At 71.7% G+C, this 56,003-nt stretch carries 50 protein-coding genes (2 of these 50 cut by a window edge); 24 read left to right on the top strand and 26 right to left on the bottom strand.

Translation table 11 applies throughout. The features are described from left to right. Positions 1 to 437: the 5' portion of a CTP synthase C-terminal region-related (seleno)protein gene (locus IE226_RS03350; RefSeq protein WP_190079393.1), read on the bottom strand. 319 nt of this gene lie to the left of the window's left edge; 437 of the gene's 756 nt are visible here — the first part of the coding sequence; it begins with the start codon at positions 435 to 437; its stop codon lies off the left edge, out of view. Positions 438 to 529: 92 nt separating this feature from the next. On the opposite strand from IE226_RS03350, the gene IE226_RS03345 reads away from it, so the two are divergent. After that, complete coding sequence (locus tag IE226_RS03345; protein WP_190079392.1) at positions 530 to 1,411, top strand: LysR family transcriptional regulator; 882 nt, start codon at positions 530 to 532, stop codon at positions 1,409 to 1,411. Here the strand turns inward: IE226_RS03345 and IE226_RS03340 are convergent. Genes IE226_RS03340 through IE226_RS03330 form a run of 3 tightly spaced genes read right to left on the bottom strand, consistent with a single transcriptional unit; the run spans position 1,405 to position 3,786 of the window. Beyond that, positions 1,405 to 1,668, bottom strand: coding sequence for a non-oxidative hydroxyarylic acid decarboxylases subunit D (locus tag IE226_RS03340; RefSeq protein ID WP_190079391.1), 264 nt, complete (start codon positions 1,666 to 1,668; stop codon positions 1,405 to 1,407). The two genes, IE226_RS03345 and IE226_RS03340, sit on opposite strands and share 7 nt — an antisense overlap. Before the next feature lie 46 nt (positions 1,669 to 1,714). Continuing rightward, positions 1,715 to 3,142 carry a non-oxidative hydroxyarylic acid decarboxylases subunit C gene (locus IE226_RS03335; protein ID WP_190079390.1) on the bottom strand — a complete coding sequence of 476 codons (1,428 nt, stop codon included), beginning with the start codon at positions 3,140 to 3,142 and terminating at the stop codon, positions 1,715 to 1,717. Between the two features lie 47 nt (positions 3,143 to 3,189). Further along, complete coding sequence (locus IE226_RS03330) at positions 3,190 to 3,786, bottom strand: non-oxidative hydroxyarylic acid decarboxylases subunit B (RefSeq protein ID WP_229870372.1); 597 nt, start codon at positions 3,784 to 3,786, stop codon at positions 3,190 to 3,192. Between the two features lie 157 nt (positions 3,787 to 3,943). Between IE226_RS03330 and IE226_RS03325 the strand changes: the two genes are divergently transcribed. Further along, on the top strand, positions 3,944 to 4,795 hold the full coding sequence (locus IE226_RS03325; RefSeq protein ID WP_308429393.1) for a helix-turn-helix domain-containing protein: 852 nt from the start codon (positions 3,944 to 3,946) through the stop codon (positions 4,793 to 4,795). Positions 4,796 to 4,939: 144 nt separating this feature from the next. On the opposite strand, the gene IE226_RS03320 is transcribed toward IE226_RS03325, so the two are convergent. Together IE226_RS03320 and IE226_RS03315 are read right to left on the bottom strand one after the other, a co-directional pair. Then, positions 4,940 to 6,508 carry an MDR family MFS transporter gene (locus IE226_RS03320; protein ID WP_190079388.1) on the bottom strand — a complete coding sequence of 523 codons (1,569 nt, stop codon included), beginning with the start codon at positions 6,506 to 6,508 and terminating at the stop codon, positions 4,940 to 4,942. A gap of 102 nt (positions 6,509 to 6,610) precedes the next feature. After that, on the bottom strand, positions 6,611 to 7,246 hold the full coding sequence (locus IE226_RS03315; RefSeq protein WP_190079573.1) for a TetR/AcrR family transcriptional regulator: 636 nt from the start codon (positions 7,244 to 7,246) through the stop codon (positions 6,611 to 6,613). A 163-nt stretch (positions 7,247 to 7,409) separates the two neighbouring features. Here IE226_RS03315 and IE226_RS03310 point away from each other — a divergent pair, with 163 nt between their 5' ends. Continuing rightward, positions 7,410 to 8,111: a DUF2470 domain-containing protein gene (locus IE226_RS03310; protein WP_190079387.1), complete on the top strand. Its 702-nt coding sequence runs from the start codon at positions 7,410 to 7,412 to the stop codon at positions 8,109 to 8,111. Positions 8,112 to 8,160: 49 nt separating this feature from the next. Here IE226_RS03310 and gap read toward each other — a convergent pair whose 3' ends face one another. The 8 genes from gap to IE226_RS03270 form a co-directional block, all read right to left on the bottom strand. Continuing rightward, positions 8,161 to 9,159, bottom strand: a complete 999-nt coding sequence (gene gap / locus IE226_RS03305; RefSeq protein WP_190079386.1) for a type I glyceraldehyde-3-phosphate dehydrogenase — start codon at positions 9,157 to 9,159, stop codon at positions 8,161 to 8,163. Positions 9,160 to 9,277: 118 nt separating this feature from the next. Next, a complete protein-coding gene (locus IE226_RS03300; protein WP_190079385.1) occupies positions 9,278 to 10,234 on the bottom strand; it encodes a GlxA family transcriptional regulator in 957 nt (318 codons plus the stop codon). A gap of 79 nt (positions 10,235 to 10,313) precedes the next feature. Continuing rightward, the gene (locus IE226_RS03295) at positions 10,314 to 10,640 is read right to left on the bottom strand and encodes a DUF1048 domain-containing protein (protein WP_190079384.1); all 327 of its coding nucleotides are present in this window, start codon (positions 10,638 to 10,640) and stop codon (positions 10,314 to 10,316) included. A 1-nt stretch (position 10,641) separates the two neighbouring features. Further along, the gene (locus IE226_RS03290; RefSeq protein ID WP_190079383.1) at positions 10,642 to 10,998 is read right to left on the bottom strand and encodes a DUF1048 domain-containing protein; all 357 of its coding nucleotides are present in this window, start codon (positions 10,996 to 10,998) and stop codon (positions 10,642 to 10,644) included. Then, the gene (locus IE226_RS03285; protein WP_190079382.1) at positions 10,995 to 11,321 is read right to left on the bottom strand and encodes a PadR family transcriptional regulator; all 327 of its coding nucleotides are present in this window, start codon (positions 11,319 to 11,321) and stop codon (positions 10,995 to 10,997) included. Before IE226_RS03285 ends, IE226_RS03290 begins: the two co-directional genes overlap by 4 nt. A gap of 45 nt (positions 11,322 to 11,366) precedes the next feature. Next, complete coding sequence (locus IE226_RS03280) at positions 11,367 to 11,768, bottom strand: hypothetical protein (protein WP_190079381.1); 402 nt, start codon at positions 11,766 to 11,768, stop codon at positions 11,367 to 11,369. Between the two features lie 122 nt (positions 11,769 to 11,890). Next, positions 11,891 to 13,510: an AbgT family transporter gene (locus tag IE226_RS03275; protein ID WP_190079380.1), complete on the bottom strand. Its 1,620-nt coding sequence runs from the start codon at positions 13,508 to 13,510 to the stop codon at positions 11,891 to 11,893. Next, on the bottom strand, positions 13,507 to 14,799 hold the full coding sequence (locus IE226_RS03270; RefSeq protein ID WP_190079379.1) for a metal-dependent hydrolase family protein: 1,293 nt from the start codon (positions 14,797 to 14,799) through the stop codon (positions 13,507 to 13,509). The genes IE226_RS03275 and IE226_RS03270 overlap by 4 nt, the downstream gene beginning before the upstream one ends. A 92-nt stretch (positions 14,800 to 14,891) precedes the next feature. Here IE226_RS03270 and IE226_RS03265 point away from each other — a divergent pair, with 92 nt between their 5' ends. Then, a complete protein-coding gene (locus tag IE226_RS03265; protein WP_190079378.1) occupies positions 14,892 to 15,911 on the top strand; it encodes an Lrp/AsnC family transcriptional regulator in 1,020 nt (339 codons plus the stop codon). On the opposite strand, the gene IE226_RS03260 is transcribed toward IE226_RS03265, so the two are convergent. After that, positions 15,892 to 17,325 (bottom strand): helix-turn-helix domain-containing protein, encoded by a 1,434-nt coding sequence (locus IE226_RS03260; RefSeq protein ID WP_190079377.1) that lies wholly within the window; start codon positions 17,323 to 17,325, stop codon positions 15,892 to 15,894. The two genes, IE226_RS03265 and IE226_RS03260, sit on opposite strands and share 20 nt — an antisense overlap. 296 nt (positions 17,326 to 17,621) lie before the next feature. Here IE226_RS03260 and IE226_RS03255 point away from each other — a divergent pair, with 296 nt between their 5' ends. Both IE226_RS03255 and IE226_RS03250 read left to right on the top strand, forming a co-directional pair. Then, positions 17,622 to 18,278, top strand: a complete 657-nt coding sequence (locus tag IE226_RS03255; protein WP_190079376.1) for a hypothetical protein — start codon at positions 17,622 to 17,624, stop codon at positions 18,276 to 18,278. Beyond that, the gene (locus tag IE226_RS03250; protein WP_190079375.1) at positions 18,275 to 18,877 is read left to right on the top strand and encodes a hypothetical protein; all 603 of its coding nucleotides are present in this window, start codon (positions 18,275 to 18,277) and stop codon (positions 18,875 to 18,877) included. The genes IE226_RS03255 and IE226_RS03250 overlap by 4 nt, the downstream gene beginning before the upstream one ends. A gap of 100 nt (positions 18,878 to 18,977) precedes the next feature. Here IE226_RS03250 and IE226_RS03245 read toward each other — a convergent pair whose 3' ends face one another. After that, a complete protein-coding gene (locus IE226_RS03245) occupies positions 18,978 to 22,823 on the bottom strand; it encodes an ATP-binding cassette domain-containing protein (protein WP_190079374.1) in 3,846 nt (1,281 codons plus the stop codon). 159 nt (positions 22,824 to 22,982) lie between these two features. Here IE226_RS03245 and IE226_RS03240 point away from each other — a divergent pair, with 159 nt between their 5' ends. Beyond that, entirely contained in the window at positions 22,983 to 23,420 is a 438-nt protein-coding gene (locus IE226_RS03240; RefSeq protein ID WP_373306855.1) for a hypothetical protein, read from the top strand. 3 nt (positions 23,421 to 23,423) lie between these two features. Here IE226_RS03240 and IE226_RS03235 read toward each other — a convergent pair whose 3' ends face one another. Beyond that, positions 23,424 to 24,116: a helix-turn-helix transcriptional regulator gene (locus tag IE226_RS03235; RefSeq protein ID WP_229870371.1), complete on the bottom strand. Its 693-nt coding sequence runs from the start codon at positions 24,114 to 24,116 to the stop codon at positions 23,424 to 23,426. Positions 24,117 to 24,215: 99 nt separating this feature from the next. Between IE226_RS03235 and IE226_RS03230 the strand changes: the two genes are divergently transcribed. Further along, the gene (locus tag IE226_RS03230) at positions 24,216 to 25,091 is read left to right on the top strand and encodes an oxidoreductase (protein ID WP_190079371.1); all 876 of its coding nucleotides are present in this window, start codon (positions 24,216 to 24,218) and stop codon (positions 25,089 to 25,091) included. 91 nt (positions 25,092 to 25,182) lie between these two features. On the opposite strand, the gene IE226_RS03225 is transcribed toward IE226_RS03230, so the two are convergent. Then, positions 25,183 to 25,434 (bottom strand): ANTAR domain-containing protein, encoded by a 252-nt coding sequence (locus IE226_RS03225; protein ID WP_229870368.1) that lies wholly within the window; start codon positions 25,432 to 25,434, stop codon positions 25,183 to 25,185. A gap of 483 nt (positions 25,435 to 25,917) precedes the next feature. Here IE226_RS03225 and IE226_RS03220 point away from each other — a divergent pair, with 483 nt between their 5' ends. Further along, the gene (locus IE226_RS03220; protein ID WP_190079370.1) at positions 25,918 to 26,439 is read left to right on the top strand and encodes a DUF6417 family protein; all 522 of its coding nucleotides are present in this window, start codon (positions 25,918 to 25,920) and stop codon (positions 26,437 to 26,439) included. 32 nt (positions 26,440 to 26,471) lie between these two features. Here the strand turns inward: IE226_RS03220 and IE226_RS03215 are convergent, their stop codons facing one another. Next, positions 26,472 to 26,894: a VOC family protein gene (locus tag IE226_RS03215; protein ID WP_190079369.1), complete on the bottom strand. Its 423-nt coding sequence runs from the start codon at positions 26,892 to 26,894 to the stop codon at positions 26,472 to 26,474. 104 nt (positions 26,895 to 26,998) lie between these two features. On the opposite strand from IE226_RS03215, the gene IE226_RS03210 reads away from it, so the two are divergent. Next, a complete protein-coding gene (locus tag IE226_RS03210) occupies positions 26,999 to 27,496 on the top strand; it encodes a MarR family transcriptional regulator (RefSeq protein ID WP_229870366.1) in 498 nt (165 codons plus the stop codon). A gap of 144 nt (positions 27,497 to 27,640) precedes the next feature. Continuing rightward, a complete protein-coding gene (locus tag IE226_RS03205; protein WP_190079368.1) occupies positions 27,641 to 29,803 on the top strand; it encodes an MMPL family transporter in 2,163 nt (720 codons plus the stop codon). Here the strand turns inward: IE226_RS03205 and IE226_RS03200 are convergent. From IE226_RS03200 to IE226_RS03190, 3 genes are all read right to left on the bottom strand, one after another. Continuing rightward, on the bottom strand, positions 29,752 to 30,891 hold the full coding sequence (locus IE226_RS03200; RefSeq protein ID WP_190079367.1) for an LCP family protein: 1,140 nt from the start codon (positions 30,889 to 30,891) through the stop codon (positions 29,752 to 29,754). The genes IE226_RS03205 and IE226_RS03200 overlap by 52 nt on opposite strands. Before the next feature lie 66 nt (positions 30,892 to 30,957). Then, on the bottom strand, positions 30,958 to 31,473 hold the full coding sequence (locus IE226_RS03195) for a transglycosylase SLT domain-containing protein (RefSeq protein WP_190079366.1): 516 nt from the start codon (positions 31,471 to 31,473) through the stop codon (positions 30,958 to 30,960). Positions 31,474 to 31,896: 423 nt separating this feature from the next. Beyond that, a complete protein-coding gene (locus tag IE226_RS03190) occupies positions 31,897 to 32,676 on the bottom strand; it encodes an AraC family transcriptional regulator (RefSeq protein ID WP_190079365.1) in 780 nt (259 codons plus the stop codon). A gap of 85 nt (positions 32,677 to 32,761) precedes the next feature. Here IE226_RS03190 and IE226_RS03185 point away from each other — a divergent pair, with 85 nt between their 5' ends. Then, on the top strand, positions 32,762 to 33,559 hold the full coding sequence (locus IE226_RS03185; RefSeq protein ID WP_190079364.1) for a sulfite exporter TauE/SafE family protein: 798 nt from the start codon (positions 32,762 to 32,764) through the stop codon (positions 33,557 to 33,559). 80 nt (positions 33,560 to 33,639) lie between these two features. Here IE226_RS03185 and IE226_RS03180 read toward each other — a convergent pair whose 3' ends face one another. After that, positions 33,640 to 34,380 carry an SDR family oxidoreductase gene (locus IE226_RS03180; protein ID WP_190079363.1) on the bottom strand — a complete coding sequence of 247 codons (741 nt, stop codon included), beginning with the start codon at positions 34,378 to 34,380 and terminating at the stop codon, positions 33,640 to 33,642. A 105-nt stretch (positions 34,381 to 34,485) separates the two neighbouring features. Between IE226_RS03180 and IE226_RS03175 the strand changes: the two genes are divergently transcribed. Next, positions 34,486 to 34,977, top strand: coding sequence for an RrF2 family transcriptional regulator (locus IE226_RS03175; protein ID WP_190079362.1), 492 nt, complete (start codon positions 34,486 to 34,488; stop codon positions 34,975 to 34,977). On the opposite strand, the gene IE226_RS03170 is transcribed toward IE226_RS03175, so the two are convergent. Beyond that, positions 34,964 to 35,527, bottom strand: a complete 564-nt coding sequence (locus IE226_RS03170; RefSeq protein WP_190079361.1) for a hypothetical protein — start codon at positions 35,525 to 35,527, stop codon at positions 34,964 to 34,966. The two genes, IE226_RS03175 and IE226_RS03170, sit on opposite strands and share 14 nt — an antisense overlap. Positions 35,528 to 35,572: 45 nt before the next feature. Between IE226_RS03170 and IE226_RS03165 the strand changes: the two genes are divergently transcribed. Then, complete coding sequence (locus IE226_RS03165; protein ID WP_190079360.1) at positions 35,573 to 36,223, top strand: hypothetical protein; 651 nt, start codon at positions 35,573 to 35,575, stop codon at positions 36,221 to 36,223. A 440-nt stretch (positions 36,224 to 36,663) separates the two neighbouring features. On the opposite strand, the gene IE226_RS43930 is transcribed toward IE226_RS03165, so the two are convergent. After that, positions 36,664 to 36,846 (bottom strand): hypothetical protein, encoded by a 183-nt coding sequence (locus IE226_RS43930; RefSeq protein ID WP_229870454.1) that lies wholly within the window; start codon positions 36,844 to 36,846, stop codon positions 36,664 to 36,666. 113 nt (positions 36,847 to 36,959) lie between these two features. On the opposite strand from IE226_RS43930, the gene IE226_RS44810 reads away from it, so the two are divergent. The 3 genes from IE226_RS44810 to IE226_RS45020 all read left to right on the top strand — a co-directional run bounded on the left by IE226_RS44810 (position 36,960) and on the right by IE226_RS45020 (position 40,363). Continuing rightward, on the top strand, positions 36,960 to 37,088 hold the full coding sequence (locus IE226_RS44810; protein WP_268251273.1) for a hypothetical protein: 129 nt from the start codon (positions 36,960 to 36,962) through the stop codon (positions 37,086 to 37,088). Between the two features lie 159 nt (positions 37,089 to 37,247). Continuing rightward, positions 37,248 to 37,478: a chaplin gene (locus IE226_RS03155; RefSeq protein WP_190079359.1), complete on the top strand. Its 231-nt coding sequence runs from the start codon at positions 37,248 to 37,250 to the stop codon at positions 37,476 to 37,478. Between the two features lie 290 nt (positions 37,479 to 37,768). After that, positions 37,769 to 40,363, top strand: coding sequence for a tetratricopeptide repeat protein (locus IE226_RS45020; protein WP_190079358.1), 2,595 nt, complete (start codon positions 37,769 to 37,771; stop codon positions 40,361 to 40,363). Between the two features lie 34 nt (positions 40,364 to 40,397). Here the strand turns inward: IE226_RS45020 and IE226_RS03145 are convergent, their stop codons facing one another. Then, positions 40,398 to 41,327 (bottom strand): LysR family transcriptional regulator, encoded by a 930-nt coding sequence (locus IE226_RS03145; RefSeq protein WP_190079357.1) that lies wholly within the window; start codon positions 41,325 to 41,327, stop codon positions 40,398 to 40,400. A 169-nt stretch (positions 41,328 to 41,496) separates the two neighbouring features. Between IE226_RS03145 and IE226_RS03140 the strand changes: the two genes are divergently transcribed. The 7 genes from IE226_RS03140 to IE226_RS03110 form a co-directional block, all read left to right on the top strand. Further along, positions 41,497 to 42,798 carry a cytochrome ubiquinol oxidase subunit I gene (locus tag IE226_RS03140; RefSeq protein ID WP_190079356.1) on the top strand — a complete coding sequence of 434 codons (1,302 nt, stop codon included), beginning with the start codon at positions 41,497 to 41,499 and terminating at the stop codon, positions 42,796 to 42,798. Positions 42,799 to 42,852: 54 nt separating this feature from the next. Further along, on the top strand, positions 42,853 to 43,896 hold the full coding sequence (locus IE226_RS03135) for a cytochrome d ubiquinol oxidase subunit II (RefSeq protein ID WP_190079355.1): 1,044 nt from the start codon (positions 42,853 to 42,855) through the stop codon (positions 43,894 to 43,896). A 69-nt stretch (positions 43,897 to 43,965) separates the two neighbouring features. Beyond that, entirely contained in the window at positions 43,966 to 45,747 is a 1,782-nt protein-coding gene (cydD, locus tag IE226_RS03130; RefSeq protein ID WP_190079354.1) for a thiol reductant ABC exporter subunit CydD, read from the top strand. Positions 45,748 to 45,838: 91 nt separating this feature from the next. Beyond that, entirely contained in the window at positions 45,839 to 47,596 is a 1,758-nt protein-coding gene (gene cydC / locus IE226_RS03125; RefSeq protein ID WP_190079353.1) for a thiol reductant ABC exporter subunit CydC, read from the top strand. 145 nt (positions 47,597 to 47,741) lie between these two features. Further along, positions 47,742 to 48,944, top strand: coding sequence for an FAD-dependent monooxygenase (locus tag IE226_RS03120; protein ID WP_190079352.1), 1,203 nt, complete (start codon positions 47,742 to 47,744; stop codon positions 48,942 to 48,944). Continuing rightward, entirely contained in the window at positions 48,944 to 50,485 is a 1,542-nt protein-coding gene (locus IE226_RS03115) for a hypothetical protein (RefSeq protein ID WP_190079351.1), read from the top strand. The genes IE226_RS03120 and IE226_RS03115 overlap by 1 nt, the downstream gene beginning before the upstream one ends. A gap of 315 nt (positions 50,486 to 50,800) precedes the next feature. Next, a protein-coding gene (locus tag IE226_RS03110; RefSeq protein ID WP_190079350.1) for a non-ribosomal peptide synthetase crosses the window boundary here: on the top strand, positions 50,801 to 56,003 show its start. The gene runs 9,779 nt beyond the window's last position; the window shows 5,203 of its 14,982 coding nt (coding positions 1-5,203); its start codon is at positions 50,801 to 50,803; the stop codon falls past the right edge of the window.

The raw sequence follows: 56,003 nt of genomic DNA, 5'->3' as shown, positions 1-56,003 counted from the left end.
AGCGAGCAGGCCAGCGGGACGATCAACTCGACCCCGGTACCGGCCCCGCGCCCCTCGCCGTCGCCGTCGCCGTTGTCGCCCTGCGCGGTGTTCTCGGCATGTACGGCGTCGCCCAGTCCGCACACCGACCGGGCGTATTCCAGCAGCGTGTGCTGGAAGCCGCCGCAGGTCCCCAGGAAGGGCACCTCATGCTCCCTGGCCGTGCGGATGGCGGCCAGCACGCCGGCTTCGCTGCGGTAGGGGCTGCCGGGCAGCACCCATACGGCGTCGAATCCCTCCACTGCGCCCAAGGCCTCGTCGGTGGGGATCCAGTACGCGTCCAGGTTGAGGCCCTCGCGGGTGCGCAGGGCCTCCAGGAGGGCGGGAACGCGGGTGTGGGAGCGGACGTGGTCGGAGCGGTCTGCGACCAGGGCGATACGGGCGGCCGGAAGAGTCATGCGGCCATCGTCGACGGCGCCGCCGCATCACGTCCAACGATGATTGACACACTCTGCATTAGCGATCCTGATGCACGGCGATACTGATGCGCATGGATCCACATCTCCTGCGGACCTTCGTCGCCGTCGTCGACAACCGCTCCTTCTCCGCCGCCGCCGCAGAGTTGGGCTACACCCAGTCCGCCGTCTCGCAGCACATCGCCGCGCTCGAAGCCGACCTCGGCGCCCCGCTCGTGCGGCGCCGGCCGGTGGGGCCCACCGGGGCGGGTGAGCGCCTCCTGGAGCATGCCCGGCCCCTGCTGCTGCGCCTGGAGGCGGCCCGCGTCGACATCGCCCGGTTCCGTGCGACGCGCCCGGCCCGGCTCGCCGTCGCCGCGACCCCTCTGGCGCTGACCCCGGTCCTCGCCCGCGCCCTTGCCCGGATCCGCTCGTCCGCTCCGGGCCTCGCGGTGTCGCTCCATGTGCTCGGGCGAGAGGCGGTGCCGGCGGCGGTCATGGCCGGGGACGCCGATGTGGGTTTGGTGGACGGGGCGGCCGCACCTTCCGATCCTCTGCCGCTGCCCGACCCCGGCCCCCTGGCCACCGTCGCTATCGCCGAAGAGCCACTGGTCGTACTGCTTCCGGACGGTCATCCGCTGACACGCCGGCGCTCCCTGCGGCTGGCGGACCTCACCGACGCGCACTGGCTGGACGCGCCCGACACCGCCGTCCCTCTGGCCCAACTCCGCGCAGCCGCCCGCAGCGACGGCTTCCGGCCCCAAGTCGCCTATGGCGGGACGGACGTCAGGGGCGTGGGAACACTGGTCGCGGGCAGGCATGGCCTGGCTGCTCTGCCCCTCGCGGCTGCCGCCGGTCTGCCGGGGACGGTGGCCGCCCCCCTGTCCGCGCCCCGCCTCGTCCACCGCACCGAGGCCCTGCACCCGGCCGATCCCGCCGCTCCCGTCCCCGGGCTCCTGGCCGCTCTGGGTCAGTGAGCGGCGTCAGCCCGCAGCGGCGGTACGGCCGGGACCTCGATGGCGTTCTCGATGTCCGCGAGCGTCATCTTGAACTGTTCGGGGTAGGCGTCGCGCCGGGTGCGGCGGGCCGGTTCGGTGGTGCGCCAGGTGTACAGGCACTGGCGGCACTGCAGGACGTCCCAGACGCCGGGCACGGGCGAGGTCGCAAGGCGGTCGATCGTCTCGAAGGCACAGCGGGGGCAGAGGGTGGGGGCGGGGCGGGTCTCGTCGGTCATGACGGGGTTCCTTCCGGTCAAAGGGCAAGGCGGGGAAAGCGGGGGTTCAGCGGCGGGCGGCGATGAGTTCCTGGAGCTTGGCCGCCCACTCCTTGGTCTCGGGCAGGTCCTTGGCCGGGGTGGAGAAGTTCCCGCGTACGTCGGGGGCGACCGGGGTCGTCGCATCGATGATCATCTTGCTGGTGATGCCGGCCGGCTGGGCCGCGGGAGCCAGCTCAAGGACGGACAGGTTGGGGATGACGACGACGTCGTCCCTGGGGTTGACCTTGGCGGACATGGCCCACATGACCTGCGGCAGGTTGAAGGGGTCCACGTCCTCGTCGACGAGGATCACCTGGGCCACGTATCCCAGGCCGTGCGGGGTGGTCATCGCACGCATGCCGACGGCCTTGGCGAAGCCGCCGTAGCGCTTGGCCGTCGAGATGATGACCATCAGGCCGTGCGTGTACATGGCGTTGACCGCCTGCACCTCGGGGAATTCGGCGCGCAGTTGCTTCAGCAGCGGGACGCAGGTGTTGGGACCCACCAGGTAGTCGACCTCGGTCCAGGGCATTCCCAGATAGAGCGATTCGAAGACGGGGTTGGTGCGGTAGGAGACGCGGTCGACGCGGATGACGGGCATGCGGCGCCCGCCGGAGTAGTGGCCGGTGAACTCGCCGAAGGGGCCCTCGATCTGGCGCTTGCGGGACTCGATGACGCCCTCGATGACGACCTCGCTCCCCCAGGGCACGTCGAAGCCGGTGAGCGGGGCGGTGGCGATGGGGGCGGGCGCGCCGCGCAGGGCGCCGGCCATCTCGTACTCGCTCTGGTCGTAGGCCATCGGCATGCCGGCGACGATCGTCGTCACGGGGTCGTTGCCGAGCGTGATGGCCACGGGCAGGTCCTCGCCCGCTTCCTCGGCCTTGCGCAGGTGCTGGGCGATGTCGTGCATGGGTACGGGCTGGAAGGCGAGGCGGTCGGTGCCGATGACTTCGATGCGGTACGTGCCGACGTTCTGCTTGCCGAAGTTGTCCGGGTCCTCGGGGTCGCGGGAGACGACGGCGGCCTTGTCGAGGTAGAAGCCGCCGTCACCGTCGTTGAGGCGGAAGAGGGGCAGGACGGAGAAGAGGTCGACGTCCGCTCCCTCCACGGTGTTCTCGCGCCAGGGTGCGTCCTCGCGGCGTTCGGGGGCGACGGGGAAGGCGTCCCAGCGTGCGGCGAAGGTCTCCACCTGCTCCTTGACCGGGGTGGTGCGGGGCAGGCCGAGGGCCAGCGCGTGGTTGGCCCAGGAGCCGTGCACGTTCATGGCGATACGGGCGTCGGTGAAGCCCTTGACGTTGTCGAAGTACAGGGCGGGTGCGTTCTCGCCGATGCGGCCCGTGGCGTTGGCGGCCGCGGCCAGGTCGGGTTCGGGCAGGACCTCTTCGGTCAGGTGCAGGAGCTGCCCTTCCTTGTCCAGGGTGTCGAGGAAACTGCGCAGGTCGTCGTGGGCCATGGATAACTCCTGTGGTGGGGTGGGGGGTTCAGGGGGGGCCGCGCGGTTCACGAGGCGGGGCGGAGTGCCGCGGCGCGGGCCGCGCGCATGCCCTCCCAGCGCTTGGCGGCGGGCGCGGGCAGGTCGAACTGGTCCAGGACGCGCGCGGTGATGTGATCGACGATGTCGTCGACGGTCTCGGGGTGGTTGTAGAAGGCGGGCACCGGCGGCACCATCTGGACGCCCTGCCGGGCCAGGGCGAGCATGTTCTCCAGGTGGATCTCGCTCAGCGGTGTCTCGCGCGGGACGAGGACGAGGCGACGGCGCTCCTTGAGGACGACGTCGGCGGCGCGGGCCACCAGGCCCTCGGCGTATCCGGTGCGGATGCCGGCCAGGGTCTTCATCGAGCAGGGCACGATCACCATGCCGTCGGTGCGGAACGAGCCGGAGGAGATGGTGGCGCCCTGGTCGTCGGGGTGGTGGGTGACATCGGCGAGCGCGCTCACGTCGGCGACCGAGCGGCCGGTCTCCAGCTCGATCGTGGCGCGGGCCCAGCGGGAGAGGACGAGATGGGTCTCGACGTCCGGCAGCTGGGCCAGATTCTCCAGGAGCCGTACCCCGATGGCCGCTCCGGTCGCCCCGGTCATTCCCACGATCAGCCGCACTCGTCCGCTCCCTGCACGATGATGACCTGCGCTTTTACTGCCGCGCCTCACGGTTTTCACGCTAGGAGGCAGCTGCCGGGCATCGGCGGTACGCTCGGGACTCGCGATGGGGAAAAACGGACACCCTGCGGTCAGGGACCTCGATTACACGGCGGCGGTGGGTGCGCCAACCGGCGTCGAGGTGGTCGAGCTCGCCGCCCTGTACGAGCGTTCGCGGCGCCACGGCAACGATCCGTACACGGCGCTGCGCCCGGCCTTCCATCAGCTGATCGCGGTGCGCAGGCGGCCGCTGCGGGTCGCGGTGGATTTCGTCGAGCACGAACTGCCGCCCGGCTCCTGGCTGTGGATCAGACCGGGGCAGGTGCAGCGGTTCAGCCGCGATCTGGTGACCGCGGACGGGGTGGTCGTCCTGTTCCAGCCCGGCTTCCTGCCGCCCGCGACCGTGGCGGCCGCGCACCTGGACCCGCCCTACGAGCAGCAGCCGCTGATGCCCGGCGGCGAGCAGGCGCGGGGGCTGCAGCGGGCCCTGGACCACCTCGTCTACGAGTACGACGCGATGGCCTCGCTGCCGCTGGACTCGCACATCGAGGTGGTGCGCCATCTGGTGTCCGTGCTGCTGCTGCGCCTGGCGGCCGTGCGCGGCGCGGCGCCCCCGCCGGGCCCCGTCAGCGAGGTGTTCCGGCGTTTTCACGACGCGGTGGAGCGCGATCACGCGGTGACCCGGCGGGTGGAGGATTACGCGGCCGCGCTGGGCTACAGTCCGCGCACCCTGTCCCGGGCGACGCGGGCCGTCACCGGCGCCGGCGCGAAGAAGTTCATCGACGAGCGGGTGCTTCTGGAGGCCAAGCGGCTCCTGCAGCACAGCAGCCTTCCGGCGAAGGAGGTCGCCGGGAGTCTGGGGTTCGCCGACGCGAGCGACTTCACGAAGTTCTTCCGGCTGCGGACGGGCACGACCCCGGCCGCCTTCCGCGCACAGGCACTGGGGCAGGCGTCCTTCGGCTCCGTGTGATCAGGAGAGGAAGGACCGGGCGAAGGCGGCGGCGGGCAGCGGTGCCGGGGTGTCCTCCCCGGTCATGGAGAGGCCGCATACGAGGAGCGGCCGCCGGCCACCCCTTGCGGGATGTCCGGCAGCCGCTCCTCGAAGGTGACTGCGCTAGGCGACCGGCGCCGACGCGGTGTTCTTGCTGTCGTCGTCCGGCTGCTTCTCCTCGGCGAGTCGTTCCATGCCGCTCGTCGTCTTCAGCGGCTTCTCCTTGATGAAGACGACCGCGACGAGTGCGAGCGCCGCGAACGGAGCCGCCAGGAGGAAGAGGTCGGCGGTCGCCAGGCCGTAGGCGTTCTCCACGATCTCCCGCATCGGCGCGGGCAGCTTGGTCATGTCGGGAACGGCGCCCTCGCCGCCGCCGGAACTGTCGGCGGCCGCACCGCCCGCCGCGCCCACGCTCTTGGAGATCTCCGAGGCCACGCGGTTGGCGAGGACGGCGCCCAGGACGCTGGTGCCGATCGTGCCGCCCATGCTGCGGAAGAACGACAGGACGGAGGTGGCCGCGCCCAGTTCGGAGGCCGGTACGTCGTTCTGCGCGGCCAGGACCAGGTTCTGCATCAGCATGCCGACGCCGATGCCGAGCACGGCCATGTACAGGCTGAGCACCCCGAAGCCGGTGTCGGCGTCGATGGTGGCCAGCAGCCCGAGCCCCGCGGTCATGATGACGGCGCCCGAGACCAGGTAGGCCTTCCACTTGCCGGTCCTGCTGATGATCTGGCCGGCGACGGTGGAGGACACCAGCAGACCCAGGATCATGGGCAGGCTCATCAGGCCCGCCATCGTGGGGGACTTGCCGAGGGCGATCTGGAAGTACTGCGAGAGGAAGACGGTGCCGCCGAACATGGCCACGCCGACCAGCAGGCTCGCGACGGTCGTCAGGGTGACGGTCCTGTTGCGGAAGATGGCGAGCGGGATGACCGGCTCCGGCACCCGTGACTCCACGAACACGGCCGCCACCAGCAGGATCACGCCGGTCCCGGTGAGCGCCGCGGTCTGCCAGGACGCCCAGTCGAACTGCTGGCCCGCCAGCGAGGTCCAGATGAGGAGGGCGCAGACGCCGGCCACGATCAGGAAGGCGCCCAGAAAGTCGATCTTCACTTCGCGGCGTACGGTCGGCAGTCGGAGCGTGCGCTGCAGGATCAGGATGGCGAGCAGCGCGAACGGCACGCCGATGAAGAAGCACCAGCGCCAGCCCAGCCAGGAGGTGTCCACCAGGACGCCTCCGACGAGCGGTCCTGCCACCGTGCCGACGGCGAAGACGGCGCCGAAGATGCCCGCGTACTTGCCCAGCCTGCGGGGCGGGATGACGGCCGCCATGACGACCTGCGCCAGCGCGGTCAGACCACCGGCGCCGATGCCCTGCACGACGCGGCTGAAGATGAGCAGTCCCACGCCCTGCGAGAACCCGGCGAGCAGCGAGCCGACGATGAACATGGCCAGGGACAGCTGCAACAGCAGCTTCTTGTTGTAGAGGTCCGAGAGCTTGCCCCACAGGGGGACGGTCGCCGTCATGGCGAGCAGTTCGGAGGTGACGACCCAGGTGTAGGAGGACTGGCTGGCGCCGAGGTCGGCGATGATGCGCGGGAGTGCGTTGGCCACGACCGTGCCGGCGAGGATGGCGACGAACATGCCCGCCATCAGCCCGGACATGGCCTGGAGTATCTGCTTGTTGCTCATGGAAGTGGGCGCCTGTCCGGGCGCCTCTGCTGTGCTCAAGATGTCCCTCTTACAAGTCGATCCGCGGATCGGGCAGTAGCAAAACTCAAAGGTGACGCGGGCTCAGGAGTCCGCGTCGGGGGCGGCCAGGCCGGCGGCCAGGTGCGCGAACGTGAGGCGGAAGACGTCGGCGAAGGCGGCATCCGTCGTCCGCCCGCACCAGTCCTCGATGGCGACCCGGACGGCGGTGGTGGAGGCGGCGGCGACCAGCTTGGGGTAGAGGCCGACCGTCTCGCCCGGTGCTCCGCCCAGCCGTTCGGCGACCGCCTGCGCCAGCTCCGTCTCCTCGGCCATGTGGGCCCCGAGGCCGCGGACGAGGAGGTGCGGCGAGCGCTGGAAGACCTTGGCCCGCAGGCTCCAGATCTCGTGGCGCTCCTCGATGTCCACCAGTTCCGCGGCGAACGCCTCCCGCAGCACGTCGAGGACGGGCAGTTCGGCGGGGGCCTGGCGCACGGTGCGCCGGATTCGTTCGCCGACCTCCTCGTCGAGCATGAGGAAGGCCTCGTCGTGGCTGTCGAAGTAGTTGAAGAAGGTGCGCGGTGATACTCCCGCCGCGCTGCTGATCGCCTCGACGGTCACGTTCTCCGCGCCGTGCTCGGCGGCCAGTCGCACCGCGGCGTCGGCCAACGCCGCCCGGGTGGCCCGCTTCTTGCGCTCGCGGAGTCCGGGCGCGGCGTCTTTGTTCGTCACATCTTGCAGATTACGCAAAGATGCAGAGCATGCAAAATTAGCGCCCGCCCGCTCCCGTTCGGCGTTCATCGCGACGCACTTCGGCCACCCGCTGTTCTCCGACAGCCGCCATGGGTTAGGTTAGGCATACCTAAGTAGAGCTTGGGTCCTTTCGACGGCATGGAGCACTTGGATGCGCCCACACAGCACCCGCGGCACGCAGCCGACCCCCGCCGAACGCGTACACGCGATCCTGCACGCGGCGCAGTCGATGACAGTGATCAGCGACGGGTGTCACACCGAGATCCACCGGCTCGACGGCGCGGGCGCGGGCCACATCCACCTGCACGCCCCCGGCGAGGACACCCCGGCATCGCAGCAGGAACGCCGCCCGGTCCGCCTGGAGTTCACCGACATCGCACCCACCGCCGTACGCGACCGCCTGCGCGCCCGCGTCACCGTCACCGGACTGCTCGCGGCCCCCGACAGCGACGAGTCGCCCGAGAGCACCTGCATGGAGTTCGGCCAGGCGCTCCTCGAGGACGACCGGGGCCGCCACTTCGTCTCCCTGGACCAGCTCTGCGCGGTCACTCCGGACCCGATCACGGGCAGCGAGGCGGACATGCTGACCCATCTCGTCGACAGCCACCAAGAGCTCGTCCCCCTCCTGGTGCGCCTCGTGCAACCCCGGCCGGCCAAGGGCATGTTGCGCGCGATCCCGCTGGCCATGGACCGCTACGGGGTGACGCTGCGTCTGGAGTACCCCACCACGCATTCCGACGTCCGGCTGCCGTTCGCCACGCCCCTCGGCGACATCGACCAGGCCGGCACGCAGATCCGCGGCCTCCTGGCCGCGGCCCGCCGCGCCTCCCACCGCGGCCGGCTGATCGTCTGATCGCCCGACGCGTGCCGGCCGGCGGTGGTGAGGCGTACGAGTGTGCCGGTCAGCCGGCGGCGAGGAGTCCGAGCGTGTCGATCACGCGGTTGGAGAAGCCCCACTCGTTGTCGTACCAGGCGACCACCTTGACGTGCCGGCCGTCGACGCGGGTGAGGGCCGAGTCGAAGATCGCCGAGGCGGGGTTGCCGGTGATGTCGGACGACACGAGCGGGTCGTCCGAGTACTCCAGTACGCCGGCGAGCGGACCCTGCGCCGCGGCGCGGTAGGCCGCCAGTACGTCCTCGCGCGTCACCTCGGCGGTGACGGTGGTGTTGAGTTCGACGATCGAGCCCACCGGCACCGGCACGCGGATCGAGTCGCCCGACAGCTTGCCGTCGAGGTTCGGCAGCACGAGGCCGATCGCCTTGGCGGCGCCGGTCGTGGTCGGCACGATGTTGACACCGGCGGCGCGGGCGCGGCGGGCGTCGCGGTGCGGCCCGTCCTGGAGGTTCTGCTCCTGCGTGTAGGCGTGCACCGTGGTCATGAAGCCGTGTTCGATGCCTGCGAGATCGTCGAGCACCTTGGCCAGCGGGGCAAGCGCGTTGGTCGTGCACGAGGCGTTGGAGACGATCGTGTGCACGGCCGGGTCGTAGGCGGCGGTGTTGACCCCGAACGCGAGCGTGACGTCGGCGCCGTCCGACGGGGCGCTGACGAGCACCTTCTTCGCGCCCGCGTCGATGTGGGCGCGGGCGGCCTTGGCCGAGGTGAAGCGGCCGGTGGCCTCCAGGACGATGTCGACGCCGAGTTCGGCCCACGGCAGCTGCGCCGGTTCACGCTCGGCAAGGACCGTGATGCGACGGCCGTCGACGACGAGGGCGTCCCCGTCCGCGGTCACCGGGCGCCCGAGCCGGCCGGCCGTGCTGTCGTAGGCGAGCAGCCGGGCGAGCGTGGCGGGCTCCGTCAGGTCGTTGACGGCGACGATCTCCAGGGTGCTGTCGCGCTCCAGGAGTGCGCGCAGCACATTGCGTCCGATGCGGCCGAATCCGTTGATGGCGATGCGAGTCATGTGTGAGGTCCCTTCTCTCGCGCACCAGGCTCGCCCGCGGCGCACGCCGCTGACAGTGGCAAGATCGCCACGGTTCAAAAGGATCCCGCCACCACCGCGCCGTGCTCCGCGGGGCGGGTCACTCGCCCCTGGTGAAGGTGCGCCGGTACTCGCTCGGTGTGGTGCCGAGGATGCGCTGGAAGTGCAGGCGCAGATTGGCTCCGGTGCCCAACCCGATCTCGGCGGCGATCTGTTCGACGCTGTGCTGCGAGCGCTCGAGCAGTTCGCGGGCCAGGTCGATGCGGGCGCGCATCACCCACTGCATCGGCGTATAGCCGGTCTCCTCCACGAAGCGCCGGGAGAAGGTGCGCGGCGAGACCCCGGCCTGCCGCGCCAGGATGTCGAGGGTGAGGGGTTCGCCGAGCCGGTGCAGCGCCCACTCGCGGGTGGCGGCGAACCGCTCGCCGAGCGGCTCGGGGACGCTGCGCGGCACGTACTGGGCCTGGCCGCCGCTGCGATAGGGGGCGGCGACGAGGCGCCGGGCCGCGTGGTTGGACGCGGCCACTCCGAGGTCGCCGCGCAGGATGTGCAGGCACAGGTCGATGCCGGAGGCGGCGCCGGCCGAGGTGAGCACGCTGCCCTCGTCGACGAACAGCACGTTCTCGTCGACCTTGACGAGCGGGTGCCGGGCCGCGAGCGCCCGCGTGTAATGCCAGTGCGTCGTGGCGCGCCTGCCGTCCAGCAGGCCCGTGGCGGCGAGCGCGAAGGCGCCCGTCGAGATGGCGGCGAGCCGCGCGCCCCGCTCATGGGCGGCGATCAGCGCTTCGACGACGGCGCGTGGCGGGTCGTCGCGATCCGGAGAGCGGTAGCCGGGGACGAAGACGATGTCGGCCCACGCGAGTGCGTCCAGACCGTGGGCGACGTGGTACGACAGGCCGTCGCCGCCGGTCACCGGTCCGGGCACCGCGCCGCACACCCGCACCTCGTACGGCATGCTGGCGCGGGTCGTGAACACCTGCGCGGGAATTCCGACGTCGAGAGGCTTGGCACCTTCGAGCACGAGCACGGCGACGTGATGCGGGGGTGAGGCTGGCACGGGAAGAGGGTACGCAGGCCCCGATCATGGCGGGGCCCGCGGGCAGCGGCAGCGCGCCGGCGGCATGCGTCGACGGGGGTTACTTCCGGGCTTTGCCGGAGGCGTTGTTGAGGGACTCCTGGTAGAGGTCCGCGTAGGTGCGCGAGTCCTTGATCAGGCCGTCGCAGAACGCGGCGACGTCCGTGCCGATGAGTTCCAGGACCCCTTTGCCCGCGGCGGCGCCCTCCTCGAAGAAGTCGACGATCCCGGAAAGCAGGGGGCCGTCGGGCAGATCGACCGGTCCGACCTTGAACAGGTACTTCTGCATCTCCTTGTAGACGATCTGGTAGTCCGGCGGCAGCGCCTTGACCCGGGCCATGTGTGCCCGCCACTGCTTCTTGCCCTCGATGACGTCCTGGATGCCCACGTCAGCCTCCCAGCCGGTTCAGTTTCCTGGCGACGTTCTGGTTCAACTGCTCGCGCCACCGGTCGCGGTAGGTGCGGGCCCCTTCCCCGCCGGCCAGCGCCGCGCAGAAGCCCGGGATGTCGTCGCCGAGCACCTCGTGGACGCGCTGCCCGTCCGCCGCCGACACTTCGAGCAGCCCGAGGGCGGAGTCGAGGATCGGTGTCAGATTGCGGCCGGTGAAGTCCCCGTAGGGAAAGAGGTGAGCGACAATCTGGTCCCACGCCTCCCGGTAGTCGTCCGGCAGGGCTTCGACCCGGGTTCCGAACGCCTTCCAGTCCCTGGTGAGATCGCTGCCGGTGACCTTCTCCCAGAAATTCATCTCCCGCCCTCCCTGAGCCTGTCGATACGTGATGAGAGGTACTGCCACTTCGCCCAGAACTTCACGAGTTCCTCGCGTCCGGCGTCGTTGAGCGCGTAGAACTTGCGCGGCGGGCCGACCCCGGACGGTCGTTTCGTCACCTGGACGAGTCCGTTTCTCTCGAGGCGCAGCAGGATGGTGTACACCGTCCCCTCCACGACGTCGGAGAAGCCGAGCTCGTTCAACTGACGGGTGATGGCGTACCCGTAGGTTTCCTCGCTGCCGATGATTTCGAGCACGCACCCTTCGAGCGTGCCCTTCAGCATCTCCGTCAGGTCGTCCAACTGAAGTCCTCCCGACCTCGCAGTACTTGGTGCTACCGAGTACCACTATACGGTAGCACCGAGTACCAGGACGGCGGAGGTGGCTCCGGCGACCAGATTCACCACCAGGGCCGTACGCCACCCCCGCAGCTGCCCCCGACCGAGGCGGCCGGCACACAGGCCGATGACGCTGTCCCATACGAGTCCCGTCGCCAGGAAGATCAGCCCGAGGGTGAGCAACTGGTGCCAGAGCGGCCCGTGTTCCGCCCGCGAGGACACTCCCCTGCGGCCCGCCGCCGACATCACGGAGCGGCTCGGCCTGCCCGCCCGTGCGAGCGACGCGCTGACCGCGGACGTGCTCGCCGGCGCCGCGGATCGCCTGCACGCGGTCTTCTCCGCCCCGGACGGCGAAGCGTGCGCGCGGACCCTGGCGGGCCTGTTGTCCGACAGCGGCGTCCGCCCGGTCATGGACACCGGGGCCGCCGGCACCCTGCGCGCCGCATGGCACGTCGAAGACCCGGACCACGCCCTGGTCGCGGCGGCGGCGATCGCCCTGCGCCGATGTCTACGTCGACCAGTCCCCCGGCGGATCAGCGGTGGATGTCCGCGCCGGGCCCCAGCGGCAGACCGAGGCCGTAGAAGAGGCCGAGGACCGCGAGCCAGGCGATCAGGAACGGGACCACGAACACCGAGAGGCGGGAGAGGACCGTGCCGAGCTGCGCGCTGGGTTCGTAGCGGCGCAGGATCGTCAGCATCAGGAACACGTACGGATTGAGCGGCGTGATCATCTGGGTTGCGGAGTCGCCGATGCGGAACGCCGCCTGGGTGACGGCGGGCTCCATGCCGAGCAGCAGGAACGCCGGGACGAAGACCGGTGCGACCAGGGACCACAGGGCCGAGCCCGAGGTGACGAACAGGTTCAGGACACAGACCAGCAGGACGAACAGGACCAGGCCCGTGAAACCGGTCAGGCCCGCGGACTCCAGGAGGTTGGCGCCGTTCACCGCGAGCAGGGTGCCGACGTTGGACCAGTCGAACACCCCGATGACCTGGGATATCACCAGGATGAGGACGATGTACCCGGACATCCCGGTGATCGACTCGGCCATCATGCGGGGCGCGTCCTCGGCCCGTGTGAGCGTGCCGACCGTGCGGCCGTAGACGACACCGGCCAGGACGAAGGCGACGAACAGCAGCGGCACGATGCCGTCCAGGACCGGTGAGGGCACCAGCGCGCCGCCCTCACCGCGCAGCGGGGAGCCCGGCAGCAGCCAGCAGGTGACCACGACCGCCGCGTAGAGCAGGACGGCGAGTCCCGAGCGCAGCAGGCCGGTGCGCTGCCTGGCGGTGACGGTGACGGAGGGACGAGCGGTGGCCGCGCCCGCGCTCGCCCCGGGCTCGGCGCCGCTCTCCTCCGCTGCCTCCGCCTCCGACTCGGCTGCCGGGTCCGGCTGGGGCAACCGGGGTTCGAGGACCCGGGAGATCAGGAAGCCGCCGATCAGGGCGAGCACGCAGCTGGCCGCGGCCGTGTAGAAGTAGTTGATCAGGATGTGCGTGGGGGCGCTCTCGCCGCCCGGCACGACGGCGGCGGCCTGGTGGGTGATGCCGGTGTAGAGCGCGTCGAGCGCGCCGATCGAGAAACCCGCCGCGTAGCCCGCGCAGGTACAGGCGAAGCCGCCGATGAGCCCGGCGATCGGGTTGCGGCCCGCGTTCTTGAAGGCGAGGGCCGCGAGCGGCGGGATCACCAGAATCGCCACGTCGCTCATCAGGTGCGCCTGGCAGGCCACGAACGCGACCAGGTAGGGCAGCAGCCGCCGGGGAGCCCGGGCGATGGAGGCGCGGACGGCCGTCTCCAGCAGGCCCGTCTTCTCGGCCACGCCGACCGCGGCCATCATCAGCAGGACGGTGCCGAGCGAGGGGAAGCCGGTGAAGTTCGGGATGAAGTTCTCGAGCAGCCAGCGCACGCCCTCGCCGGTGAACAGTCCCTTGACCGCGAGTGTCTCGTCCTCCCCCGGCACGGTGACGGTGGTACCGGTGGCGGCGAAGACCGTCGAGACCGTGCCGATGATCAGGAACAGGCCGAGGAAGAGCAGCACCGGGTGCGGCAGCTTGTTGCCGGCGCGTTCGATGCCGCTCATGACCTTGTCGAGCGCGGATCGCCCGGGCGGTCCGCCCGCCGGGGTCTTCGCGGTGGTGACCGAGGGGCTCATCCGGCGGCTCCTTCCGCCGGCGCGCCGTCGGCCGCGGGGGCGGTCCGGGCGAGGCCGCAGGTGTCCTTGCGTACGGCGCCGCGCTGGGCGACGAGCACGATGCGGGCCGGGTCGGACAGGACGGAGATGTCCGCGAGCGGGTCGCCCTCGCACATCACCAGGTCGCCGTGCTTGCCCGTCTCGAGCGTGCCGATCTGCGCGGAGAGGCCAAGGAGCTCGGCGGCGCTGCGGGTGCCCGCCTCGATGGCCCGCGCCGGGGTCATGCCCAGGGACACCAGGTGCGAGAGCTCACGCAGGTTGCGGCCGTGCGGCACCATCGCCGCGTCGGTGCCCATCGCGATGCGTACGCCGTCGGCGATGGCCGCCGCGATGTTCTCCCGGGTGATGCCGGACCAGCGGACCTTCTTCTCGTAGTGGAAGGGCTCCATGGTCGAGCGGTCGATGCCGTCGAAGACCGTCGAGAGGGTCGGCACCACGAACGTGCCCTGCTCGCCGGCCAGTTCGCGGGCCTGCGCGGTGAGTCCGTAGCCGTGCTCGACGCTGGTGACGCCGCCGCGGATGGCGTTGACGATGCCCGCGGTGCCCTGGGCGTGGGCCGCCACGGGGCGGCCGCCGTGCCGGGCCACCTCGTCGACGACCGTACGGATCTCCTCGACGGTCAGGCCCTCGTCGTCGGGCTGGTCGTAGGGACTGCTCATGCCGCCGGTCGCACAGAGTTTGATCACGTCGGCGCCGGAGCGGAGCAGCCGGCGCACCGCGACGCGCACCTCGTCGGGGGTGTCGGCGATCTCGCCCACCCCGGCGGAGGGATCGAAGCCGCACTCCGAGCGGAAGTCGGCGTGACCGCCGGTGTGGCTGAGGATGCGCACGGCGGTGTGCAGACGGGGTCCGACCGTCAGGCCCGCGGCGACCGCGTCGCGGTAGCCGGCGGGCAGGCCGCCCAGGTCGCGGGCGGTGGTGATGCCCGCTTCCAGGGTGATGCGCAGCCGCTCGGCGGTGCGGAAGGTCTCCAGCGTCGGGTCGCTCTCGTGCCGGCGGACCATCTGGCGGGGCGATTCGACGGCGAGATGGACGTGGGTGTCGATGAAGCCGGGCAGAACGGTGCGTCCCGCGGCGTCCACGGTCCGGGCCCTTGCGGGCGCCTGCGGCGCCGTGGCGGCCGGGCCGGCGTAGGCGATGGTGCCGTGGTCGTCGATGTCGATGACGGCGTCCGGCACGGGGGCCGTGCCGGTGCCGTCGACGAGTCGGGCCCGGGTGATGCGCAGGGAGGAGAACGGTGCGTGGCTCATGGGCGACGATCCTCGGTATGAGGGATCACGACTGTGTAAAATCGCCGGATTCCTTCAGCACAGCCTCTTCGACGCAGGATTCGGCATCTTTCATGGACGCGCAGAAAGCCCACGCCCTGGACGAGCTCGATCTGGCCATCGTGCATGCCCTGCAGATCCAGCCGCGGGTGCCCTGGGTGCGGATGGGTGAGGTCCTGGAGGTCGACGCGGTGACGGTCGCCCGCCGCTGGGAGCGCATGGTGCGCGCGGGCGTGGCCTGGGTCGACGGCTATCTGTCGCCCGGCCACGACGAGGGTGTCTACGCCCAGGTCGAGATCGACATGAACGGGCGGCTGAGCGAGGACTCCATCGGCCGGCTCGCCCGTGACCCGCAGGTGTTGTCCCTCAAGCAGACCTCGGGCGGGCGCGATCTGCTGGCGATCGTCGCCGCCGCCGATCTCGACGGCCTGGCCCGGCTCTCCGGCGAGCGGATGTCGCAGCTGCCGGGGGTCCGCGCCGTCCGCAGCCATGTCATCACCGCGGCGCCCTTCGAGGGAGCGTCCTGGCGGCTGCGCAGCCTGACCCGCCGGCAGCGCGCCGCACTCACCGTGGAGCGGCCCACCCTGCCCGACGAGCCGCTGCGGCCCCTCGATCGCCGCATCGCCCTCGCGCTCGGCACCGACGGGCGCATGGCCCTGACGGACCTGGCCGAGACCGTCGGTGCCTCCGCCGCGACCGTCCGGCGCCGGCTGCGCGTGCTCACCGGCACCGGGCGGCTCTCGCTGCGCTGCGCGCTTGCCCGGCCGCTGACCGGCTTCCCGGTCTCGGTCGTCTACTTCGGCTCGGTGCCCGCCCAGCATCTCGACGAGACGGTGAGCGCGCTGCGGACCCTGCCCGGTCTGCGCATGTGCAGCATCACGGCGGGCGCGCACAATCTGATGCTCGACATCTGGCTGCCGACCCTCTCCGAGGTCCACACCACCGAGGCGCTGCTCAACAGCCGCCTGGCGCACCTGGATCTGCGGATCACGGAGCGCGCGGTCGTACTGCGCACCGTCAAGCACGTGGGGCGGGTCCTTGACCGCCGCGGGCACAGCGTGGGCTCGGCGCCGCTCAACTACTGGGACGCCTGACGCCGTTGGAGGACGAGCGCAGGGCGTAGAGCCGGGTGAGCGGGTGGAAGCGGTAGCGTCCCAGCGCCCGCGACTCCAGGAACTGCACGTCCACCAGGTGCTCCAGGATCGCCTCGGCCATCGAGGGCGCCGCGTCGGTCGTCGCCGCTGCCAGCGCCACCGTCAACTCGCCCTGTACGGCGGCCAGCAGGGGCAGGGCATGTGCCGCCGCCCGCCCGGTGGGCCCGCGGGCCAGCAGCTCCCGGTGGCCCGTCTCAAGCGCTGCCCGCATGTCCAGGTCGGCGAAGGAGAGTTCGGTCAGGCGGCGCGCGGGATCGGCGAGCCGGTCGGCGAGTTCGGCCACCGGCCACCGGGGTCGCGCCGCCAGCCGGGCCCCGGCGATGCGCAGCGCCAGCGGAAGGTGACCGCAGTGGTGCGCGATCGCCGCCGCGGCGCCGGGTTCGGCGCTCAGTCGCCCCGCTCCCGCCCACAGACCGAGCACCTGAACGGACGCCGGGGGCGGCAGGGGCGCGAGATGGAGGTGGACGGCACCGTTGAGGGCCGCCAGCACGCCGCGGCTGGTGACCAGCACCGCGCAGGCGCGCCCCGCGGGCAGCAGGGGACGTACCTGGGCCGCGTCCAGCGCGTTGTCGAGCACCACGAGCACCCGGCGTCCGGTCAGCAGCGTGCGATAGGCCGCTGCCGCGTCCGCCGCGCCGACCGGATGCGGACGCGGCGCACCGAGCGCACACAGGAAGCGCCGCAGGACGACCGCGGCCGGCACCGGATGCTCGTCACGGCGTGAACCCCGCAGGTCCGCGTAGAGCTGACCGTCGGGGAACCGCTCGGCCAGCCGATGCGCCGCGTGCACGGCCAGCGCCGACTTGCCGACCCCGCCCGGCCCGTCGAGCGCGACCATCAGGGGGCCGCCCCGCGGCGCCGGACCGATCCTGTCCAGCGTCTCGAGCTCCCCCTGCCGGCCGGGCAGTTCGGGGATGTCCGCGGGCAACTGGCGCGGGAGGGGCGCCGGAGCGCCGGCGTCCGTGCCGGAAGTACCCGTGCGGCCGCCCGCAGCCGCCGGGCGTGAGCGGCGCGCCTCCTCCACCCGGTCGCGGGCCGTCGCCAGCATCCGCAGCTCGTGCCCTGTGGCGCCGAGCAACTGCACCAAGGCGTCGAACCGGTCGGTGGGCGGCAGCGTCTTGCCCGCGAAGTAGTCGCCGATCACCCCGTGCGCCCAGCCCGTGCGCGCCGCCAGCTGCCGGTAGGTCAGCTGGGCACCGCCGTCCCTGCGCGCCGCCCGCCTGCGCAACTGCCGCAGCAGCGCGGCCAGCGCGTCGGCCGTGTCCACGCAACCGACCGGGCCGACATCCTCCGCTGCCCCTTCGCGCAGCTCCCCGTCCGGCGGTTTTCCCGCCGCCCCCGTACCGCCTGGCATGAATCGCATCCTCCGCACCGGCTCGCGCCGGGCAGCCCCGTGGGGCCGTCGCCTGGCCGAGACCATCCGGACCTGTCCGGCGGTGCCCGGTTTCGGGGATCTCCCCCCGCCACGCGCTGCCAGCATCCCTCTACCGCTCGGATCCCGCGCACCGCCGACCGGGCACCGCACCGGCTGCCACTACGGCATTCGTGGAATGCCGTCCGCCGGTTTGGTGCGACTTCCCCTCGGAGGCAGCGGCCGGGCGTCGCAACACCGCACGAACGACACAGGACAACCAAGGAGGCACGACCTAGATGAGTAGGGTCTGCAACAAAGCCCCCAGCCTGCCGGACGGCAGCGTGGCCGATCAGTCTCTGTACGAGCGCGTGGACGGCCCCATCGCCACCGGCTCGGCCCACTTCATGCGGGCGGGCAGCGAGCTGCACCTGATGCACTCCGACCTGGAGCTCGACGACGTGCGCCAGGCCGCCCTGCGGGTGCGCTGTGCGGCGGCCGCCATCGGCGCCGCGCTGGTGGAGTACCGCACCTCGCACCGCGTCGCCCGCGAGCTTGGCTTCTACCCCGTCCACGACGAGCGGCTGCGGGCCGCGGGCGGCGGCGCCGCCCCGGTGCGCCAGACACTCGCCGAGGCCCGCGAAGCCGACCTGGTCCAGCTGGACCACAGCGCCGTCGAGGCCATCGCGCTGCGCTACGAACAGGGCGGCGACGAAGCGGCGTTCGGCCACTTCCTGTCCGAGCTGACCGACTTCTCGGCGAACCTCGAGCGCTTCGCGGCGCACGCCTCGCGGGCCGGTGCCGCCGACTGGCAGCGCGTGGCCTGGCAACTGCTCACCGGATTCGACCGCATCCGGATCTACGGTCAGGCCCTGGCCGTCATCAACATCCTCGGCATGACCCCCAGCGCCGTCGCCGTCGCCGGTGGCGGACAGGAAAGGAGGAACGGGATATGAGCGCCGTCTGCAACAAGCTCCTCAGTCTCAGTGAGGAGGACCTGCGCAACAAGAAGCAGCTCGCGCTGACCGCGGGTAGCGAACTGAACGCGGCCGCAGGCGAGTTGTGCCGGGCCCTCGAACTGGCCGAGCACGGCGACGGGGTGTCCGCCGCCGCCGTCTACGCAGCGGCGGCACGGGAACGCCTGGGCGGCGCCGCCCAGATGCTGGACCAGGTGGCCGACATCCTCGCCACGGGCAGCCTCACCGAGGAGACGGCCGTCTGGTACGGCAGGCTCGACTACACGCGGCTGTACCGCTCGGGCGTCAGCCGGGGCCAGGTGCCCCAGTCGGCCGAGCTGTGGCAGGCGTTCACCGAGCAGGCCAGGACCGGCGGCCCGCTGGGCATCTGCCGCGACATGCGCGAGCGCACGCTCGCGGTGTCCGCGCTGATCGGTGACTGGCTGGAGCGGATCGACGACCCGGCGGCGGACGGCGCGCTGCCGCGCGTCCAGTCCGCGATGGCCGACCTGGCCGCGTACTCCCAGCTCGTGGCCTTCGCCAACAAGGTGGAGCCGCGGGACCCGGCCTGGGTGATCCCGCGGAACACCGCCGCCTAGCCACCGGCAGGCGGAGCACACGGCAAGAAGGAGGAGCGCCGGCCCGGGCCGGCGCTCCTTCCGTATGTCCGTGCGCGCCCCTGCTCGCTCCGGTGCGGCTTCATCGATAGGCGCGCGCCTGCAACCCGTACATCTGCGCGTACAGGCCGCCCCGCGCCAGCAGTGCGTCGTGACCGCCCGTCTCGGCGACGCGCCCGTGGTCGAGTACGACGATGAGGTCGGCGCCGCGCACCGTCGAGAAGCGGTGCGAGACCAGCAGCGTGACCGTGTCCGGACGGCCGCCGTCGGGCCGTGGCCGACGCGCCGCCTCGATGTAGCGCTCGAAGATGAGGTGCTCGGTCTCCGCGTCCAGGGACGCGGTCGGCTCGTCCAGGATGCGCAGCAGGGGTTCCGGACGCATCAGGGCGCGCGCGAGCGCCAGCTTCTGCCACTGGCCCGTCGACAGATCGATCCCGCGCTCCCACCGGCTGCCCAGCTGGGTCTCCGGGCCGTTCGGCAGCGTGCCGGGCAGGGCGGCGGCCCCACCCCGGTCGAGAGCGCCGGCGACGGCACGCGGATCGGTGATCCGCGGCAGGTCCCCGACGCCGACCGTCTCGCGCAGGACGAACTCGAAGCGTACGAAGTCTTCGAAGGCGGCACCGAGCCGCTCGCGCCACTGCTCCGGGGCCAGGGCGTCGAGGCGGACCCCATCCACCGTGATGCGGCCCAGCGTCGGCTCGTACATCCGGCACAACAGCTTGACCAGGGTCGATTTCCCCGACCCGTTCGCGCCGACGAGAGCCACCACTCCCCCGGCGGGCAGCAGCAGTTCGACGTCGTGCAGCGTGGTCACCGAAGTGCCCGGATAGCCGAAGGACAGCCCTTCGACGGCAATGCCCTGCCGCAGCCGCGCAGGGACCTGCGGCCGGGAGACCTCTGCGGCGGTTCCGGGAGCAGCAGCCGTCGGCGCGGGTGCGAGGCTCGCCCGTTCGGCGTACGAGCGGAGCCAGCGCAACCGCTCGGCGCTCTGCAGGAGTTCGACGACGGCCCCCGTGGCCTGCACTAGTCCGCCGACATGTCCGGTGAACCGTCCGGCAAGAACGACGGCGAGCAGGACGGCGCCCAGACCGGTGTGGCCGCTCACCGCGAGATGCACGACGAAGGCGACCGCGCCGAGCAGACCGAGGGTGCTGAGCAGCCCGGCCGCGCAGCCGATCGCGGCGAAGTGCCACTGGGCCCGGCTCGTCACGGCGTCCGCTCTGCCGCGCAACTCGCGCACCCTGGACCACAGTTCGGGCCCCGCTTCGAAGACGCGCAGCTCCTTGCCCGCCTCCGGCGAGGTGGCCAGGCGGGCCAGGCGCGCGGCGAGGCGGTAGTCGGCCGCCGTGGCCTCCTTGGCGCGGGCGAGGACACCGCGGGCGGAGACCTGCAGGCGCAGGGCCAGGGCTCCGACGAGCGGCAGCACGAGCAGGGCGGGGTGGACGGCGGCGAGGAGCGCGGCGGTCACCAGGAAGCCACCGAGCTGTTCGAGCAGGTTGAGCACCCAGTTGAGCAGGGCGCCCATGGCCAGCGTGCGATCGCGCAGCAGATGGAGGCGGTCCTGGAAGGCGGGCGACTCCTGGTGGCGCAGGCCGGGTATGCCCGCGGCGAGGCGGGCCAGCATCCGGTCGAAGGCGAAGCCCACCCGTTCACTGAGTCCGATCCTGGCGCCGATGGCCGCCAGCTCGACCGCCTCCCACACGCCGAGGCTCACCACGAGCAGGAGCGCCGCCGTCATCGTCGCCGCCGGCAACTCCTGTTGTGCGCCCTCGGCCATGGACCGCAGCCACAGAGCCTGCAACGCGGCGAGCCCGGCCGCGGCGGGCACGAGCAGCAATCCGAGCACGGCGAGTTTCCAGGACTCGCGGAATGACTCGACGACCAGGGTGCGCAACGCGTGGACCACGTCACGCCAACCGCCTTCCGGCACTTCGAAAGGGGTGTCGGCCTCCAGGGCCGCGGGCGCCCCGGCTTCTTTCGGACGTATGGCGGCGGGCGGCTCGACCAGCACCGCGGGCGCGTCCGTGGCAGCACCATCGCCGTCGGCAGGTTCGCCCTCTCCGTCCGCGAACCGGTCCGACTGCAACCGGTACATCCGGGCATACCTGCCGCCCAGTGCCATCAGCGCGTCGTGCGTGCCGCTCTCCGCGATCCGCCCGCCGTCCATCACATGGATCAGGTCGGCCTTGCGTACGCCCGAGAAGCGGTGGGAGACCAGAACCGTGGCGGCGTCCCCGCGCGTCGTCAGGAACCTCTCGAAGAAGTCGGCCTCCGCCCGTGCGTCCAGATGCGCGGTGGGCTCGTCGAGTACGAGCACGGCGCCGGCCCGTGCGGCCAGCAGCGCGCGGGCGATCGCGACGCGCTGCCACTGCCCGGCGGACAGGTCGGCGCCGTTCGCGAACTGCCGCGAGAGCACGGTGTCCCAGCCCGCCCCCAGCCCGCGCGGCAAGTCGGCGCCGTCGGCCAGCGACAGGGCGCGCTCCAGCGCGCTCGCGTCGCAGCCGCTCTCCGGGGCGCCCATCGCTATGTTGTCGCGCAGCGTCAGCGGGTACTTCACGAAGTCCTGGAAGACGACGGACATGCCCCGGCGCCACTGCCGCGCGTCCAGCGTCCGGATGTCCGCGCCGTCGGCCGTGATGCGCCCGGTGTCCGGCTCGTACAGCCGCGCGAGAAGTTTGATCAGCGTCGTCTTGCCGGAGCCGTTCGCGCCGACGATCGCCACGCAGGCCCCGGCCGGGATCTCCAAGTCGAGCCCGCGCAGCACCGGTTCGTCCGTGCCGGGGTAGGCGAACTCCACGGATTCGAAGGCGATGCGGGGACGGGCCGTCCCGGCACGGCCGTTCAACAGACCGTTCCCGTACGCCTCTTGGCCCTTGACCTGGATGCCGCCCCGCTCCTCGGTCTGCTCGCTCCCTGGCCCGTCGCCCCGGACACCGCAGGCCGTGCCCCGCTGCTCCAGCGCCGCGAGCGACCGCAGCCCCAGCAGCGCGTCGCGCACCATCAGGTCGTCGTCGCCGACCCAGCCGAGTGCGGGCACGGCAAGCGCCGCCTGGACACTGATCACGAGCTGGGTGAGTCCCGTTTCGCCGTGAGCGGCGGTGAACGCGGCATAGCCCAGGACCGCGCCCTCCGCGCACACCACGAACCCCACCGCGCCATAGGCACGCCGCGCGGCCGTCCCGCGAGTGGCCCAGACCCTGGCCATGCCCGACTGCCACACCGCCGTCATCCGCTCGGCGAGCCAGTCACCGAGCCCGAAGACACGTACCTCCTTGGCGGGTTCGGGATCCAAGGCGAGAGAGCGCAGATAGCCCGCCCGCCGCATCACCGCGCTCGCCGCCTCCAAGCTGCCGTGCACCTGACGCGAGAGACGCAGATAGGAGCGGTAGGTGAGCACCGCCGCGAGCCCGAGCACCGGCGGCGCCCACCAGGCCAGGGGCGCCAGCAGGACCAGCAGGCCGAGCCCTTCGAGCCGCGGGCGCACGATCTCGGGCAGCAGCAGCGCGAGTTGGTCCGGTCGGGTGCCCGGCTCGGTGGCCAGACGCAGGGTGTCGGCGTAGCCCGGCTCCTCGAGGTGCCCGATGCCGTCCGGGCCGGTGCCGACCGCGATGGCCCGGTGCTCCACGACGCCGGCCGTCCGCAGCCGCAGCACCGCCGCGAGGCCGCTCTCCAGGGTGCGCAGGGCGGTGCGTACGAGGGTGAGCGTGCCGAACCCGGTGAGGGCAACCAGCGCCTCCCTGGCCCCGGCCGACCCGGCGCCTCCCTCGACCGCGCCGGGCAGCGCGCCCACGAGTCGCCCGGTCGCGACCACGATGAGCGGGCCGGTGAGCGCCCCGCCGATCACGATCGAGGTGAGGGCGAGCGTGTGCCGGGGCCCGGCCCGCCACAGCAGCCGCACCGCTGCCGTCCACTCCTGCCACGCGCGCATGTCGGCCTCCTGAGCTGGGCGCCGCTGTCGGGAGCACGATGCTCACAGAGGAGCCCGGCGGCCCGGTGACGGTCCCGGTCGCGACCGGACGCCGCCGGTCGCCCCGGCGGTGCACGGGGCACGCGGCGCTCGACGGGACCTGTGGCATAGCCTCGTCGGTTGGGGGTGGTGGGGATGGAGCCGGTGGTCGCCCAGTCCGTCAGGTACGCCGAGACGTGTCAGGACTGCGGTGCCGACCTGGAGTGCTGCGGTGTCCAGGTCCTTGCGCACGGCTGCGTGCAGTGGGACGTCGGGGCGAGCTGCACGGCCTGCGGGTTCGCGATCGCCGTGTGCTTCGGGGACATACCGAGCGAGCGGCGGGCCCAGCTGCTCGCGGAGCACGGCGCGGCGACACTACGCGTGATCGGTCCGTCGGCGAAGAAAAGGGTCGTGATCATGCGGGTGCTGCGGGCCGAACTCGGCATCGACCTGGTGAGCGCCAAGGCCGCACTGGGCAGCGTGCTCAACGGCGACCACTCGGGAACTCTCCCCGAGATGGAACTCCTGGCCCGGAAGCTGCGGGCATCGGGCATCGCGGCCGAAGCCGCCCGGCCCTGAAGGTTACGCCCGGCCGTTCCGCCAGCTGCCGGTCAGACCGCGCCGGCCCGCGTTGACGCCGGCCTGGAAGCGTGAGTCGGCCTCCAGTGCGGTCATCAACTCGGCGACCCGCCTGCGGTAGGTCCGCACGGACATGCCGACGCGCCGCGCGCCCGCGGCGTCGGTGAGCCCGGCCGCGAGCGCCTGCAGCACGCTCTGCGAGTCGGCGTCCAGGCCCACCGTCCCGCTCTCGCGCCGCAGGTACTCCGTGAACGGGGTGCCTGCGTCCCAGGTGGCACACATCAGGGCGTACACGCCGCCGACGAGCGCCGGTGCGGTCGTGATCGTGAACTCGCGACCGCGCGAGCCGTTGCGGCCGGCCAGGATCATCACCCGGCGGTCGATGATGATCGTCTCGTGCGGCAGGCTCGCGGCACGCACGCGTACCTGCCCGCCCGCCTCGGCGACATCGAAGAGGTGAGATCGCTGGTCCTCTTCGGCCAGCACTGCGGGCGTATAGAGCTTGCGTACGACCACACCCGCGGCGGCGCGGGGACGAAGGCGGCGCACCATGGCCTTTCTCGCCTCGGGCCGTGCCCAGGTGTGCAGGTCGTTGGCGGCGCAGAAGAACTCCCGCGTCGTCTCGCCGAAGAGCATCGCGGTCCGCGCGGCCAGTTCCCTCTCGCCGTGCACCGTCAGCGTGGTTGGTTCGGTCACTCCCCCAGTCTCGCTCACCTTGGCGGCAACGTTCTCACCCTGGTGGCAACACGTTGCCATCTGGTCTGCGACGGGCCTTCACCGGGCGAGGGTGGAGACATGACCACACAGATCACGGCCGCTGCGAGCGGCCAGTTCATGCTCGGCGGCGACCGCCCCGTCAACCGTCTCGGCTTCGGCGCGATGCGGCTGCCCGCCGGCACCTTCACCGGACCGGCCCGCGACCCGCGGACCGGCATCGCGGTACTGCGGCAGGCGATCGAGGCGGGCGTCGATCACATCGACACGGCCGGTTTCTACGCGCGGGACGAGGTGAGCGCCAACGAGCTGATCCACAAGGCGCTCGCGCCGTACCCGGCCGAGCTGCTGATCGCCACCAAGGTCGGCCCGCTGCGCGGACCCGACGGCATGCCCACCGGACAGGCCGGCCCCGAGCAGCTGCGCGAGCTGGTGACCGCGGATCTGCGCGCCCTCGGACTCGACCGGCTCGAACTCGTCTACCTGCGGGTCGGGGGCATGAGCGAGCCGGGCGGCGAGAGCGTGGCCGACCGGTTCGCGGCACTGGCGGAGCTCCGCGACGAGGGGCTGATCCGGCACTTGGGCGTCAGCAATGTCGATCTGACGCAGCTCGACGAGGCGCGGGACATCGCGCCGGTCGTCGCGGTGCAGAACCAGTACCACGTCCATCGCCACGACGACCCCGCCGTGCTCGCGCGCTGCGAGGAACACGGCATCGCCTACGTGCCGTTCTTTCCGCTCGGTGGCGGCTTCGATCCGATCGAGCACGAGCGTCTCGCGCAGCTCGCCGAGCGGCACGACGCGACGACCCCGCAGGTGGCCCTCGCCTGGTTGCTCGCGAGCTCCCCGAACATGCTGGCCATCCCCGGCACGGGGTCGCCCGACCACCTCGCCGAGAACCTCGCCGCGGCCGGGCTGCGCCTCGACGCGACCGACCTCGCGGAACTGAGGGCCTGACTGTTTCGCTCCGTCGCGAAACCGGTGGCGACGACCTCGCTGACGCCCGGTCTCTTCAGGACCAAGCGGTAGGCGGACCGCTGCGGTCTGCCTACCGCTTCTCCAGGGCCTGTCTGAGCGCTGCGCGCACCGCGCCGGGCAGCGGCTCGCCCTCCGTCGTGGCGATCAGCTCTTCCGCCACGGCCCGCAGTCTGGTGTTGGAGTGCTGCGACACTTCGACCAGGACTTCCCACGCCTCGTCCGCCGTACATGGCCCCAGCATCATCAGCATGCCCCGCGCCTGGTCTATCGCGGGATGGGACTCCATGGCGCGGTGCAGGTCGTTGACCTCCGTGCGCAGCACCTTGATCTCGGCAACCTCATCCGCGCAGTCATTGCCGGAAGTCTGCTGCTCGGGATCAGTTTGCGGTTTCAGTGCCGGGACACTGACAGAGTCCGACGAGGAAGCCACCCGCGTTGCCTCTCCACTGCTCGGGCAGCCTCTGTCGAGCCGACGGAGCTACTCCCCGACCGAGCATCGCAGATCCCCGATGCCCATGGCCAGAGTTTCTCGCGGTCTTGGGGCGGCGCCGGCGGCTGTCTGTCCCAACCATCCGGCGCCTACGTGGCACAGCGCTGTGCTTGCGTGGAGATCGGGTAGCCATCCTGGCCGAGCTGAAACAGGTGCGGTGCTGGTTGCCCAACAGTCCTCCTCAGGATGCGGATGCGCGCTAGCGTCACCGCAACGCACTGTTCGGCGGGAGGGGCAGGGATGCGGCGCTCGGCTGAGCATCACGTGCTGCTGCAACACGTGGCTGACATGCAGCGCACATGCGAGGGATGGGCCATGGCAGGACCCGGGCTCGACGAACGCGCCACGGGCCCTCTGGTGAGACTCGGGCTCGCCCGTGCGGCCCCCCGCGCACAGCGGGCGGAGCTCTCCGCGGAGGCCGGACGGCCGGTCGCGTGGGCGGTGCAGCTGACGGACGACGGGTGGGACGCGCTCCTCTACGCACGGGCTCGGGCCGCTCCGACCGCCGAGGCACCCGCGCCAGGACTGCAGCAGGTGGGCCTGCGCCGCTCGGATCTGGACACGCTGCGGCGGTACCTCGCGCTGCGCGGACAGCTGCGCCGCGGCCCGGCGCCGGGTCTGGAAGCGGCGGTGGAGGCGGCCCGCTTCAGCGTGGCGTCCAACCGGTGGGTCATCCATGTGAGCGGCGAACAGATGGAGTCGATGGCGCGGGCGTTCTTCCTCGAAGGGCTCGGCGGTTCGGCGGGGGCGGCCAACCGGTTGGACCGTGTCTACGGGGTGCGCTATGCGCCCTCCCCGCTCCTCGCCCCCGCCGAGGCGCACGTAGACCGCACGTAGGCCCCGGCTTCGGGAGTCGGGCGGGCCGCTCGTCAGCCGGAGGCCCGGGGCGGCGTTGCGGGGCGGGGTCGGTGGGCCCGGACGTCCACGGGGCGTCCGTCGGGATCGCGGGCCGTCATCGTCCACTGCGCGGGCAGCGTCTGGATCTCTCCGACCGGCCACCCGGCGTCGACCAGCCGCTCGCGCAGCTCGCACAGTTGCGTGTGCGTTGCCACGCGAAGCCCCCAGCCCGCCTGTCCCAGGGGGTCGAGTCCGGTGGCGGGGGCGGCGGCGGTTTCCACGATCATCAGGTGGTCCGCCCCGCCGACATCGAGGACGGCGATCCGGGGATCCGGAGGGGTCGCGGCGCGCTCGAACGCGAGCGTCGCTCCGAGCAACTCCGTGTAGAACGCCAGGAGTCGGCCGAGGTCGGGCGTGGACAGTGTCAGGTGGTTGATTCCAAGGAGTTCGGGCATGGTCAGCCGACTCTAGTGCCGCCACCGGGCGCGCGGCCGGTCATCGGCAGCAGCTGTCCGTAGGTACGAGGAGTGCCCCGGTCAGCGGTCTATAGGCTGCGTGTGTGGCCAGTACAGAGGATTCAGCGTTGAGCGGCGGTGCGGCGTCCGAGCCGGTGCCGACGGATCTGCAGGCGTTCGCGGTGCAGTTGCGGCGGATGAACGGCGAGATCAACCGGGTGATCCATGGTTTCGCCGCGGGCCAAGATCTGCACGCGACGGATGTCCAGGCGCTGGCGGCCATTTTGGACGCGGACGCCCCGCTCACTCCGGGTCGGCTGCGCGAGCATCTGGGGCTGACGTCGGGCGCCGTCACCGCGTGTCTGGACCGCCTTGAGCGGGCCGGTCATGTCCGCCGGTCGCGGGACAGCGCGGATCGCCGGGTGGTGCACCTGCATTACGCCCCCGGAGCCAAGTCGGCGGCGCGTGCTTTCTTCCAGCCGCTCGCGGCCGCGACGGAGAGCGCGCGCGTGCGCTTCAGCGCGGACGAACTTGCCGTGGCGTTGCGTTTCCTGGCCGCCATGAACGAAGAACTCTCCGAGCTGCGGGCACGGCAGCGCTAGGTTCGCCTGCCCGCTCGGCCCTCGTATCGCCTTAAACCGCCGCGAATCGCCGCGGCACGGCACCCGACGAGCATTCCCGCCTCCCAAGATGTTTCAATCATTGAGATTCTTATTTGTTGAGGTACCAAGCTCGCAAGGAGATCCATGTCCACCGGTACGCGCCTGGCACGCTGGCTCGTCCCCGTCGTCCTGCTCGTCGCCTGGCTCGGCATCGGCGGCACACTCGGGCCGTACGCCGGAAAGCTCGGCGAGGTCGCCACCAACGACCAGGCCGCCTTCCTGCCCCAGAACGCCGAGTCCACACAGGTCATCGACGCGCAGAAGAAGTTCAGCCAGGACGAGACCCTGCCCGCGATCGTCGTCTGGACCGCCGACGGCACGCCGCGGGACGGCAGAATCGATCAGGCACAGAAAGCCGGCGCCACCCGTGCGCTGGCCTCCCTCAAGAACCAGAAGGGCTTCGTCGGCCCGGCGTCCCCCGCGGTGCTCTCCGAGGACGGCCGGGCGCTGCAGGGCGTGATCCAGCTGCGCCCCGACCTCGGCGAGGAACTGGAACCCACCCTGGAGCGGGTCAGAAAGGCCGCAGCCGGGGTGCCGGGAACGGACGCGCAGGTGGCCGGGCCCGCGGCCAGTCAGGCCGATCTGTCCGACGCCTTCGGAGGCATCGACGGCCTGCTCCTGGGGGTCGCTCTGATCACCGTCCTGGTGATCCTGCTGCTCGTCTACCGCAGCGTGCTGCTTCCGCTGGTCATCATCCTGGGGGCCGTTTTCGCCCTGGGCCTCGCCTGCGGAATCGTCTATGTCCTTGCCGACCATGACATCGTCCGGGTCGACGGCCAGGTCCAGGGCATCCTCTCCATCCTGGTCATCGGCGCCGCGACCGACTACGCACTGCTGCTCACGGCACGCTTCCGCGAGGAACTGGCCGCCGGCAGCGACCGGATCGCCGCCATGCGGGCGGCGCTGCGCCGCTCGCTCGGCCCCATCGTCGCCAGCGGCGCCACGGTCGCCCTGGGCCTGCTCGCCCTCCTGCTGAGCGACCTCACCAACAACCGCGCGCTCGGACCCGTGGGAGCCATCGGCATCGTCTGTGCCGTACTGAGCACGCTGACCTTCCTGCCCGCGGTCCTCATCCTCCTGGGGCGGGCGGCGTACTGGCCCGCCAAGCCCAGGTCGGCCACGGAGAAGACCGCGGGACAGGGCGTATGGAACAAGATCGCCTCGCTCGTCGACCGGGCGCCGCGCAAGGTCTGGGCCGCCACCCTGGCCGGCCTGTTCGTCTGCGCCGCCTTCGCGCCCACGCTCAGCTCCAAGGGCGTGCCGCTGGACGAGATCTTCGTCAATGACGCGCCCTCGGTGTCGGCGCAGAAGACCCTGGGCGACCACTTCCCCGGAGGCTCGGGCAATCCGGCCGTCGTGATCGCGGACGCGGACAGGGTCAAGCAGGTCACGGCCGCGGCCGAGCGCACCGAGGGAGTGTCGTCGGCCGCGGCCGTGAGCGCTTCCGGGCGGCCGGGGGCGGCAGAGCCGCTCGTCGTCGACGGACGGGTGCGCATCGACGCCACCTTGGAGGACTCCGCCGACAGCGACGCGGCCAAGGACACCGTGGCCCGGCTGCGCGAGGCCGTCCACGCGGTGGACGGTGCCGACGGTCTGGTGGGCGGCTACACCGCGCAGCAGTACGACACGCAGCGCACCGCCGAGGACGACCGGATGCTCATCGTGCCGGTGGTCCTGGCGATCATCCTGGTCATCCTCGTCGGACTGCTCAGGTCGCTGCTGATGCCGGTCCTGCTGGTGGCGACGGTGGCGCTGAACTTCCTTGCGACGCTGGGCGTTTCCGCCCTGGTCTTCCAGCACGTCCTCGGCTTCAGCGGAACCGACTCCTCCGTACCGCTGTACGGGTTCGTCTTCCTGGTGGCGCTCGGCGTGGACTACAACATCTTCCTGATGTCGCGGGTGCGCGAGGAGTCACTGCGCCACGGGGCCCGCGAAGGAGTGCTGCGCGGGCTGACCGCGACCGGCGGCGTCATCACATCGGCCGGGGTCGTGCTCGCGGCGACCTTCGCGGCCCTGGGCATCATCCCGCTGGCCTTCCTGGTGCAGATCGCCTTCATCGTCGCCTTCGGCGTCCTGCTGGACACCCTGGTCGTACGCTCGCTCCTGGTGCCGGCCCTGGTCCGCGACATCGGACCCAAGGCGTGGTGGCCCGGTGTCCTCAGCCGCACGGGCCGCGGGTCCGGACCGGGGGCGGGTCAGGCGCCCGCGGAGACCGGCGAGTCGCTCTTGTCGCCCACCGAGTCCTGAGTGGCGGACTTCGGGATGGGCCGGTCGTGGCGCAGGGCCGACCACACCTGCTGGGAGGCCCTGGACAGCGGCAGGACCCGTCCCGAGTCCTGTGCGTCATAGGTGACCGGCATCGTGACCATGTTCGTGCGGTCCGGACTGATGCCCTTCAGCTCCTTGGCCAGACCGAGGAGCTTGTCCGCCGAGGCCAGCTCGGAGTCCGCGCTGACGGACTTGGTCGCGGTGTCGGCCAGGTCGTAGGACTGGGCGGGGCTGCCCAGCGGGTCGACGGTGTCGGCGCGGTGGATCAGCGCCTTGATGAACGCCTGCTGGAGCTGGATGCGGCCCAGGTCACTGCCGTCCCCCACGCCGTGGCGGGTGCGGACGAGCTCCAGTGCCTGCTTGCCCTTGAGCGTGTGCTTGCCGGCGCTCAGGGCCAGGCCGCTGTTGGGGTCGTTGATGGCCTTGCGGGTGGTGATGTCGACGCCGCCGAGCTCGTCGATGAGCTTCTGGAAGCCCTTGAAGTCGACTTCGAGGTAGTGGTCCATGCGGACGTGCGACATCTTCTCGACCGTCTTGACGGTGCACGCCGGGCCGCCCGCCTGGTACGACGAGTTGAACATGGCCTGCTGCGCGCCGGCCGCGGTGCCGCCGTGGGGCTTCGCGCACTGGGGCCGCTCGACCATGGTGTCGCGCGGGATGCTGACGACCGAGGCCTTCTTGTGGGTCTTGTCGACGTGCAGGACCATCGCCGTGTCGGCGCGGGCTCCGCTGATGCCCTTGCCGTACTGGCCGTGGGTTCCCGCCCGGGAGTCGGACCCGAGCAGGAGGATGTTCATCGAACCGTTCTTCTGCTGGCTGGGCCGGTCTTTGCCGAGTGCGGCGTTCATGTCCGTGCCCTGGATGTTGCCGTTGAGGTGCTGCCAGGCATAGGCCGCGCCTCCACCGCCTATCAGGACTGCTCCCAGGGCGCCCCATGCGACATAGCGCAGGGTGTTCTTGCGCGGCTTGCGCCGCCGGGAGCCTCGCACCCGCGGGGGCCCGTACTCGGGCAGTGCGGGGCCGGTGGCCATGTGCGCCTGCTGCTCGTCACTGCTCTCGCGCGGCATGCGCTGCCTCTTCTCGTTGACCGTCGGCCGGTGGCCGGTGTCTCAGTTGCTCGGTCGCCCGGTGGCTCAGTACGCGGAGTCGACGTTGTCGATCGAGCCGTACTTGTCGGCGGCGTAGTTCGCGGCAGCGGTGATGTTGGCGACCGGGTCGGTCAGGTTATTGGGGGTGCCCGAGACGTGGTAGGCGTCGAAGGTCGGCTGGATGACCTGGAGCAGTCCCTTGGAGGGGGTGCCGGCCTGCGCGTTGACGTCCCAGCCGTTCTGGGCGTTGGGGTCACCGGCGGACTCCCGCATGATGTTGCGGTGCAGACCCTCGTAGGAGCCGGGGATGCCCTTGGACTTCATGATGTCCAGGGACTCGCGGATCCAGCCGTCGAGGTTGTTGGCGTACTTCTTGTCGTCGGCCTTCGCGGCGACGGCCTTGGCGCTCTTCGTCGCCGCGGTCGGCTCGGCGGCGTGGGCCTGCGCGGGGACCAGCGTGAGGGCGGCGGCAGCGGCACCTGCGGTGGCGATACCTGCGACGGAGATCTTGCGCAGTCGGTTGATGCGGCCGGTGCTGGTCTGCGTCTGAGTGATGGCCATGCGGGAGTGACTCTCCAATGCGATGTGCGGGAGGGGGCTCGGTCGAAGCGAGCGGATGTGCTCGGCGCGTCCCGTGCTCCCCGGACTTCAGCAAGGGTTAGCGGTGGCCGGAGCGGGACGCAATGATGTGACGTACTACCGGGATACGCAGGTCACCGCTGGTCAGACGCTGTACAGGAGAACCGGGGCCCCACGCTCGGCCCCAAGGGGTCTACTACCGCCCTTAGCATGTGACCTGGCTCCTATGGGTGGGCTCACAGCTTCGGCGGTGTTTTGCGGCTTCACGGAGCTTGGCGGCGGGGTCTGTGGGTAGAAGACCGGCCTCGACGCCGCTTTCCGGCCAATTTCTCCATGAACGCGCAGGTCAGGCTCCTTTGACCGGCTTCGCGGGGCGTCCGTGCCCCCCGATCCGGCCGACCTGCCTCAGCGCCGGCCACCCGCGGGGCCCGCGGTGAAGCGGGAGGGCGGCGTCCCGAAGGCGCGCGTGAAGGCGGCGGTGAACGCCGCGGGAGAGGCGTAGCCGATACGGGCGCCGACCTCGCTGACCGATGCCGTGCGCAGCAGCGGCAGGGCCGCCAGCAGCCGTGCGCGGGTCCGCCAGACGGCAGGGCTGTCGCCGGTCTCGGCGCGGAAGCGCCGTGTGAAGGCCCGCTCGCTCATGGCCGTCTCGGCGGCCCAGGCGGTGTTGGTGGCCTCGGCGTCCGGGGCGGCCAGGTAGGCGCGGCACAGCCGCGCGAGGTCGGCGGATGCGGGCATGCCCACGTGGAAGGGCAGCGGGGCGCGCTCCGCGATCTCGTACAGGAGGAGGGCGGCGATGCTTCCCTCGCGCCCGGAGAGGCGGTAGTCGGCCTCGAACTCGACGGCCGCAAGGAGCAGCTCGCGCAGCAGCGGCGGGACGTCCACGACCGTGCAGGTGGCGGGCCACCAGGGGACGGCCGACGGCTCGACGTACAAGCTGCGGGTGCTCACCCCCAGCATCCGCACCCGGTGCCGCGTGGCGGGCGGGATCAGTACGGCGCGCTCGGGCGGGACGGTCCAGGTTCCCTCGGCGGTGTCGACGACCATGACGCCGGTGGCACCGTAGAGGAACTGGGCGCGGCGGTGCTCGTGCCAGTCCAGGACGTGACCGGGCGGATAGTCGGTGCCGATCGGCAGGACCGCCCGGTCGACGTGGTCGACCTCGGCCAGCGGGACGTTCTTCACCCGCCCACCCTAGTGGCCGACACGCGATAGAACCGTGCCGACCATCGCATGCCGGAAGGCCGGTGCGGTTGATGGGGTGGGACGCATGGACTTCGTGGTGCTGGTGGGGGTCGGGCTTCTGACCGGGGTGACGACCGTGCTGTTCGGCTTCGGCGGCGGGTTCGTCGCGGTGCCGGTCGTGGTGTGGGCGGACGCGGCGCTCGGCGCGGACGCGATGCGGGTGGCTACGGCCACCTCCGCCCTGGTGATGGTGGTCAACGCCGGGTTCGCGACGGCCGTCACACCGCGGCGGGTGCTGCGTGCGCTGCACGGCAGCGGTCGACTGCTCCTGCTCCTCGCCGGCGGTGCCGCGCTCGGAGCGCTCGCCACGCGTCTGGCCCCGGCCGGCCTGGCCCGCTGGGCCTTCGTCGCGTACGTCGCGCTCACCATCGCCGACCTGCTGATACGCCCCGGCTTCCTGCGCCCCGGCGCGCGGGGGCCATCGGTCGGGCCGCGTCCGCTGCCGGCCCTCTTCGGTGCTCCGATCGGCGCGGTGGCCGCTTTCCTGGGCGTGGGCGGCAGTGTGATGACCGTGCCCGCGATGCGGCGGGCGGGACACCCGATGCGGGTGGCGACCGCGCTGGCCAACCCCCTCACCCTGGCCATCGCGCTGCCCGCCACCGCGGTGTCCCTGGCCGGGACGGCAGTGCCCGCCGCGGCGGGCGACGGCAAGCAGCTGGTGGGGCTGGTCGACGTGGGCGCCGCAGCGGCGCTGCTCCTGGGAGCTCTGCCGGTCATCGCCGTGCTGCGGCGGCGCCCGCCCCGGATCGGCGACCGCACGCACGCCCGTGCCTATATCGGGCTGCTGGGCGTCGTGACGGTCGCGATGCTGCTCACGGGCTGACGACGGCGCGCTCCGCACGCTCCGGGCCAGAACGTGCCGGGCCAGAACGTGCCGGGCCAAAGCATGCCGGGGCGCGGCGGCTAGCCGTTGGCGGCGAGCCAGTCCTCGTAGCGAGTGGCGGACAGCCGCGCGTCAGGTCCCGCGATCAGCACGTCGCCCTCGACGGCGGCGAACATGCCCGCCTTGTCGTCGGTGACGACGGGGCGGGGGTCCTTGCGGGCCGCCAGCGTGCGGCGGCCGAGTTCGTCGAGCGGGAAGACCTCGGGGCCCGCGACATCGAGCGTGCCGTTGCGCGGCGCGGCCGTGGTGACGTCGGCGAGGGCGTGGACCACGTCGGCGGTCGCCAGGGGCTGGATGCGGGTGGCGGGCAGCCGGACGGCCTGTTCGTCCGAGGTCCAGGACAGGACGGCATCCATGAACTCGAAGAACTGGGTGGCGCGCACGATCGAGTACGGGGTGGGGCCCTGCCGCAGCAGGTCTTCCTGGAGGGTCTTGGCGCGGTAGTAGTCAAGCTGCGGCACCTGGTCGACGCCGACGATGGAGAGGATGACCTGGTGGCCGACGCCGGCGCGCTCGCCCGCTGCCAGCAGGTTCCCGGTGGTGGTGCGGAAGAAGTCCGGCGAGGCCTCGTCGAACGTGGGCGAGTTCGACACGTTGACGACCGTGTCCGCGCCCTTGAGCGCATGGTCCAGGCCCGCGCCGGTGAGCAGATCGACTCCGGTGGACAGGGAGGCGGCGACGACCTCGTGTCCTGCCTCGCGCAGGCGGGTGACGAGCTGGGAACCGATCAGCCCGGTACCGCCGATGACCGTGATGTTCATGATCGTGCCCTTCTGTGAACCGAGTCTCCCTGATGCGCAAACTCGGATATGCGTTGTCCGAGATGATACTCGGATAGCCTGTATCCGAGTCAATCGGGAGGGCGCATGAAACTGTCCGGCGGCGTGGAATGGGCACTGCACTGCTGTGTGGTGCTCACCGCGGCAACCGAGCCGGTCCCGGCTGCCCGCCTCGCGCAGCTGCACGACGTCTCGCCCAGCTACCTGGCCAAGCAGATGCAGGCCCTCTCGCGCGCGCAACTGGTGAAGTCCGTGCAGGGCAAGACGGGCGGTTACGTACTGACCAGGGCAGCCGCCGACATCACGGTCCTGGACGTGGTGCAGGCCGTCGACGGGGCGAGCCCGGCGTTCGTGTGCACCGAGATCCGCCAGCGCGGCCCCTTCGGGACGCCGCCCGAGGACTGCACCAAGGCGTGCCCCATCGCCCGCGCGATGAACGCGGCCGACGCCGCCTGGCGGGCATCGCTTCGGGAGGTCTCCATCGCCGATCTGGTGGGCACGGTGGAGCAGGACAGCGGGCCCGACGCCCTGCCGAGGATCGGCACGTGGCTCAACACGGCGAACGCTACGGACGGCTGAGATCCCGCGCCCGGCGCGACTCCACTTCCCCGGCGCTCAACGGCGCCTGAATGCCGTACACATCGCCGACCCGCAGCTCGTCCGGCGTGCTGTACTCGCCGTACGTACCGATGACCGAGACGGCCACGCGGGAATCCGGCTGCCAGAACGTACGGAAGTACGGTGCGTTCGCCGGGAGTTCGGGGATCTCGAGGAGCCGGACCCCGCGCCGGTCGAGCAGGCGTTGCAGCTTGCCGAACCGGAGTCGGGGCGTGAACCGCCCATACCGAGCGCGCAACACCTCGTTGACGACGGTCCGGTTCCGGTGTGCGAGGCGGTGCACCTGGAGGGTGAAGTGGTGCCCCGTCCAGGGGCCGTCGGCCGAGGCCCGGTCCCAGAAGAATTCGGCGAGGCCGTAGTCACGGAACATGCTGCGGTTGCCGTAGGTGTTCTCGGCGAAGTCCGGACCGAGGACCTCGGTGACGGCGCCGGGAGAGGCCGCGGGACCAGCGCCGAGCACGGTGCCGGTGGTGACGACGTCGACGTAGAAGGCCAGGGAGTGCGGAGTCAAGGCGGGTCCTCGGGAGGTGTCTGCGGTCCTGGATAGGATGCCCGAATGGAAAATCGGGGGCGCACACTCAAGGTCACGGCGGCACTGGTGCTTTCCGCGCTGGCCCTGACCGGATTCACGACGGGACGGGGGCACGGCGGCGGCAGTCACAACGGCGGCGGAGGCGGGGGCGGCTGCAGCAGTTCGAGCCAGGACCACGACAGTTCGTCGTCGAGCAGCTCCGGCTCATCGGGATCGTCCGGCTCGTCGGGATCGACGTCATCGGGTTCGGGCTCGGGCTACGACGACGATGACGACGCGTACGGCAGCAGCGGGGACACGAGCAGCAGCACCAGCGGCGGCAGCTACAACCGGCGGCCGACCAACGACTCCCCCTCTTCCAGCTCCTCCGGCTCCTCCGGCTCCTCCGGCAGCGGGCAACTGGACGACGCCAAGGCCACGTTGATGCGCTGCGCGACCAAGGCCGCCCCGTACGCGACGGTCAAGGTCACCAACGGCAACGCGAAGAAGGGCCGCTTCTGGGCGACGGTCACCTTCGTGGACGCGCGGGGCATCACCATCACCGAGGAGAGCGAAGAGGTCACGGTGCCCGGGAAGGGCAAGGCGACCGTTCGGGTGGAGATCGGCGGCGAGGGTCTGGCCGACTCGGTCGATCACTGCGAAGTCGACCCGCAGGCCATCCCGGTGTCGAGCTGAGGACGACGCCGGTGCGGAACCCGGCGGATGCCGTCGAGGCCGGCGACGAGTTTTCCGTCGTCGTCATCGAGGTCGGCCGACTGCGCCGCAAGCTGGCCCTGTCCCCGCGCCGGGCCTCCGCACAGTCATAGGCGCGACCTATGCGAGGCATCGGTTTTTGGTCGTGGACCTCCTCTGCTGTGACCGGCTTCACTGACCCGGTAGTTGGTGCGGCGACCGGTCGGGACCCGGTGCCGCACGGGGCAGCGCGGCCGGTTCTGTACGTGCAGGTCCTCGCGGCGATCGTCATCGGGATCGTGCTCGGCTGGCGGTGGCCGGATCTGGCCACCTCGATGGAGCCGATCGGCACCACCTTTCGGCGCGTTCGGCGCGATGTAGTACGCCATCGGGAAGTTCGGCCTGTCCACGCTGACCAGCCTCGGCTCGCTGATCCTGCTCTTCTACGTCATCTCGATCCTGTTCGTCGTGCTGGTGCTCGGCGGGGTGCTCGCGGCGTATGTGCGGCTGAACATCTTCCTGCGTCCCGAGGACCTCGGCGGGCGCAAGCTGATCGCCTCCCGCGGCGGCAGCCTGATGCGTTCCATCGTCGACGACATCACCGCGCAGACGGACGGCACCGACATCGTCGCGGTCGTCGACCACCGCACCTCCGTCCTGCCCCTGGTCCTGACCCGGGGCGGGTATCGCGGTCCTGCCCGCGGCCTGGACGCGACTGGCCCGGCGCCGCGGTGCGTCCGTGGCCGTCATCGAGCCCACCGCACACCTGCACGTCGCGATGATCAGCCTGCCCGCCCACCTCATGCCGGTCGCCCGCGCCTTCCTGGACCTGACCCGCTCCTACGCCCGCCACAAGCAAGCCTCCTGAGGTATCGGCTGCACGAGGGAATGAGCGTGTCCGCAGGCCCGGAAGCGCGTTGATCGACTCAGGCGCCGAAGATGCGGTGTGTTCCGGCCGCGCGACATACGGCGAGGCTGGTTCGGCGCCTTCCGGCTGATCCATCTGCAAAAGAAGGAAGTGTCTGTCATGAAGAAGACGACGAGCGTGCTGCTTGCCACCGGTGCCCTGGTGATGACCGCCGCGGGCCTCGCCTCCGCCGACTCCGGCGCCCAGGCCGCTGCCGTGAACTCGCCGGGCGTGCTCTCGGGCAACGCGGTGCAGGTTCCGGTCCACGTCCCCCTCAACGTGTGCGGCAACAGCATCAACGTCATCGGCCTGCTCAACCCGACGTTCGGCAACCCCTGCGTCAACCGCTGACCAGGCCCGGCCCCACCACAGGAGCCTGCCGACCCGACACGGTCTGAGCGAGCGTGCCACCGATTCTCCGTTTCGGTGGCACGCTCGCTTTTCTGCCCACGGGGTTTCACGCACGCCTTCGCCACCGGCCCGGCAGCCCGCGCGCGCACGAACTGATCGGCGGCGCCTATGGGTTGTATCGGCAGTACGTCTTGGACGGGGCACGACCGCGCTGGGTTCACTCGGGACATCGACCGAAGACGTCGATCCACTCGTCGGTCCCCGGCTCCGCCCGAGCCCCGGGGGCCCGCATGACCGGAAGCTCCCGTGACCACACCCCGCACCTTCCGCATCGCCGCCAGCCGACGGTGTCGGCTCCGAGGTCGTCGCCGTCCGAGACGGCCATCCATGTCATCAAGGGGCACCCGGAGTTCGTCTTCCTGGACGAACTCCGGCGGCACCCCGAGGAGATCCGGATCCACACGGCGCCGGGTGACTACATCTTCGTCCCGCCCTACGTCCCGCACCGCGAGGAGAATCCCAGCCCCGACATCGAGGCCGTCGTGGTCATCGCCCGCAGCACGCAGGAGGCGATAGTGGTGAACCTTCCGGGAGCTGTACGTGCCGGGCAGCGAGGCCGATCCCCGCCGGCCGGAGGATGCCTGACCGCGGCGGACCCTCTCGGCGTACCCCGCTACGGGTGGCCAACATCTCCTCGCCGTACCGGAGTTGACTGGCGCGCATGGTTGACCGCGGGGCCGCCGGTGATGACCATGGCCTCCAACAGGCGGCACGGGGTGCGCATCAGCGGGGGTGCGATGGCGCGGTCACGGCGTGGGGTGTCGATTCTCGGCGCCGTCGTCTCGGTGGGCGGCCTCGCGGTCCTTCTCGCCGTGCCCGGAGTGCTGCAGTCCGCCGGCATCAGCACGCCGTGGATGCTGGCCACCGGGGTGCTCGTCGCGGGCGCGGGCGGCGCCTTCACGGACCTGGTCAAGCGCAGGCTCGAGCGCACTGCCACCGACCGCGAGGTGGTTCTCGACGGATGTGTCCGGCTCCCCGGAGACAAACGGCTTCCGCTGGTGGGCGACATCGACGACCCGACCCTCCTCGGCGTCAGACCGTCCTGGTCGGTCGACACCGGGCCGCCGTCACCGCCGTACGTACAACGGGACGTGCACGAGGGCCTGGTGGCGCAGTTGCAGGCCGGCAAGTTCGTCCTGCTGGTCGGTGACAGGCTTTCGGGGACGACGCGCACCGCGTACGAGGCGGTGCGCGCCGCCCTTCCCGGACACACTCTCATCGCGCCCACCAGCCCCGCCGTGGACAAACTGCGCGCCGTCATCGAGCACGCCAAGAGCCTGCCCCGAGCAGTCGTGTGGCTGGACGACCTGGATCAATACCTCGTGCCGGAGGGCCTCACTTTCCAGGACATCCGGCACCTGGTCGCCGGCGGCCACCAACGGACCATCATGGCGACGATCAAGATCAGCAACCTGTACCAGTTGCAGAGCGACGCCTCTTTCGAGGCCCGGGAGGCCAAGCGTGTCCTGCGGGACCCCAAGCCGGTGCCGCTCGCCTGCAAGCTGACCACGAGTGAACTGGACCGGGCGCGGGCGTTGACGGCCGACGAGCGCATAGGTGCCGCACTGCGCCCGCCGCGGGAGTTCGGTCTGGCCGAGTACATCGGCGCCGGTCTCCCCCTCTTCGACCGCTGGCGGAATGCCTCGGGCACGGGGGCCTATCCACGCGGAGCGTCCCTGGTCAGCGCCGCAGTCGACTGCCGGCGTCTCGGCCTGACGCGCCCGCTGGCCCGCGAGATGCTGGAGGAGCTGCACACCCACTACCTGGCCCACCGCCCGCGCCTGCAACCCGAACCGGTTGCCGAGGCATGGGACTGGGCCCTGAAGCAGCATGAGGGCACCCTCTCCCTGCTGATGCCGTCGACTCCGCACAGCGAAAGCGCCCCGCTGGATGTGTTCCGGTACCTGGTGGACGCCAGTGAACGCGAGGACAGCGAACGCGCCACGGGACCCGAGTGGGTACCCGATGACCTGTGCACACGCGTTCTCGCTCTCGTCGCTCCTGACGAAGCCGAAGCCATTGCCTCGACCGCCCACAGCTACGGTCGGTACGCCACCGTCCGCAGCGCGTTCCGCCACGCCATCGACCAGTACTCCCGCCAGGGCGGCTCGGGGGACGAACGCACGCTGGCCGCACGGTTCGGCTTCGCCCGCTGGCTGCACGTCATCGGGGAATTCGCGGAGGCCGAGGAGGTGGTCCGTGCGGTCCTCGGCGTGCAGCGGCAGACGCTGGGCGCGGATCATCCCGGTACGCTGGCCGGCCGTCAGCAGCTGGCCCTGCTGTTGTTCGAGAGGGGCCAGCGGGAGGCCGCCGTGGCCGAGTGCGAGAGCGTCCTTGCGCGGCGGATCGAACTGCTCGGCGAAGCGGCCCCCGAGACGCTGGAGAGCCGCATCGCGCTGACCGCCATGCAGGAGCGGCAGGAGTCTCCGCACACGGCGGCGGCGCGGCTGCGTGCGGACACCGACGCCCGTACCGCCGACCCGGATCTGGGTCCCGGGCACTCCGCGACCCTCACCTCCCGGCTCAGCCTCGCCATCGCCCTGTGGCAGCTGGGCCAGCCGCGTCAGGCACAGGAGGAGTGTCGCTTGGTCCTTGAGGGGCGGCGCCGGGCGCTGGGGCACGCCCACTGCGAGACCCTCGAGGCCCTCGGCACGCTGTCCTCCTGGCGCGGGCAGGCGGGGGACGCCGCCGGAGCGGCAGCGGGTTTCGCGGAACTGCTGGCGGCTCAGGAACGCACGCTGCGCCAGGACCACCCGTCCCTGCGGGAGACGCGGGGTCTGCTCGCCTACTGGCTGGAGCGGGCGGCGGGGGCGGAGGCGCGATGACGCGGGCTGCCGCTCCCGGCCGAACCGGCCCGGCTCAGGTGGGATCCAGGGTGCCCTCGCGGCGGGTGCCGGGCACACGGTGGGTCATGAAGGGGGTGCTGGTGATGAACTCACGCAACTTCAGGGCGGCTTCGGACAGGTAGCCGTCGCGGTTCCACACCAGGGTGAGCAGGCGCTCGCAGTCGGGCGCGTCGAGATGGACCCAGGCGACCGGGACGGTGGTCTCCGTGCCCGCCCGGCGGGACATCGCCGGGATGAGGCCGATGCCCAGGCCCGCGCTGATCATGTCCTGGCTGGCGGCCGGCTCATCGCCCTCGCAGGACAGCAGCGGCGTGAGCCCCTCGGCCGCGAAAAGCCGGTCCAGGAGAGCGCGCTGCCAGTGGCCCGGGCGCGTCGAGACGAAGGGCTCGTCGGCGATCTCGGGGATCGTCACGCTCTGCCGCCCGTCGAGCCAGTGACCGGGCGGCACCGCGAGCAGCACCTCTTCGCGGGCGAGCTCGACGGATTCGAGATTCGTGCCGGTCAGCGGCTGTGACGCCACGCAGAAGTCGACTTCCCTGGTACGCAGCCGGCGGTCCATCTCCTGCGCGGTCGACTGGAAGAGCCGCACATCGGCACGGGGGTGATCGGCTCGGAACCTGCCCAGGAGGTGTGTGATCGTCAGGAGGGTCTCGGAGGCGACACTCACGCGTCCGAGCCCGGTGTCCCGGGCCTCGCGCACAGCCCTTTGGCCGTCGTCGAGTTCGCTCAGGGCCCGCTCCACGTGCCGCAGGAACATCGCGCCGTACGGATTGAGGCGGATACGGCGGCCCTGCCGGTCGAAGAGCGGGGAGCCGAGTTCGGATTCCAGGCGCGCGATGGTGCGGCTGAGCGAGGGCTGGGCGACGCGCAGTTCCTGTGCGGCGCGGCTGATGTGCTCGTAGCGGGCGACAGCCTGGAAGTAGCGCAACTGCAGAAGATCCATGATCCACCTTAGATCCCGGCCCACCTTCGCTTATGCCTTCCGAGGCATCTTTGCATGGCAGAACCGGTCTTGGAATGCATAAGAGATTCTCCCTACCGTCTTCATCGAGGGCACCGCGCATCCGCGGGCCGTCCGACCGACTCCCCCACCGCTCCAGGAAGGCTCCGCCATGAGCGCTGCGGATCTGGCCCGACTCCAGTTCGCGGCCACGACCGGCATCCACTGGCTGTTCGTGATCCTCACCATGGGGCTCGTCCCCCTTGTCGCGATCATGCACACTCGGGCCGCGTACACCCGTGACCCCGCGAAGAAGGCCGTCCGGGAGCGCATGACCCGCTTCTGGGGCCAGCTCTACGTCATCAACTACGCGGTCGGCATCGTCACCGGCCTGGTCATGGAGTTCCAGTTCGGGCTCAGCTGGAGCGGCCTGAGCAAGTTCGCGGGCAACGTCTTCGGCGCTCCGCTGGCACTGGAAACCCTCATCGCCTTCTTCGCCGAGTCCACCTTCCTCGGCATGTGGATCTTCGGCTGGGGCCGCATGCGCCGGGGCGTGCACGTCACGCTCATCTGGCCGGTCGCCCTGACCGCGTACGCCTCCGGGTACTGGATCATGGTTGCCAACGGGTTCATGCAACACCCCGTGGGTTACGAAGTGCGCGACGGCGCCGCGTATCTGACCGACTTCGGGGCGCTGCTCACCAACTCCAGCGCACTCATCGCGCTCTTCCACATCGCCCTGGCCGCGCTGACGACGGGCGGCGTGTTCATCGCCGGAGTCAGCGCCTATCACTTCCTGCGGCGCACTAAGGAGACCGAGCTCTTCCGCGGCTCCCTGCGCCTGGGGCTGTGGGTGGCCATGGTCACATCCTTCTTCGTCGTCATCGTCGGCGAGATGCAGCGGCCCGTGATCGAACGGACCCAGCCCATGAAGGACGCGGTCCTGGAGAACAGCGGCGTCGCCGAGGTGCAAGCCCAACTGGTCAGAGAACACGGGCCCGGCGACTACGTGCCCTGGCAGGACACGATGCGGATCTCGATGGACGCCATGACGATCATCGGCAACACCGTCTCCACCATCACGTTCATCGCCGTCATCCTTCTGTGGAAGAGCTGGCTGACGCGCTGGCGCCCGGCCCTGTGGGTCCTTGTCGCCATGGTCCCTTTCCCCTTCATCGCCTCCGTGGGCGGCTGGGTCGTGCGCGAGGTCGGGCGCCAGCCCTGGCTCGTCTACGGCGAGTTGACCGTGGAGAACGCGCTGTCCCACGTCAGCACGGCCGCGCTCGCCGTCTCCTGCACCGTGTTCATCGCCGTCTTCCTCGCCCTCGCGGTGACGAACTGGACACTGATCACCCGCTTCGCCCTCCGGGGCCCGGACGCCACCCAACTCGGCGCCACCGAACCGCTCCCCGAAGACCTGCCCTCAGGGCCGGGCGGCGGCTCCGACGAGAAACAGCCGGTGCCCGCCTTCTGACTGGTTCTACTCCTCCCGACACCCGACACCCGACACCACTGAAAGTTGAGCGAGATGAGTCTGGAGACGGCCTGGCTGGCCCTCCTCGGCCTGCTGCTCGCCGGGTACTTCGTGCTCGGCGGCTACGACTACGGCGTACAGATGCTGCATCCCTTCCTCGGCGGCCGGGAGGGCAAGGGAAAGGAGAAGGAGACGGGCCAGGGCGGGGGCGGGGGGAGCGCTGCCCTCGACGCCATCGCACCCTTCTTCCTGGGCAACGAAGTGTGGCTTGTCGCCTTCGCCGGCGTCCTGTTCGGTGCCTTCCCGCACCTCGAAGGCACGCTCCTGTCGGGCCTGTACCCGCTGATCGTGGCGATCCTCGTCGGCCTGGTCACGGGCAACGCAGCGATCCAGCTGCGGCGCCGCTCCCGCAGCGCACGCGGACGGCGCCGGTGGGACGTCCTGATCGTGTGCGGCGGGGCCCTGCCCGCGCTGTGCTGGGGGCTCGTCGTGGGCCTGCTGCTGCACGGTGTGCCCCGCCGGGCCGACGGCAGCTTCTACATCGGGCCCGGCGATATCTTCTCGCCGTTCACGCTGGCCTGCGGCGTCACCACCATGCTGCTCTTCGCGGCGCACGGCGCGGCGTTCGTGGCACTGCGCTCGGAGCCCCGACTGGGCGTCGAAGCACGGCACTTGGGCGCTCTCCTGCTTCGCGGGGCGGGTGCCGCGGGTTCCCTCGCGCTGCTCCTGACGCTCTTCGGTGCGGGTGCCTCGATGACGAACCGCCCGACGTCGGCGGTCATCGCCGCCCTGTTCGCGGCGGCGCTCGCCGGGGCCTGGTGGTTCCTGACCCGCGGGCACAACGTCCTTGCCTTCGCGGCCACTTGCTGCGCAACGGCACTGCCGGTACTGCTCGTGGGGGCCGGCCACTACCCCTACCTCCTGATCAGCTCGGCAGGTGCGGGACTGACCGTCGACCACGCCGTCACGGACGGCGCCACGTTGAAGATCCTGAGCGCCTTCGGGGTCCTGGTGATCCCGGTGATCCTCGCGTACCAGTCGTGGAGCTGGTGGGCCTTCCGCGGCCGCACGGGACTGCGCCACCCCAGTTACTTCTGAGGGCCCAGCTGCTTCCGAGCCACGGCCAGCGACGAGACGGACGACGAGAGAGACAAGAGGCATGCCTGCATGAAGCCCGTCGAACGCCGACTGACGCGCGAACTCCCGGTGCTGCGGCGCCACATGACGTACTCCTCGGCACTCGCACTCCTTGCCGCAGGACTCGTCGTCACCCGGGCCACCCTGCTGGCGACCGTCCTCGCGGACGGTTTCGCCGGGCGCCAATTCCGCAGCGCGCCGCTTGTCGCGCTGGCCGCCGTCATGACGCTGTCCGCGCTGCTGACCTGGGCCCGCGGGGTGCTCGCGCAGCGCACGGCCGCCGGCACCAAACGCGCCCTGCGCGAGAGGATCACCGCCCGGCTGCACGACACCGGCCCCTTGCGGCTCACGGCCCGGCGCCACGGTGAGACGGTCACGTTGCTGACCCGCGGTCTCGACGCCCTGGACGCGTACGTCGTCGGCTATCTGCCGACCATGACGGCCGCCGCGGTGGTGCCCCTGACGGTGGTCGCCTGGCTGGCATGGACCGATTGGGCCTCCGCGCTGATCGTCGTCGTGACGCTGCCGCTGATCCCGGTGTTCGGCGCGCTGGTCGGCGCCCACACCGCGCGGCGTACCGCCCGTCAGTGGCAGTTGCTGTCCCGTCTCGGCGGACACTTCCTGGACGTGGTGGCGGGGCTGCCGACCTTGCGCGCGTTCGGCCGCGAGCGGCATCAGGCCGAGGTGGTGGGTGAGATGGCCGATGCCCACCGGCGGGCCACGATGCGCACGCTGCGCGTGGCGTTCCTCTCCTCCTTCGTCCTGGAAACCGTCGCCACTCTCTCCGTCGCGCTGGTGGCCGTTCCGGTCGGGCTGCGACTGCTGGGCGGTGAGCTGGACCTGCGTACGGCCCTGGTCGTCCTGTTCCTGGCCCCCGAGGCGTACCTGCCGCTGCGTGCGGCGGGTGCGGCTTTCCACGACAGCGCCGAGGGCATTGCCGTGGCGGAGCAGGTCTTCGGCGTCCTCGACGAGGCCGCCGATTCGGAGGACCCCCCTGGCCTCGCTGGCCCTGCTGACCCCGCTGAGGGTGGCGGCCGGGGCGTGCCCGCGGTGCGCGCCGGCTGTCGTGCCCCGGCCCCTGCGGCCCGCTCGGCGCTCCTGCGTCTGGAGGGGGTCACGGTCCAGTACCCGAACCGCGCCTCACCGGCCCTCCGGGACGTGTCCCTTTCCGTGCGCCCCGGCGAACACATCGCCCTGGTCGGCCCGAGCGGCGCGGGCAAGTCCACACTCCTTGCGCTGCTCCTCGCCTTCACGGCCCCCACGTCGGGCCGGATCACCGTCGGCGGCACCGATCTCGCCGACCTCGACCCCGACGCATGGCGCAGCCAGGTGGCATGGGTGCCCCAGCGCCCGCACCTGTTCGCCGCCACCGTCGCGGACAACATCCGCCTCGCACGACCCGAGGCGAGTGACGCGGAGGTCCGCCGGGCGGCCCGCGCCGCCTTCGCCGACCTCTTCGTCGAGGAGCTGCCCCGGGCGTACGAGACGCCGCTCGGCGAGCACGGCGCCGGGCTCTCCGCGGGCCAGCGTCAACGGATCGCCCTGGCCCGCGCCTTCCTCAAGGACGCCCCCGTCCTGCTCCTGGACGAACCGACCGCCCACCTCGACCCGCGCAGCGAGGCGGCGGTCACCCGCGCCACGGTCCGCCTCATGCGCGGCAAGACCTCGATCGTGGTCGCCCACCGCACCAGCCTGCTGCCGTACGCCGATCGGATCGTCACCGTCGAGTCGGGCAGCGTCGCCCCGGCGGCGCAGGCACCGCCGGCACTGACCATGCCGTCTGCCCGCCCCGAAGGACTGATGGCCCCGTGACCATGCAACCGACTCCCCGCGCCGGACGGGCCAGGCGCACGCCACCCCACCCGGCCCCCCAACCTCCCCGCCCGGAAAGGCCGGTGGCCACATGACCCTCCCCGCCGAAGCCACCGCGGTCACCCCGGCGGCGCCCAAGCCGCGCCCTACCCTCCGTCTCCTGCGCAACCTCCTGCCCTACTGGCGCCGACTGCTGCCCGCGGCGCTCGCCTCGGCGGGCAGTGAACTCGCCGCCGCCGCGTTGATGGCCACCGCCGCCTGGCTGATCACCCGTGCCGCCGAGCAGCCCCCGCTCGCCTCGGTGAGCCTGGCGATCGTCGCCGTCCGCGCTCTGGCCCTGGGCCGCGGAGCACTGCGCTACACCGACCGGCTGCTTGGCCACGACGGCGTACTGCGGGCCGTCGCGGGCTTCCGGACCCGGGTGTACGAAGCCCTCGTGCCCCTCGCCCCCGCGGGCACGCCCGCCTTTCGCAGCGGTGACCTGTTGGCCCGGCTGGTCGACGACGTCGACGCCGCGCAGAATCTCCTGCTGCGGGTGCTGATCCCGGCCGCGGCGGCCTGCACGGTCGCCGCCGGCGCCACCGTCGTGGCCTCGGCGCTGCTGCCGCAGGCGGGGGCCGTGCTCGGCCTGCTCCTGCTCGTGGCGGGGCTTCTGGTACCCATGCTGGTGCTCGCCCTGTCCCGCCGTACGAGCTACGCGGAGAACGCCGTACGCAGCGAACTCGCCGCGCTCACACTGGACTTGACGCAGGGCGCGGCGGACCTCGCCGCGTGCGGGGCGCGGGGGCGCGCCCACGAGCGGACCCGCCGCGCCACGGCCCGGATCGCCGCGCTGGAGCGCAGGGCGGCGTGGACCACCTCGCTCGCCTCCACCACGGTCCTGCTCTTCCAGGCCGCGGCGACGGTCGGCGTGACCTGGCTGGCGCTGCGTGCCCACGCGGCGGGTGAACTTTCCGCCGTGCACCTCACCGTTCTCGCGGTCCTCGCCCTGGTCTCCTTCGAGGCGCTGACGCCGCTGCCCGCCGCCGCACGCCATCTCGCCGACGTGCGGGTCAGCGCACGCCGCCTGGCCGACCTCCTCGACACACCGCCGCCCGTCACCGAACCGCTCGTACCGGCGCCGCTCGCCACGCACGAACCACTCGGCGTGGACATCACCGGCCTGCGCGTACGCCACCACCCCGACGGCCCTGCGGCCCTGGACGGACTGAGCCTGAGCCTGCCGCCCGGGCACCTCACCGTGCTCCTGGGCGCCAGCGGCTCCGGCAAGTCGACGCTGATCGCCGCGCTCATGCGCTTCGTCCCGTACGAGTCCGGAAGCATCCGTCTGGGCGGCCGCGAACTGCGTGACTACGCGGGTACCGACGCCCGTCGCGCGATCACCGGCATGACGCAGGACGCCCATGTGTTCCACACCACCATCCGCGCCAACCTCCTGCTGGCCCGCCCCGACGCCACCGACGCCGACCTGCACGAAGCCGCCCGCCGGGCTCGACTCCTCGACTGGATCGAGTCCCTGCCCGACCGCTGGCACACCCTCCTCGGCCAGAACGGCTCCGCCATGTCCGGCGGCCAGCGCCAACGCCTGCTCCTGGCCCGTGCCCTGCTGGCCGACCCGCCTGTCCTCGTCCTGGACGAACCCACCGAAGGGCTCGACCCCGACACCGCCGCTGCCGTCCTCTCGGACATCCTCCGCGCCACCCACGGCCGCACGACCCTCCTGATCACCCACAACCCTGCGGGCCTCGCCGCCGACCAGATCCTCACCCTGGACAACGGCCGCATCCAGTCAATCGCCCCGCGCCCGCGACCTGGTTGGCGGAGGAAGCAATGTCCTGCCCGGTCATAGGCGCCAAGGACACGTTGACAGGTCTCTGTCGACATGTTGCTATAAGGCGCTGCTCGGCCGGATATGCGTATGCCGGATGCCGCTGAGCACCGGATTTCGACGGCCACTTGACCGGGGTGGCGCCCCTGAAACAGAGCGAGGAAGCATGTCGCAGCGCGCCGCGACCATCGTCGGCGGCGGGATCGGCGGCCTCGCGGCGGCCATCGCCCTGCACCGCCGGGGATGGCACGTCGAAGTACTCGAACGCGCCCCGGAGTTCACCGAGATCGGCGCGGGCATCTCGCTGTGGCCGAACGCGTTGCGGGCGCTGGAGGCGCTCGGTCTGGCCGACGCCGTCCGGGAGCTCGGTGCCGTCGAGGCCACGGGCGGTGTACGGGACCGCCGGGGCCGCTGGATGTCCCGTACGGACAATGCGGAACTCACCCGCCGCTTCGGCCATCCGCTGGTGGTCCTGCACCGTGCGGACCTGCTGCGGGTGCTCGCCGATGCGCTGCCCGCCGACAGCCTGCGCCCGGGCAGCGAGGTGTCCGCGGTCCCCCACGACCCGGAGAACGACGGCCCCGTCGTCGTGCACACGCGAGGCGAGTCCCGGCCCGACCTCGTGGTCGGCGCCGACGGGTTGCGCAGTGTGGTCCGCGGTGCGCTGTGGCCGGATGCGGCCAAGCCGCGGTATGCCGGGTACACCGGCTGGCGCATGATCACCGAGCCGCTCGCCGTACCGCCCGCCGAGGGCGCGATGACCTGGGGACGCGGGGAGAGGTTCGGCTACACGGCTCTGTCGGGCGGGCGGATGTACTGCTTCGCGACCGCCTCGCTGCCAGCGGGAACAGCAGCCGCCCCCACTGCCGTCGGCTCCCCCGAATACGCCGAACTGCTGCGCCGCTTCGGCGCCTGGCCCGACCCCATCCCCGCCCTGCTGGCCGCCGTACCCGAGGACTCCGTGCTCCGGCACGACCTGTACGACCTGCCGCCCCTGCCCTCCTTCGTCCACGGCCGGGTCGCACTGCTCGGCGACGCGGCCCATGCCATGACCCCGAACCTGGGCCAGGGCGCGTGCCAGGCGCTGGAGGACGCGGTCACCCTCGCCCACTGCCTCGACGGCACCACGGACATGACGGCCGCGCTGCGCTCGTACGATCTGCTGCGCCGCCCGCGGACCCGAGCCATCACGCGCCGCTCCGCACGGCTCGGCACGATCGGCCAGTTGTCGTGGCCGCCCGCCGTTCTGCTGCGGGACGCGGCGGCCCGGCTGATGCCGGCACGGGCCACGCTGCGTTCGATGACTCCGGTGCTCGGCTGGACCGCGCCGGGCGACCGGATGACCGCGACGGGGAACGAGAAGCACTGATGCCGGACTGGACCTACCATCCGCTGCGCGGCGCGGCCGCTGCCGTCCTCGGCCTGCGCCGTTCCCGGCGAACCGCGCTGCGGCTGCTGGCCTCGGTCGGCGCCCGTCCCGCCGGCGCGCGTCTGATCGCCCGGGGCTTCGGCCACCGGCATCCGCCGGAGCTGCTCGCCGGTGAGGTGGCCGGAGTGCCGGTGGCCGTCCGCCTCGGCATATCCGTCCCGCCGTCGCTCGCTCACGACACGATCCGCGCCCTGGCACCGCTGGGCGCCGGGGTCGTCGAGGTGGCGCCCGTCTCGGCTGCCGACGTGCAGGCCGTACGCGAGGCCGCCGCCGGACGCGCGATCCCGGTGGTCGTCGGCGCCTGCGACCCGGAGGTCGAAGCCGCCCTCAAGCCCCATGTCGACGGATTCACCAACGACGACGATCCGCGCATCGTCCGGGTGTCCGATCCGTCGGTCACGGCCGCGGCGACCGCGCTCGAAGAGCCGGGCACCGTCGTGCTCGCCCGTCCGCAGGTCCTGGTGGCGGCGGGGCCGGGCTGGTTCGCGCGGGTCACCGAGGCCGCCACACCCACCGCACCCGCACCGGCGCTGCGGGACGTCGGCCGCGCGCCAAGGCGCTGGCCCGCATGGTGGTGGGCGCTGCTGGTCGGGCTCGGCATGACGGTCGCGGGCCTGAGCGCCGCGGCGATCACTCTGGGCCCCGTACTGCTCTGGTACGACCGGAACTACCTCGGCATGACGCTGCACGAACTGCACGCCGCCAACCACCACCTGGTGCACTTCCTCCAGCACGACCGGATCACCATGGCCGGCACGATGGTGGCGATCGGCGCCCTCTACACCGGGCTCGCGGTGGGCGGCATCAGACGCGGCTGGCCCTGGGCCCGCGAGGCTTTCCTGCTCTCGGGCGCGATCGGTTTCCCCACCTTGTTCTACTTCCTGGCCATCGGCTTCGTGGAGCCGCTGCACACGGCGGCAGCCCTCGTACTGTTTCCGATGTTCGTGATGGGGGTGCGCCGCGTTCCGCACCGGGCGCGCTGGCGTCTGGCGCCCGAGGGCTCGGAGCCGGAGCGCCGACGGGCGCTGGTGGGCCAGTTGCTGATGATTCTCATGGGAGCGGGACTGTTCGTCGGCGGCGCGGTGATCTCCGTGGTCGGCCTGACCGATGTCTTCGTCCCGACGGACCTGACCTTCCTGGGCGCCGACGCGCGGACGCTGGAGGCCGTGAATCCCCGGCTCGTTCCGTTCATCGCCCACGACCGCGCGGGCTTCGGCGGCGCCCTGATGTCCGCCGCGGTGGCCATCGTGCTGCTCAGCATGTGGGGTTGGCGGCGGGGCGAGGCCTGGGTGTTCTGGACCCTGGCGGCCGCCGCCGCGGCCGGCTTCCTGCCGGCCGTCGTGGTGCACGGCTCGATCCACTACACCGATCTCATCCACCTCGCGCCGGTCTACTTCGGCATCATCCTGACCGGCACCGGCCTGCTCCTGGCACGACCGTACCTCTGCGCCAAGACGCCGCCGGGAAGTTCGGACAGCTGACGTGCCGCCCGGCCGGCGCTGCACCATGCCTGCCGGGCGGCGGTACCCGAGGCACGTGCGCGGCCTGCGCCAGAAGTGCCCTGCCGGGCTGTCCGCGCTGCCCGTGCCGCGACAGGACACCCCTGACGCACAGTCACACGACGATCGCCGTCACTTGACTCCGGCTTGAGACGGGCTGCCGAGCAGGCGGAGAAATCGGTCCGAAGGGTGCAGCGTCCGTCATGGTCGGTGGGTGCCCCCACCGCCGGTCCCGGCTGCATTGCCGCGCAAGGGGCGCATTGCCCTTACCCCCACTGGATGGGAGTGCGGTTCTCCGTGGCTACCTCTCAGAACGAACTCGGCCGCTTGACCTCGACGCACTGGTCCGGCTCGGACGAACCGGGAGCTCGCCGGACCGCCGAAGACGCGGTGGAGTTCGGCCTCGACGACGACCTCGTGTACGCGGTCGAGGAGTTGGCCGGTGCGTGCGACACCACGGCGACCGTGGTGCTGCGGGCGGCGTTCTCGGCACTGCTGCTCCGGACCGGCGAGGGCGGCGAGGGCCTCTCGGTGGGATGGCCCGCGGCCCAAGGGCCCGGCGGGAGTGCGGCACGGCCGGTGTCGTGGTTCGGGGCCGGCACATCGGTGCTGCGGGCGGATCCGGCGTGTGACGAGCTGTCGTTCGCCCAACTGGTGAGGCGTCTACGGGATGGGGATGCGAACGCCACCGTCCTCGATGACGCCCCTTCGGGGCCGCTGCGCCCGCTGCCCGGCTCCTCCGCCCGGGAAGGGCTCGTCGGCGTGCTCCGGTATGACGCGGGCCAGTACGGCCGCGCTGTCGCGGAGTCCCTCGCGCAGCGCTTCGTGCGGGTCGTCCGCCAAGGGGTGGCCGAGCCCGACCGCCGTATCAGGACACTCCGGGTGTCGCTTGCACCGGTGAGCGAGCGTGAGCTCCAGACCTGGGAGCGCACGTACCCGGGGCTGGCAGAAGTGTGGCCGCTGACCTCACTTCAGTCGGGACTGCTCTTCCACACGCTCCTCGACGACGCGTCACACGCGGCCTACCAGATGCAGTTCGTCTTCCGGCTGCGCGGGCCGGTGGCGGGCGAGCGGATGCGGGCGGCAGGCCAGGCGCTGCTCGACCGGTACGCCAACCTCCGGACCGCGTTCGTGCCGGGCGCCGACGGGGAGTCGGTCCAGGTGGTCGTCGACGGGGTGGAACTGCCCTATCGCGAAGTGGACCTGAGCGCGGAGATTTCGGCGGAGGCCGGGCGGGACCGGGCCTTCGAGGCTTTCCTCGCACAGGACTTGCGCAGCCACTTCGACGTGAAGGTGCCGCCGTTGCTGCGGATGGCGCTGGTGAAGGTGGGCGCCGAGCAGTTCGAGCTGGTACTGACGGCCCATCACCTGCTGTTCGACAGCTGGTCGCTGCCCGTCCTCGTACAAGATCTGCGGCGCCTTTACGCGGCCGGTGCGGACGCCTCCGGGCTGCCTCGCCCGGCCGAGTTCCGCGACTTCCTGGTGTGGTCGTCCGGGCAGGACCACGACGCGGCGGCCCGCACCCGGGCCGAGGAGCTGTCGGGAGTCGAGGACCCGACACTGCTGGCTCCCGCCGTCACATCAAGGCCAGTGGCGGATGGACATGGGGAGCCGGGGGTCGACGAGGTCGAGGTGGCCCTTCCCGCCGAGGTCGCACGTGACCTGTGCGACCTGGCGACCGAGTCGGACGTTTCCCTGGAGACGATGGTTCAGGGCTCCTGGGCGCTGCTGCTCGCCGGGCTGACCGGGCAGCAGGACGTGGTGTTCGGCACGACCGTGCCCGGCCGCCCCGGCGCGGTGCCCGGCGTGGCATCGATGGCGGGGCTGTTCGTCAACACGCTCCCGGTGCGGGTCAGGATCGCGCCCACGGACACAATGGCCGGTCTGCTGCGCGGAATGCGGGAGCGACAGGAGGCGCTTGCCGGTCACCACTGCGGCCTCGCCGACATCCACCGGGCCACCGGCACGAACGTCCTGTTCGACACCCTGGTGACGTCGGAATCCTACGCAGCGGGCAGCCAAGGCGTGCCCCGCGAAGACGCGGCCGGCGAAGGCTTCGAGATCACGGGCGTCCGCGCGTCCGCCGGCACCCACTACCCGCTGACGGTCACCGTCCGCGCCGAACCCCGCCTCCGGGTGGCCGTTCAGTACCAACGTCAGCTCTTCGACCGCCCCGACGTCGAGACCCTCGCCGAGCGGCTGTCCCGCGTCCTGCGCCAGATGGCGGCCGACCCCACCCTGCCCGTGGCCCGCCTCGATCTGCTCGGGTCCGCCGAGCGGGACCTGCTGCACGGACACGACGACACTCGCCCGGCCGTGGAGGCCGCCACCGTCCACGGTCTCTTCGAGCAGCGCGCCGCCACGACGCCCGACGCGGTCACGGTCGAGTACGGCGACGAATCGCTGACGTACCGGGAACTGGACGCGCGGGCGAACCGGCTCGCGCGCGAACTGATCCGGCGCGGCGTGACGGCAGAGGCAGTGGTCGCGGTGTCACTGCCGCGCACGCCCGCCCTGGTGGTGGCGTTTCTGGCCGTGCTGAAGGCCGGTGGCACCTATCTGCCGGTGGACTCCGCGTATCCCGCGGGCCGCATCGCCTACATGGTGGAGGACTCGCGCACCCTGCTGGTCCTGGCGGACACCGTCACGGCGGGCGCGCTGCCCGAACTCGCCGTCCCCGTTCTCCGGTTGGACGACCCGGCGACCACGGCAGCGCTGGCCCGGCACGGCGGCACCCCGGTGACCGACGAAGAGCGGCCCGGCGGTGCGGTGTCCGTCGCGAACAGCGCGTATGTGATCTATACGTCGGGGTCGACGGGGCGCCCGAAGGGTGTGGCCGTCACCCACACCGGCGTGGCCGCCCTGGTCGCCACGCAGCGCGCACGGCTCGGCCTGACCGCCGAGAGCCGCGTGCTGCAGTTCGCCTCGCCGAGCTTCGACGTCTCGGTCTACGAGGTGTGCATGGCCCTCTTCACCGACGCCACCCTGGTGCTCGCTTCCGGGGAAGACCTCGCCCCGGGTGCCCCGCTGATCGACACGATCGCCGCACGGCGGGTGACCCATGTCTTCCTGCCGCCCGCCGTCCTCGCGGCGCTGCCGCCCGGCACACTGCCGAGCGTGGTCTCGCTGGCCGTGGGCGGTGACGCGGCCACCCCCGAACTGGTGACGGGGTGGTCGGCGGGCCGGGACATGGTCAACGCCTACGGGCCGACCGAGACCACCGCGATCGTGTCCTTCAGCGACCCCCTGATCGCCGACGGCCGCACTCCGCCCATCGGGCGGCCGATCGCCGACACCCGGCTGTACGTCCTCGACAGCGCGCTGCGCCCGGTGCCGGACGGCGTGGCAGGTGAGATGTACGTGGCAGGCGAGGCGCTCGCACGCGGCTATCTGGGTCGGCCGGGCCGCACCGCCGAACGCTTCCTGGCCTGCCCGTTCGGCGCGCCCGGCCGCCGGATGTACCGCACCGGAGACGTCGTCACCCGGACCCGGGGCGGGCAGCTCGTCTTTCACGGGCGCTCCGACGACCAGGTCAAGATCCGCGGGTTCCGTGTCGAACTCGGTGAAGTACAGGCCGCACTGGCCACGCACCCGAGCGTGGCCCGGGCGGTCGTCGTCTGTCACGAACAGGACGGCGACCGGCGCCTGGTGGGCTACGCGGTGCCCGCCGACGGCGCCGCCTTGCCCACCTCCGCCGCACTGCGCGCCCACGTGGCCGAGCGGCTGCCCGACTACATGGTGCCGTCGACCGTGACGGCCATCGCCGAAGTGCCGCTGAGCCCCAACGGGAAGCTGGACCGGCGGGCCCTGCCCGCGCCCGACTACGCGGCCGGATCGCGCGGACGCACGCCCCGCACGGCCCGGGAAGAGGCCCTGTGCGCGCTGTTCGGAGACCTCCTGGGGGTCGAGCGGGTCGGGATCGACGACAACTTCTTCGAACTCGGCGGGCATTCGCTGCTCGCCACGCAGTTGGTGAACCGGATCCGTTCGGCACTCGGGGTGGAGCTGCCGCTGCGGGTCGTGTTCGAGTCGGCGACCGTGGCCCTGCTCGCGCAGGAGCTGGGCGCGCGGGGGCGCTCCTCGCGGCCGGTGCTGCGACGGGCCGGGCAACGGCCGGAGCGAGTGCCGTTGTCGTACGCGCAGAGCCGGCTGTGGTTCCTCGACCGCTACGAGGGGCCTTCGGCGACGTACAACCTGTCCTACACGCTGCGCCTGAGCGGCGCCCTCGACGCGGCGGCGCTGGCGTCGGCGGTGCGGGACGTGGTGGTGCGGCACGAGAGCCTGCGGACCCTGTTCACGGCGGACGACCGGGGTGTGGCCGCGCAGGAGGTCGTGGCGGCGGACGATGTCGTCCTCGATGTGCCGATGCGCGATGTGGCGCCGGATGCCGTGACCGCCGCGGTGGCGGAGGAGGTCGCCCACCGGTTCGATCTGTCGGCCGAGATACCCGTACGGGCGTGCCTGCTGCGGCCGGCGCCGGACGAGCACGTACTCGTCCTGGTGCTGCACCACATCGCCGCCGACGGCGCGTCCATGGCCCCGCTGGCCCGTGACCTGGCCGCGGCCTATGAGGCGCGGCGGCACGGCGCGGCGCCCCGGTGGGCCGGCCTTCCGGTGCAGTACGCGGACTATGCCCTGTGGCAGCGGGAGCTGCTCGGGCAGGAGAGCGATCCCGAGAGCCTCGTGGCCGCTCAGCTGGAGTACTGGCGCGGACAGCTCGCGGGGGCGCCGCAGCCGCTGCCGCTGCCGCTGGACCGGCCGCGACCGCCGGTGGCGAGTCACCGGGGTGACACGGTCGCCTTCACTCTGGGCCCCGATGTCCTGGCCGGGCTCGCGGAGGTGGGGCGTGCGCAGGAGGCCACCGTGCCGATGGTGCTGCAGTCCGCGCTCGCGGTGCTGCTGCACCTGACCGGCGGGGGTGACGACCTGACGATCGGCGCGCCGATCGCCGGGCGCACCGATGAAGGCCTCGACGACCTGGTGGGATTCTTCGTCAATACATGGGTGCTGCGGGCGGACCTGTCCGACAACCCGTCGTTCGAGTCCGTGGTGCGCCAGGTGCGGGACAAGGCCGTCGGAGCCTACGACCACCAGGACGTGCCCTTCGAACGCCTCGTCGAGGACCTCAACCCCGAGCGCTCCACCGCCCACCACCCGCTGTTCCAGGTGATGTTCGCCTGGCAGGGCAACGGCCGCGAGAACATCGAACTGCACGGACGACAGGCCCAATTCGCCCCCGTCCCGACCGCGACCGCCAAGTTCGATCTCCTCTTCAGCATGACCGAGGGGCCCGCGGACGGGATCGCGGGCGAAATCGAGTACGCCACCGACCTCTTCGACCGCGGCACGGTCGAGGTGCTTGCCGCACGGTTCGTACGGATGGCGCGGCAGCTTGCCGCCGACCCCGGGTTGCGGCTCGGGGCCGTGGACGCGCTGGAGGCCGGGGAGCGGCAGCGGCTGCTGTACGAGCTCAACGACACGGCAGCGGACATGCCCGACC

This window comes from Streptomyces longisporoflavus (genome assembly GCF_014649775.1).
Classification (GTDB): domain Bacteria; phylum Actinomycetota; class Actinomycetes; order Streptomycetales; family Streptomycetaceae; genus Streptomyces; species Streptomyces longisporoflavus.
Note: the sequence above shows the minus strand (reverse complement) of the source record. Positions and strands in the feature narration are given on the sequence as shown.

What these genes read in the sequence shown, in the direction of transcription:
- IE226_RS03200 (WP_190079367.1), bottom strand. Translation starts at nt 30,891, where the DNA reads ATGCCGCGCGAGAGCAGTGACGAGCAGCAGGCGCACATGGCCACCGGC.
- IE226_RS03310 (WP_190079387.1), top strand. Translation starts at nt 7,410, where the DNA reads ATGCGCCCACACAGCACCCGCGGCACGCAGCCGACCCCCGCCGAACGC.
- cydD (WP_190079354.1), top strand. Translation starts at nt 43,966, where the DNA reads ATGAAGCCCGTCGAACGCCGACTGACGCGCGAACTCCCGGTGCTGCGG.
- IE226_RS43930 (WP_229870454.1), bottom strand. Translation starts at nt 36,846, where the DNA reads ATGTCGGTGCCGTCCGTCTGCGCGGTGATGTCGTCGACGATGGAACGC.
- gap (WP_190079386.1), bottom strand. Translation starts at nt 9,159, where the DNA reads ATGACTCGCATCGCCATCAACGGATTCGGCCGCATCGGACGCAATGTG.
- IE226_RS03135 (WP_190079355.1), top strand. Translation starts at nt 42,853, where the DNA reads ATGAGTCTGGAGACGGCCTGGCTGGCCCTCCTCGGCCTGCTGCTCGCC.
- IE226_RS03180 (WP_190079363.1), bottom strand. Translation starts at nt 34,380, where the DNA reads ATGAACATCACGGTCATCGGCGGTACCGGGCTGATCGGTTCCCAGCTC.
- IE226_RS03335 (WP_190079390.1), bottom strand. Translation starts at nt 3,142, where the DNA reads ATGGCCCACGACGACCTGCGCAGTTTCCTCGACACCCTGGACAAGGAA.
- IE226_RS03245 (WP_190079374.1), bottom strand. Translation starts at nt 22,823, where the DNA reads ATGCGCGCGTGGCAGGAGTGGACGGCAGCGGTGCGGCTGCTGTGGCGG.
- IE226_RS03185 (WP_190079364.1), top strand. Translation starts at nt 32,762, where the DNA reads ATGGACTTCGTGGTGCTGGTGGGGGTCGGGCTTCTGACCGGGGTGACG.
- IE226_RS03140 (WP_190079356.1), top strand. Translation starts at nt 41,497, where the DNA reads ATGAGCGCTGCGGATCTGGCCCGACTCCAGTTCGCGGCCACGACCGGC.
- IE226_RS03175 (WP_190079362.1), top strand. Translation starts at nt 34,486, where the DNA reads ATGAAACTGTCCGGCGGCGTGGAATGGGCACTGCACTGCTGTGTGGTG.
- IE226_RS03340 (WP_190079391.1), bottom strand. Translation starts at nt 1,668, where the DNA reads ATGACCGACGAGACCCGCCCCGCCCCCACCCTCTGCCCCCGCTGTGCC.
- IE226_RS03220 (WP_190079370.1), top strand. Translation starts at nt 25,918, where the DNA reads ATGGCAGGACCCGGGCTCGACGAACGCGCCACGGGCCCTCTGGTGAGA.
- IE226_RS03290 (WP_190079383.1), bottom strand. Translation starts at nt 10,998, where the DNA reads ATGAATTTCTGGGAGAAGGTCACCGGCAGCGATCTCACCAGGGACTGG.
- cydC (WP_190079353.1), top strand. Translation starts at nt 45,839, where the DNA reads ATGACCCTCCCCGCCGAAGCCACCGCGGTCACCCCGGCGGCGCCCAAG.
- IE226_RS03195 (WP_190079366.1), bottom strand. Translation starts at nt 31,473, where the DNA reads ATGGCCATCACTCAGACGCAGACCAGCACCGGCCGCATCAACCGACTG.
- IE226_RS03250 (WP_190079375.1), top strand. Translation starts at nt 18,275, where the DNA reads ATGAGCGCCGTCTGCAACAAGCTCCTCAGTCTCAGTGAGGAGGACCTG.
- IE226_RS03165 (WP_190079360.1), top strand. Translation starts at nt 35,573, where the DNA reads ATGGAAAATCGGGGGCGCACACTCAAGGTCACGGCGGCACTGGTGCTT.
- IE226_RS03230 (WP_190079371.1), top strand. Translation starts at nt 24,216, where the DNA reads ATGACCACACAGATCACGGCCGCTGCGAGCGGCCAGTTCATGCTCGGC.
- IE226_RS03145 (WP_190079357.1), bottom strand. Translation starts at nt 41,327, where the DNA reads ATGGATCTTCTGCAGTTGCGCTACTTCCAGGCTGTCGCCCGCTACGAG.
- IE226_RS03255 (WP_190079376.1), top strand. Translation starts at nt 17,622, where the DNA reads ATGAGTAGGGTCTGCAACAAAGCCCCCAGCCTGCCGGACGGCAGCGTG.
- IE226_RS03120 (WP_190079352.1), top strand. Translation starts at nt 47,742, where the DNA reads ATGTCGCAGCGCGCCGCGACCATCGTCGGCGGCGGGATCGGCGGCCTC.
- IE226_RS03275 (WP_190079380.1), bottom strand. Translation starts at nt 13,510, where the DNA reads ATGAGCCCCTCGGTCACCACCGCGAAGACCCCGGCGGGCGGACCGCCC.
- IE226_RS03260 (WP_190079377.1), bottom strand. Translation starts at nt 17,325, where the DNA reads ATGCCAGGCGGTACGGGGGCGGCGGGAAAACCGCCGGACGGGGAGCTG.
- IE226_RS03215 (WP_190079369.1), bottom strand. Translation starts at nt 26,894, where the DNA reads ATGCCCGAACTCCTTGGAATCAACCACCTGACACTGTCCACGCCCGAC.
- IE226_RS45020 (WP_190079358.1), top strand. Translation starts at nt 37,769, where the DNA reads ATGACCGGAAGCTCCCGTGACCACACCCCGCACCTTCCGCATCGCCGC.
- IE226_RS03320 (WP_190079388.1), bottom strand. Translation starts at nt 6,508, where the DNA reads ATGAGCAACAAGCAGATACTCCAGGCCATGTCCGGGCTGATGGCGGGC.
- IE226_RS03270 (WP_190079379.1), bottom strand. Translation starts at nt 14,799, where the DNA reads ATGAGCCACGCACCGTTCTCCTCCCTGCGCATCACCCGGGCCCGACTC.
- IE226_RS03155 (WP_190079359.1), top strand. Translation starts at nt 37,248, where the DNA reads ATGAAGAAGACGACGAGCGTGCTGCTTGCCACCGGTGCCCTGGTGATG.
- IE226_RS03205 (WP_190079368.1), top strand. Translation starts at nt 27,641, where the DNA reads ATGTCCACCGGTACGCGCCTGGCACGCTGGCTCGTCCCCGTCGTCCTG.
- IE226_RS03345 (WP_190079392.1), top strand. Translation starts at nt 530, where the DNA reads ATGGATCCACATCTCCTGCGGACCTTCGTCGCCGTCGTCGACAACCGC.
- IE226_RS03280 (WP_190079381.1), bottom strand. Translation starts at nt 11,768, where the DNA reads ATGACCGGGCGGACGCCGCTGTCGGACAACAGGCCCGCCAGGGTCCGC.
- IE226_RS03115 (WP_190079351.1), top strand. Translation starts at nt 48,944, where the DNA reads ATGCCGGACTGGACCTACCATCCGCTGCGCGGCGCGGCCGCTGCCGTC.
- IE226_RS03265 (WP_190079378.1), top strand. Translation starts at nt 14,892, where the DNA reads ATGGACGCGCAGAAAGCCCACGCCCTGGACGAGCTCGATCTGGCCATC.